Below are 44,630 nucleotides of genomic sequence, written 5' to 3'. Positions count from 1 at the left end.
GGCCCTGCCCGCGACGCCGCCCCACCTCTCCTCACCTCCCCGCACACCGACACGAAGGACCGCCGTGAACAGCACGCCGCCGGACGTCCACCGATCCGGACCCGGTCCCTTCGACCGGCTCGCCGAGCAGGCCTCGCTGCGCCGCCGCGCCGGGCTGCGCCGCGAACTGCGGCCGCGCGGCGCCGACTCGCCGCTCGTCGACCTCGCCGGCAACGACTACCTGGGCCTCACCCGGCACCCCGAGGTGACCCGCGCGGGCGCCGATGCCTGCCTGCGCTGGGGCGGCGGGTCCACCGGGTCCCGCCTGGTCACCGGCAGCACCGCGCTGCACGCGGAGCTGGAGGCCGAACTCGCCGACTTCACCGGCGCCGAGGCCGCGCTCGTGTTCGCCTCCGGATACGCGGCGAACCTCGCGGCTGTCACCGCGCTGTCCGGCGCCGGGACCCTGCTGGTGTCCGACGCGGCCAACCACGCGTCCCTGATCGACGGCTGCCGGCTGTCCCGGGCCGCCACCGAGGTCGTCCCGCACGCCGACCCCGAGGCGGCCCGCAAGGTGCTGTCGGGGCACCGCGGACCCGCGCTCGCGGTCAGCGACTCCGTGTTCTCGGTGGACGGCGACGCCGCGCCCCTGGCGGAACTGGCCGCTGTCTGCCGGGAGTTCGGGGCCGGACTGCTGGTGGACGACGCGCACGGGTTCGGCGTCCTCGGCGAGGGAGGGCGCGGTGCCCTGAACGCCGCCGGCCTGGCCGGGGCGCCCGACGTGGTGTGCACCGCCACCCTGTCCAAGTCGCTGGGCGCGCAGGGCGGTGTGGTGCTGGGTCCGGCCGTGGTCGTCGAGCACCTGGTCAACGCCGCCCGCACGTTCATCTTCGACACCGGGCTGGCCCCGGCCGCCGCGGGGGCCGCGCTCGCCGCGCTGCGGGTGCTGCGCCGCGAACCGGAACGCGCCGGGCGGGCCAGGACCGTCGCACGGGCATTCCACACCGGGCTCACCGCGGCGGGCCTGGACGCGACGGCGCCCGACGCCTGCGTGGTGTCGGTGCGCGCCCCTTCGCCCGAGGACGCGGTGGCCTGGGCGGCACGGTGCCGTGACGAGGGTCTGGCCGTCGGCTGCTTCCGGCCGCCGTCCGTGCCCGACGGCGTCTCGCGGCTGCGGCTCACGGCGCGCTGCGACCTGACCGACGCCGAGATCGACGCCGCGGTCGGGGTGATCGTGCGGACGGCGCCCCAGGGGTGAGGCGGGGCCGAGGGGCAGGGGGAGTGACCCGCGGGGGGAGAGCCCCCCGCGGGTGATGACCTCAGGTGTGGCGGAGGCCACCGGACGGGCCGGGCCCGCCTGACAGCGCCCGGACGAACTCCGTCCAGGCGTCCGCGGTGAACAGCAGCGTCGGGCCGTGCGGGTCCTTCGAGTCGCGAACGGCCAGGTGCCCGGGGGCCGGCAGGGCGGTCTCCACGCAGTTGTTGGCCGCGGTGCTGTAGCTGCTGCGCCGCCACGTCAGACCGGCGGTCGTCATGATGCCTCCTCGATGCGGGAGCGCTACCGCGTCCACCCGGCGCGGATCCGGGCGATGAGGGCCACGGACTCCTCGCACGGAAGGGCGCGGGCGCGCAGTCCGGTGAACGCCGCGGTGTAGGCCGCGACGTCCTCTGTGCGATCGACGTGGAGACTACCCGTCAGATGGTCCACAACGACAACATCAAGTTCCGGCATCTGCGGAAAGACGAAGATGACAAAGGAGTTGGTCACTCCCGTGTGACCGCCGGCGGTGAACGGCACCACCTGGAGGCGGACGTGGGGAAGCCCGGCGGCCGCCTCCAGATGGGCGAGCTGGCCGTCCATCACCTGCGGGCCGCCGACGTCGCGACGCAGCACCGCCTCGTCCAGGACCGCGAGGAACTCCAGCGGCGGGTCCTGCCGCAGCACCGCCTGCCGCGCGGTGCGGACCTCCACCAGCGCCGCCACCTCCTCCGCGGTCAGCCCGGGCATCACCGACGAGGTGAGCGCCCGCCCGTAGGCGGGGGTCTGGAGCAGCCCGGGCACGACGCTGTTCTCCATCGACAGGATGCGGCCGGCGCCGGTCTCCAGGGTGATGAAGTCCCGGTACTGCTCGGGCAGGAGGTCGCGGAACTCGTGCCACCAGCCGCGCCGGTGGGCGCGGCCGGCGAGCATCGTGAGCAGGTCCCGCACCCGCCGGTCGCGCACGTCGTACACGTCCAGCAGCACGCCCACGTCGCCGACCGTGACGGTGCTCGCGCCGGTCTCGATCCGGCTGACCTTCGACTGGTGCCAGCCGGCCCGGCGGGCCGCCTCGCCACTCGTGAGGGCGGCGGAGTCCCGCAGCCGCCGCAACTCCTCGCCCAGACGACGCCGGCGCACGGCCGGAACTCGCTCCATCGTGACTCGCGCCTCCTGCACTCCGGCTGTCCGCGGGGCGGGCATGCGTCACACCAGTCTGCCTCTCCCGGATGCGTCCGAGGAGCAGAGTTCACCGGTTCGGGCGACAGATATATGCAGAAGGCTGTGAACGGGCCCGGACAGCGGCACGATTGGTGTCACTCTGGCGCGAACCACTCGTCTCGCAGCGGGGCACGTCCGCTCCTCGGGAACCGGACGGGCGCCGGAGGCCGGTCAGGGCGGGAAAGGGAACAGCGTCGCCATGGCAGATCTCCAGGAAGCAACCGTCACGCTGCCGAGTGACCCCGCGTCGGTGACGACGGCCCGCCGCTATGTGTGCGGGCTCCTCGCCGACTGGGGGCTGCCACCGGGCGACGAAGCGGTGGACGCGGTCCGCCTGATCGTCTCCGAACTGGCCACCAACGCGGTGCTGCACACCTCCGGGCTGTCGCCGACCTTCACCGTCGACGTCCGGCTGGAACGCAGCGAGCAGCTCTACATCGGCGTCACCGACAGCCATCCGCGCCGCCCGCAGCGGCAGACGGCCGCGGCGCAGCAGGACAACGGCCGCGGGATGGTGATCGTGCGTCACCTCACCCAGGAGTCCGGCGGGCGCCTGGAGGTCAGCCCGACCGCGGACGGCGGCAAGACCGTCTGGATCACCATCCCCTGGGCCGTCACCGTGGCGTAGGGGTCCTCAGCCGGCACCGCCCGGGCGCACCAGCAGCGCCTCCGCCCCGACGGGCGCGAAGCCGGCGGACAGCAGCGCCCGCAGGCTTGCCGCATTGCCCGGCGCGGCCTGCGCCCACAACGGCGCGCCGCCGGGCACCAGATGGCGTGCCGCGCGGGCGAGCGCCCGGCCGAGGCCGCTGCCGCGGGCGTCGGGCTCGACCTCCAGCGCCGCCTCCCAACGCCCCGCCACGCCCCGGCCGATCACCAGTGTGCCGCCCGGAACGGTCCACGCCCGCACGTCGTCGCGGTGCCGCAGGGCCCTGGCGATCCGCGGATGCGAGCGGTCCAGCGTCTCGCGCAGGTCCAACGGCGGCGGTCCGGAGAGCGGTTGGGCGACGGTGAGCACATCGATCGAGTGGGCGTCGCGCCGGGAACGGGCGCTGAGCGCGGTCAGGAACGGCGGGGACAGCGGGGCGCCGAGGTCGTCCGCCGGGAGCAGCGCGGCCAGTTCGGCGTGGTCCGCGTCGGTGAACACCACGGCGTGGGCGGTGAACGCGATCACGCCCGCGTCGCGGTCCGACGGCTGGGGGAGGAAGGTCACCGAACCGTCGGCCGGCGGGAAGACACCGCGTGCGGCGCCGTCGAGCAGGGCCGCCAGCCCGCCGGAGCCGCCGCCCGTCATGCCCGGGCCTTCGCTGCCAGCGACTCGACCATCATCACCAGGTCGTCCAGGTCCGCGTCGAACTCGGCGTCCCAGTCCACTCCTTCGGCCAGCCACGGCATGACCGCGTCGTGCCCCGGCAGCGTCCCGTCGGGGAGCTGGCCGCGGCGGCCGCGCGGGTCGAGCGTGCCGGGGCCGAAACGCCCGCCGGACTCGGAGGCGATCCAGCCCAGCATGTACGTGCTCACCAGCCGCTCCAGGCGCGGTACTTCGGACGGCGGCACGCCCGCGTCGAGAAGCGCCTGGTAGAGCAGGTCGACGGTCGTCACGGCGTCGGGGGTGACCGCGGGCCGGGAGAACAGCAGCCCCGTCACCCAGGGGTGGCCCTGCGACAGCGAGCGCGCGGTGTGGGCGAACAGCCGTACGCGGTCCCGCCAGTCGGTGACCTCGGCCAGTTTCGGCGCGGACTGGAACACCAGGCCGAGCATCCGCCCGAGCATCGCGTCGAGCAGCCCCGCCTTGTCCCCGACGTGCGGATACAGCGCCATGGGCGTCACGCCGACGGCCTGGGCGACCGACCGCATGGACACTCCCGCGAGCCCGCGCTCGTCGGCGATGGCCAGTGCCGCGTCCAGAATCTCTTCCCGTTTCCCGCTCATGCCTCTACACTGTAGATCTATACAGTGTAGATCAACAATTGGGGGTGGTGGCCGATGCTCTCGGCCGAGGAGTTGGTGATGCGCTACGGCGACCGGCGGGCGCTGGACGGCTTCAGCCTGGAGGTGCGGTCCGGTGAGGTCACCGGGCTGATCGGGCACAACGGAGCGGGGAAGTCCACCTTCGTGGAGGTCGTCGCGGGGCTGGTCCGGCCGGCGTCCGGCCGGGTGCGGGTCTGCGGTGTCGACGCGCTCGAACGGCCGTGTGACGCACGGGCGTTGCTCGGCGTCGCCCCGCAGGAGCTCGCCCTCTATCCGACGGTCACCGTCCGCGAGCACCTGCGGCTGTTCGCCGGCCTCGCGGGAATCCGCCGTGCGTCCGCCCGGCGCGCGGTCGGCGCCGTCGCCGAGGAGCTGATGCTCGGCGAGGTCCTCGACCGGCGCTGCGGGGTGCTCTCCGGCGGGCAGCGCCGCCGGGCCCAGGCGGCCGCCGCGATGGTCGGCACCCCGTGCGTCCTGCTGCTCGACGAGCCGACGGCGGGTGCCGACCCGGAGACGCGCCAGGCCCTGCTGGCCGCGGTCCGGGCGCGTGCCGCCGCCGGCGCGGCCGTCCTCTACACCACCCACTACCTCCCCGAACTCGTCGACCTCGACGCCACGTTGGCGGTCGCCCGGCGCGGCCGGGTGGTGGCCAGGGGTGGCCGGGCGGAGCTGACCGCGGACCTGCCCGGCGAGATCCGGCTGAGCCTGGACCCGGCGCGGCCACGCCCGGCCCTGCCCGCGGAGATCGCCGGCCGCGCCCGGGACGACGGCCCCCATGCACTGCGCGTCGCGACCCGCAACCCGTCGGCGGACCTCGCCACGCTGCTCGCGGCCGGCTGCGCGCCGCTGAGCGTCGACGTCCGCCGCCCGGACCTCGACGACCTGTACCGGTCGCTCGCGACGCGTGACCTCGCAGCGGACGCGGCCGCCTGATCGGACGGAGGCGCGCATCGGTGTGGACCACCGTGGCACCGGCCTCGCGCCCCGAGGGGCACGCGCGGCGGGCCCACCCGGCTCCCCGTGACGCCCGTGCACCTGACGCACCTGACGCACCTGACACAAGGGACAGGGGATGATCGCCATGAACGCTGACGTCCAGCTGGGCGGGACCGCCGTGCCCGCGGCCCTGGGCACCCCGCGGGTTTCGCGGCCGCCCGAGCCCGGCCGCGGAACCCGCGACGCCCTGCGCCGCACCGGCGTGCTGGTCCGGCACAACACCGCGGTGCTGCTGCACGAACCCGGCCCGCTGGTCGGCCGGTTGGTGATGCCGATCATCCTGCTGCTGGCCCTTCGGCCGCTGTACGAGCAGGCGCAGGGCCCCGGCGGGACGTCCCAGGCGGTGGTCGGTTCGCTGGTGACGTTCTCGCTGCTGGCCCTGTCGATCGTGGGCGGCTCGATCCTGTCCGAGCGGGTGTGGCGCACCTGGGACCGGTTGCGCGCCACACCCGTCCGGCCCGCCGAACTGCTCGTCGGCAAGGCCGTCCCGGTCCTCGGCGTGCTCCTGCTGCAGCAGGCGGTGGTGCTCGGCTTCGGCGTCCTCGTCTTCGGGATGCCGGTCGCCGCGCCGGGGCTTCTGGTGACCGCCTGCCTCGCCTGGGGGCTGGCGCTCCTGGGGATGGGGTCGGCGGTCGGGGTGACGGTCCGCAGCTACGGGCAGCTGAGCACCACCTTCGACATCGGGTCGCTGTTCCTCACCACGCTGGGTGGCGCCCTCGTCCCCCTGTCGACGTTGCCGGGCTGGCTGCGCGCGGTCAGCCCGGCGTCGCCGGGGTACTGGGCGGCCCGGACACTGCGGCACGCCGCCGCGGGCGACACGGGGCCGACGCTGCGCGGGGCCGCCGTGCTGCTGGCCGTGGGGGTCGCGTGCGGTGCGGTCGCCTGCCGCCGGGTGGCCCGCGGGTGGGGCCGGGCGTCGGCGGTATGACGTCGGACCGGCCGCAGGGCCCGGGGGCGGTCGCGGCGGTTCCGCCGCGTGCCGCCGCGTGGCCGGCCTCGACGCCGGGGAAGACGCCGGGGCGGCCGCCGAGGAGGAAGGCCAGGAGGCCGTCGAGCGGTCCTGGCCCCTGGGGACCGGTGGAGATCACCTGACGCGGCCGTACCAGACGCTGCTGGTCCAGATCCGCTCCAGGCGGACCGTGGCGCCGGTCCTCGGCGCGTGCCAGATGCGGCCGCTGCCGGCGTAGATCCCGACGTGGTAGACCGACGACGCCGAGGAGCCGGCGTGGAAGAACACCAGGTCGCCGATGCGTCGCGAGGAGGCCGCGATGTGCCGGGTGCTGTTGTACTGGGCGGCCGCGGTGCGCGGCAGCTTCTTGCCCGCACGCTTGAACGAGTACTGGGTGAGCCCCGAGCAGTCGAAACGGTAGGGGCCGGTGGCGCCCCACTGGTAGGGCGCGCCCTGCTTGGAGGCGGCGACGTCCAGCGCGTGGGTGGCCAGCGAGGCGGCCTGCGCGGACGAGAGGGCCCCGGGGATCAGGGCCGGTGCGGCGACGGCCGCGGCGGTGAGCACGGACGCGGCCCCGAAGCGGGACAGCCGTGCGGAGACGGGATGAGCGTGGGTGTGGTGGAGCGCGAGCATGCGCGACCCTTCGTCGTCAGCCTGCGAAGGATGACCTGTCGGGTTCGGGCAGGCGAAGAATGCCCGGCCGCTGACCAGCGGCTTCACCCCTAGAGGCGGCCCGGATGTGCTCCGGGCCGGCCCCGCACTGCTGGGTCCTCCGCTCCTGCCGCGTGCACTCGTGTCGACCTGGCATCCGCGCGGCGGCAGGATTGGGCGTCCGCGCGGACCGCCCCGTCACGGCGACGGGGGCTTGTCGTCACCACGGATGGTTACGCACGAAAGCGCCCGATGTGATGCTGAAAACGCGCTATGTGAGTCTCGTCACGTTTCACCTATCCGAGTGAACGGGCCCTCGGCGCACGTTCGCTGACGCCACGTCCGTGCCGCTGACCTGGCCCGATGTCGCGCCGGTCGCAGGGGTCCAGCCGACATGCGCAATTCCGACCCGAATTGACAAGCCCCGTCAAACCCCGTCGGATACGCCCAATGGACTGACCGATTGCGTCACCGTGTCGGGCGTGTCCGCCCCGAACGGCCGCCGCCGCCGCGGATCTCACGGCCGGGCGGCCGGTCCGGCGTTCGGATCAGGCGTCACCGTCACCCGTGCGGAACGGCGTTCACCCTCCAGGACCCGCAGTGCCCGCGCCAGCGTGGCGTGGTGGAGTTCGGTCTCGCCGCGCAGGTGCATCGTGGTCAGCGCGTCCCTGAGTGCCGCCGCCCTGGTGACCAGCGCCTGGGCGGCCCGCAGCGCCCCGTAAGTGTCGGTCGTGCGGCACGGGTTGATCCGGCCCAGCAGGTCCACGACCTCCAGGTAGCAGTCCACCAGTTCGCCCTCGGAACGCGTGAGCGCGGGCAGCGGCGGCAGTTCCGGCACCACCCTCGATCACCGCGGGCCGTACGGGGCGCTGTTGGCCTTCCTGCTGCTGGTCAGGCGGTCCACCAGCCCGTAGTCCACGGCCGCTTGCGCGTCGAACACCTTGTCGCGCTCGATGTCGGTCCTGATCCGCTCCAGGTCCTGCCCGGTGTGCCGGGCCAGCATCGTCTCCAACTGCTCGCGCGTCCGCAGCAGTTCCCTGGCCTGGATCTCCAGGTCGGACACGTCGCCCTGCACCACCTCGCCCATGGACGGCTGGTGGATGAGGATGCGCGCGCCCGGCGTCGCCATGCGCTTGCCGGGGGCGCCGGCGGTCAGCAGTACCGCCGCGGCCGACGCCGCCTGCCCGATGCACACCGTCGCCACGTCGCAGGTGACGAACTGCATCGTGTCGTAGATCGCGGTCATCGCCGAGAACGAGCCGCCGGGCGAGTTGACGTACAGGTGGATGTCCTGCTCGGGTGCGGCGCTCTCCAGGTGGATGAGCTGGGCCATCACGTCGTTGGCCGACGTGTCGTCGATCCGGGTGCCCAGGAAGACGATCCGCTCCTGCAGGAGCTTGGAGTACGGATCCATCGTCCGGACGCCGTTGCTGCTGCGCTCGGTGAACTCCGGCAGCACGTAGCGGGCGGTCGGTCGGAACATGGCAGGCACCTCCGTATGCACAAAATGTACAGGACGTACGTCCCGTTATGATGGGGAGCATGACCCATGACGTCCCGGTGACACAAGCGCGTGCGCAGCTCGCCGACCTCATCAACCGCGTCGTCTACGGCGGCGAGCAGGTGGTGCTGACCCGCCACGGCAAGCCCTTGGTCGCCCTGGTCTCCGCCGCTGACCTGCAGCGACTGCGTGATCTCGACGCGCAGCCGGAGGAGCAGGTGATCAGCACCGTGTCGTCGGTGGGTGGCGGTGCGTCCGCCACGGGCGAACGGCGCAGGTTCGGCATCGCCGCCGAGCACCGCGGACCCGCGGCCGGAGACCGCTGACGCCGTGTAACAGCGCGGACACACACCGGAAACGCCGTCGAACCACGGCCGCTCTACCGTCGCGGGACCCGACGACGGCGAGGTGCGGCAGTGCAGTTGACCCCCCACGAGCAGGAACGGCTGCTGGTGCACGTCGCGGCCGACGTCGCCGAGCGGCGCCGGGCCCGCGGACTGCGGCTCAACCACCCCGAGGCGGTGGCGCTGATCACCGCCCACGTGCTGGAGGGCGCCCGTGACGGCCGGAGCGTCGCCGAGCTGATGGCCTCCGGCCGCACCGTGCTGAGCCGCGACGACGTCATGGACGGCATCCCGGAGATGATCCACGACGTCCAGGTCGAAGCCACGTTCCCCGACGGCACCAAACTGGTGACCGTGCACGAGCCGATCGTCTGAGGGGGCGGCGTGATCCCCGGCGAGATCCTGCACGACGCACCTCCCGTGCCCTTCAACTCCGGACGGCCCGTGACCCGCCTGACCGTCGTCAACGCCGCCGACCGCCCGGTGCAGGTCGGCTCCCACTACCACTTCGCCGAATGCAACCCCCGTCTCGAGTTCGATCGGGCCGCCGCCCGCGGCCTGCGGCTGAACATCCCGGCCGGCACCGCCGTGCGCTTCGAACCCGGCATCCCGGTCGACGTCTCCCTCGTGCCCCTCGCCGGGCAGCGCGTGGTGGCCGGGCTGCGCGGACGGATCGGTGGCGCCCTCGATGCCTGAGCTCACCCGCGCCGCCTACGCCGACCTGTACGGGCCCACCACCGGCGACCGCATCCGGCTGGCCGACACCGACCTGCTGATCGAGGTCGAACGGGACCTGGCCGGCGGGCCCGGACTCGCCGGCGACGAGGCCGTGTTCGGCGGGGGCAAGGTCATCCGCGAGTCCATGGGCCAGGGGCGCGCCACCCGCGCCGAAGGGGCGCCCGACACCGTCGTGACCGGCGCGGTGGTGCTCGACCACTGGGGCGTGGTGAAGGCGGACGTCGGCATTCGCGACGGCCGGATCAGCGCGCTCGGCAAGGCCGGCAACCCCGAGACGATGGACGGCGTCCACCCGGACCTGGTGATCGGCCCGGAGACCGAGGTGATCGCGGGCAACGGCCGCATTCTGACGGCCGGGACGGTCGACGCGCACGTCCACTTCATCACGCCCACCCTGGTGCACCAGGCGCTCGCCACGGGCGTCACCACCCTCGTCGGCGGCGGCACCGGCCCCGCCGAGGGCACCAAGGCCACCACCGTCACCCCGGGTGCCTGGCACCTGGCGGCCATGTTCGCGGCGCTCGAGGCCTACCCGGTCAACATCGGGCTCCTCGGCAAGGGCAACACCGTCAACCCGCGGGCACTGCACGACCAACTGGCCGGCGGCGCCGTCGGATTCAAGATCCACGAGGACTGGGGGGCCACCCCCGCCGCGATCGACGCCTGCCTGCGGGTGTGCGAGGACAGCGGCGCCCAACTGGCCCTGCACACCGACACGCTGAACGAGGCGGGATTCGTCGAGGACACCCTCGCCGCCATCGCCGGCCGGGGCGTCCACGCGTACCACACCGAGGGCGCCGGCGGCGGCCACGCCCCCGACATCATCACCGTGGTGGGACGGCCGCACATCCTGCCCTCGTCGACCAACCCCACCCGGCCGCACACCGTCAACACCGTCGAGGAACACCTCGACATGCTGATGGTCTGCCACCACCTCAACCCGGCCGTGCCGGAGGACCTCGCGTTCGCCGAGTCCCGCATCCGGCCGTCCACGATCGCCGCGGAGGACGTGCTGCACGACCTCGGCGCGATCAGCATCGTCAGCTCCGACTCCCAGGCCATGGGCCGGATCGGCGAGATCGCCCTGCGCACCTGGCAGACCGCGCACGTCATGAAGCGACGGCGCGGCGCGCTGCCCGGCGACGGGCGGGCCGACAACCACCGGGCCCGGCGCTACGTGGCGAAGTACACCATCAACCCCGCCGCCGCCCAGGGAATGGACGCCGAGATCGGCTCGGTGGAGGCCGGGAAGCTGGCCGACCTCGTGCTGTGGGATCCGGCGTTCTTCGGCGTCAAGCCGCACCTCGTCCTCAAGGGCGGGCAGATCGCCTACGCACAGATGGGCGACGCCAACGCCTCCATCCCCACGCCCCAACCCGTGCTGCCCCGGCCGATGTTCGGCGCGGTCGGCGCCGCGCCGGCGCGCAACTCCGTCAACTTCACCACGGAGACGGCACTCGCCGCCGGCCTGCCCGAACGGCTCGGCCTCGCCAAGCCGTTCACCGCGATCCGCAGCACCCGGGCCGTGACCAAGGCCGACATGCGGGAGAACGACGCCCTGCCGCGCGTGGAGGTCGAGCCCGACACGTTCACCGTGCGGATCGACGGTGACGTCGTCGAGCCCGCGCCCGCCGCGGAACTCCCCATGGCCCAGCGGTACTTCCTCTTCTGATGGAGTCGCCGTGACGCACCGCGCCGACCAGGCCGCCGCGAGGGGGCGCGGGCGATGAGCGCCGCGCTGCTCCTCCTCGCCGACGGCAGGTTCCCGGCCGGCGGCCACGCCCACTCCGGCGGGGCCGAGACCGCCGTCGCCGAGGGCCGGATCACCGACGCCGCCACGCTCGCGGAGTTCTGCCGCGGGCGGCTGCACACCACTGGACTGGTCGCCGCCGCACTGGCCGCGGCGGCGACCGCCGGCGCCGACCCCCTGGCCCTGGACGGGGCGGCCGACGCCCGCACGCCCTCGCCCGTGCTGCGCGCGGTCTCCCGCCGCCTCGGACGCCAGCTGCTGCGGGCGGCCCGCGCCGCCTGGCCCTCGCCCGCCCTCGACCGGCTGGGGGCCGCCCGCCCGCGCGGCGCCCACCAGCCCGTGGTCCTCGGCGTCGCCGCCCGCGCCGCCGGCCTCACCCCGCTCGACGCCGCGCGCGCCACCGCCTACGAGGCGGTGTCCTCACCGGCCACCGCCACCGTGCGGCTGCTCGCCCTCGACCCCTTCGAGTCCGCCGCCGTCCTCGCCCGGCTCGGCCCCGAGGTCGACGCGGTGGCCGAGGCCGCCGAGGCCGCGGCCCGCCGCGCCCTCAGCGAGGGCCTCGACGCCCTCCCGGCCGCCTCCGCACCCCTGCTGGACATCGGCGCGGAGCGCCATGCCGCCTGGCCCACGCGGCTGTTCACCTCATGACGCGCCGACACCGCGCAGCCGACCCCACGACCAGCGCCTCCGAGGAGCCGACCATGCACCAGGACCATCCCGAGGTCTTCCCCCAGCGGCACACGATGTCCGCGTCCGGCGGCGGCCGCCGGGCCCTGCGGGTGGGCCTCGGCGGGCCCGTCGGATCGGGCAAGACGGCGACCGTCGCGGCGCTGTGCCGCGCGCTGCGCGACGAGGTGGCGATCGGCGTCGTCACCAACGACATCTACACCCGCGAGGACGCCGACTTCCTGCTGCGGCAGGCGGTCCTCGCACCCGAGCGGATCACCGCCGTCGAGACCGGGGCCTGCCCGCACACCGCGATCCGCGACGACATCTCGGCGAATCTGGAGGCCGTCGAGGACCTGGAGGAGCAGGCCGGGCCGCTGGACCTGGTGCTGCTGGAGTCCGGCGGCGACAACCTGACCGCGACGTTCTCCAAGGGCCTGGTGGACGTGCAGATCTTCGTGATCGACGTGGCCGGCGGCGACGACATCCCGCGCAAGGGCGGACCCGGCGTCACCACGTCCGACCTGCTGGTGGTGAACAAGGTCGACCTGGCCGAGCACGTCGGCGCCGACCTCGACCGCATGGCCACCGACGCGGCGGCCCAACGCGGGGGCCTGCCGACGGTGTTCACGTCCGTCGCCCGCGGCCAGGGCATCGAGCCGGTCGCCGCGTGGATCCGCGAACGGCTCGCCCGGAAAGCGGCGGGAGCGGCGTGAGCGGCGAGCGCGGCGCGGCGGCCACGGGCGACGAGCGGACGGCGGGCGGCGTGCGGACGGCGAGCGGCGTGACGGGCGCCGCACGGATCAGGGCCGTCCCGGACGGCCGCGGTGGCACCGCACTCCCGCTGCTCACCGGGGAGGGCGCCCTCGCCGTGCGCAGGACCAGAACGGCGCCCCCGGGCGCCGCCGTCACGCTGGTCGGCGCGATGAGCGCACCCCTGGGCGGCGACCGGCTGCGCGTCGATGTCGAGGTCGGGGCCGGGGCCCGGCTCACCGTGGGCTCGGCGGCCGCCACCGTCGCCCTGCCCGGGCGGGAGAGGCGACCTGCCGCGTACGACGTGCGGTTGACCCTCGCGGAGGACGCGGTCCTGCACTGGCTTCCCGAACCCGTGATCGCCGCGGCCGGCAGCGACCTGCGCATGACGATGCGCGCCGAGGTCGCGCCCGGCGCGCTCCTCGTGCTGCGCGAGGAACTGGTCCTCGGCCGGCACGGCGAGCCCCCCGGACGGCTCGTCAGCCGCCTCACCCTGACCGTGGACGGCCGCACCGTGCTCGACCAGGAGCTGGCCGCGGGCCGCGGGGCCGCCCCCGGCTGGGACGGCCCCGCCGGCCTCGCCGGCCACCGTGCCGCCGGCCAGCTCCTCCTCGTCGGCGCCGAGGGCGCGACCCTCCTCCCGCGCGTCCTCACGACCCGCGCTGACGCCGTGCAGGCCGCCGCCACCCCGCTCGCCGGCGCCCCCGCCACCCTCGTCACCGCGCTCGCCCCCGACGCCCGCGAGTTGCGTCCCCTCCTCATCCGCACCCTCCACGCCGCCCTCGCGCCTTCTCCGCACCCCCGCCCGGCACTCGCCACGGCCCCCTGACCGACACCTGCCCGCCCGGGGCGGGGCGCGGCGTGAGCGGCGCCGGATCCCACGCGCCGCTGGGGTACGCCACGGCCGATGGTGGCCGCCGAGCGTCGCTACACCGGACACGGCGCCGATGGCGCGGCACACGGCGCCGGACCGCCCGGACACCCGTTCTGGCGCGCCACCCTTTCCAGCCCGAGCCGGCCGGTGACCGCCGCGTCCCGCACCCGACAGGCGCGGGCGCTCGTGGCAGGCGCCGTCACCCATGCGGCCCAGGCCAACTCCGGTACGGAATCACGCTTTGATGAAGAATCACCCACCTGGCCTGTTCACGGCCGGCACACAGGGGAAAAGATTCGCACCTCATCACTGTGAACGCCGTGGCCACAAGCCACGGTCCGTCAGGGGGAGGTCCGAACCATGAGACGCACGATCGTGCTCGTCTCCACCGGTGTCCTACTGGCCGGCGCGTTCGCCGCCGCGCCGGCCGCCACCGCCCGGCCCGCTCACGAGGTCGTCGTACCGGAGTCCGTCGGCGAGATGATCGCCGCGGACAGCGCCGCACGCCAGGGGATCGACTGGGCGGCCTGCCCGGCCGACTGGGGACTGGCGGCGCCGGTGCAGTGCGGCTGGGTCACCGTGCCCGTCGACTACTCCCGGCCGTTCGGCGCCACCGTCAAGCTCGCGGTGGACCGGGCGACCAGCACCGGCACCGCCGAGCAGCGGCAGGGTGCCCTCATCTACAACCCCGGCGGTCCCGGCGGCTCGGGGCTGCGCTTCCCGCTGCGGCTGACCGGCGCGTCGGCGCTGTGGAAGAACACCGCGGCCGCCTACGACTTCGTGGGCTTCGACCCGCGCGGCGTCGGCCACTCCGCGCCCATCTCCTGCGAGGACCCGCAGGAGTTCGTGGCGGCGCCCAAGGCCGACCCGGTCCCCGGCGACGAGGCCGACAAGCTCGCGCAGCGCAAGCTCGCCCGCGAGTACGCGGACGGCTGCCTGGAGCGCACCGGCGCCGCGATGCTGTCGCAGATGACCACCGCCAACACCGCCCGCGACCTCGACGTCATCCGGGCCGGCCTCGGCGAGCAGCGCCTCAACTACCTCGGCGTGTCCTACGGCACCTACCTCGGCGCGGTCTACGCCAGCCTGTTCCCGACGCACGTGCGCCGCATGATCGTGGACTCGGTCGTCAACCCGGCCCGGGACCAGATCTGGTACCAGAACAACCTGGACCAGGACGTCGCCTTCGAGGGCCGCTGGAACGACTGGCAGAAGTGGGTCGCGTCCTACGACTCGGTGTACCACCTCGGCACCACCGCCGCCCAGGTCGAGGCACGCTGGGAGCAGCTGCGCGCGGCCGCGAAGGCCCAGCCGATCGGCGGGGTCGTCGGCCCGTCCGAGCTCCTCGGGTTCTTCCAGAACGCGCCCTACTACGACTCCACCTGGGCCACCGTCGCCGGGGTGTGGAGCCGCTACGAGGCGGGGGACACCCAGGCCCTGGTCGACGCGGCCGGCCCGGACATGTCCGACACCAAGGGCAACGCGACGGCGGAGAACGGCAACGCCGTCTACACAGCGGTGGAGTGCACCGACGCCAAGTGGCCCACCAGCTGGCAGCGTTGGGACCGCGACAACACCGCACTCGACGCGCGGTACCCGTTCCTCACCTGGTCCAACGCCTGGCTGAACCTGCCGTGCGCGACCTGGCCGGTCCGGCAGCAGCACCCCGTGGACGTCCGCTCGCACCGCGGGCTGCCGGGCGTGCTGATCGTGCAGAGCACCCGCGACGCGGCGACCCCGTACGACGGCGCGCTCGAACTGCACGGCAGGCTCGCCGGATCGCGGCTGATCACCGAGAAGGACGCCGGCTCGCACGGCGTCACCAACCTGGTCAACCCGTGCATCAACTCCCGGGTGGACGCCTACCTGTTGAGCGGCACGCTCGACGCGCAGGACGTGGTGTGCGGGCCGCACGCCACGCCGGTGCCCGCGGCGAAGTAGCCGCCAGGGACGGCCGACGGGCCGTGCACCGCCCGAGGCGGTGCACGGCCCGTACCGCGGGCAGCCCGGTCTCGGCCGGTCTCGGCCGGTCTCGGCCGGTCTCGGCCGGTCTCGGCCGGTGGCGGACGCGACCGGCCGCCGCGTCAGCCGGCGATCGCCTCGACGCGTGGCGCCGCGATCCGCGCGTAGTCCTTCGCCGACAGCGCCAGCGAGCGGTCCAGCCGGGCCGCGTTGAAGAAGATCTCGTCGTGCTCCAGCAGGCCCGGATCGACGACGAGTTCGAGCCGCTCGTCGAACGAGAACGGCAGCACGGTGCCGCTCACGCTGCCGGCCAGCCGCTCCGCGACGTCACGCGACGCGAACGACGCGTAGGTGCCCTCCAGCAGCGCCTTCACCGCGCCGATGTCCACCCGCCGGTCGCCGGGCACCACCGCCAGCACGTAACGGGTCACCTTCTTCCCGACCTTGACCATCACCACGATGCACTTGGCCGCCTGGGCAAGGGAGTTGCCGCGCAGCTCGCTCACCACCTCGGTGGCGCCCTCGGGCGCGTGGTCGATCGTCCGGTACCGCGCGCCCTGTTCGTCCAGCAGCGCGACCAGCCGCTCGTACATCGCGTGCGTGTCCCCGGCCGCCGAACCGCCGTCCGTGCCTGTGCCCGTGCCGCCGCCCACGGGGGCGTCCTGCGTCTGTTGCTCGCTCATACCCGCCTACAGTCGTCGGATCGCGCTCACCGTGCAAGCTCGGCGCCCCGGGGCGGGCCGGCGAAGACGGCCTCGAACGCCGCCCGCGTGGGGGAGTCCGCCCGCCGGTCCAGCACCGCGAACACCACCTCGTCCACGGCCCGGGCGAACCGCCCCTCGCCGGTGAGCAGCCGGGCGAAGGCCGTCGCGACTCGCGCCGGGTCGTTCCGGAAGACCCCGCACCCCCACGCGCCCAGCACCAGCCGCCGGTAGCCGTGGGCGGCCGCGACCTCGAGGACCCGCTCGGCGCGGGCGTCCAGCGCCGGGCCGATCCCGCCTGCGCGCTCAGGCGCCGTCCGCGCGATCACCCCGGCGTTCGGCGCGGGCGAGGTCAGGAACCCGGCCGCGTACGCCCGGTCGAGCAGCGCCCCGCGGTCGTCCCGGAACACGGGCACGGCGGGGGAGTGGATCACGCGGTCGCTGTAGAACGCGTCACGGACCTCGCGGTGGTGCGCGTAGTACTCCGGAGCCCGCAGCAGGCACGGGTACAGCGCCGACGCCCGGCACAGCGCCTCCTCCTGCGCCTGCGCCCCGTTGACGTAACCGCCCCCGGGGTTGCGGGCGGAGGCGAAGTTGAGCACGGCCACCGGACCCGCGCCCGGCACCGAGGTGAGCCGCCTCGCCGCCTCCGTGCTGCTCTCGCCCGTCACGGTGCAGCGGGCGGCCGGGCCGCCGGAGAAGGCGGCGTCCGGCACGGGCACGGGCTCCGGCCCGAACACGGCGGTGCCGTCCGCGGCCGCGGTGACCGCGGCCGCCAGCGGCACCCAGGCACCACCGGGCGCGGTGTAGCCCCCGTCGGCCACGATCCGCTCGTTCTCCTTGGCGATGTGCCTCAGTCGCGCACTCATGTCCCGTGACACTAGGGCCGCTCGCCCGCCGCCGGCGACCCGATTTCCCGGTCAGCGACCCTGACCCTCCGGTCGGCGACACGAACCGCCTCTCCGGCATCCGGACTCCGGCATTCAGCGTCCGGACCCCGGCACGGCTCTCAGCGTCCCGACGCGGCCAGCCAGGCGTCCTCCGCCGCGTAGTCGAACCAGTCCGTGTGCTCGGACATCCCCGCCACCAGCGGGAACGCCGTCCGCCAGTCCCCGCCCCGAACCGTGTCCGCCAGCCACTCCACCGTGGCCGGCAGCGAGTCCTCGTACGTGGTGACCGCCCGGTACCCCAACTCCCGCGCCGCGGCCGACATGTCCATCACGATGGGGTAGGGGATCGTCCACGGGCTCTCGCCGACCGTCGGGAGGGGTGGCGGCCCGTCCACGGCCACGGTCCGGCCGGCCGCGCCCATCGCCGCGTCGACGGCCGCGGCGATCTCCGCGGCCGTCGGCACGACCGGGTCACCGGCGTTGAGCACCCGCGACCCGGGATGGCGTGCGGCCAGCCGCACCAGCTCCGCGAGGTTCGAGGCGTGCACCGGGTGGAACCGGCTCGCGCCGCCGTACGCGAGGATCCGCACCGCACGCCCGTCCAGCACCCGCTTGACGAAGTACAGCTCGCGCGGGATCGGGCTGAAGGTGCCGTGGATCGCGCCCGCCCGCAGCAGGGTGCTGGGCAGCCGGTCGCCGGCCGCGAGCAGCGCCTGCTCCAGCTCGGCCTTGCGCGTGCCGTAGGTCGCGGGACCCGGCGCGACCGTGCCGCAGGTCTCCGGCAGCGGCACCGGGTACCGCGGGAAGCCGTCCGGTTCCTCCTGGGTGTCGAAGTTGCGGCCCTCGCCGTCCTCGTAGACCCCGGCGCTGGAAATGACCACGGCCGAGCCGATCCGGTCGGCGAGCGAGAGCAGCTGGGCGGCGTGCCCGCCGTCGTAGGCCACGCAGTCCAGCACCACGTCGGCGCCGTCCCCGAGCGCCGCGGTGAGGGCGGTGGTGTCCGCCCGGTCGACCCGCGCGGTACGCACGTCCCGCGGCCACCCCGGATCCGTGCCGCCGCCACGCGAGGCGGCCGTCACCTCCCAGCCGTCCTCGGCCAGGGCGCGTACCGCCTGCCGTCCGATCTGTCCCGAAGCGCCGATCACGAACGCGGTTCCCGTCATGCCGCGACGCTACGGGCGCCGGAGCCGCCCCGGCCAGGGGCGTTCGCCGATCGCGGATTCGCTGTCGGCGTGCTGCCGGGGCCTTGCGCATCCCACCAGGAGGCGGTTCGGCAGGGCGGCGCTCCCGCGCGAGGGGGCGTCAGGGCTTGCGGCGCAGCCGCGCCGCGACCCCCTGCGCCTGCTGCGCCTGCTCCGCCTTCACGTCGCCGGCGTACCGGTCGACGTACTCCTGGCCCGACATCCCGAGGATCTCGTACATGATCTCGTCGGTCACCGCCCGCACCACCTCGCGGCGGTCGTCCATACCGGCGAAGCGGCCGAACTCCATCGGCTGCCCGAACCGGATGGTGACCCGGCCGATGCGCGGCACCACGCGGCCGGGCGGCTGCAGTTCGAACGTGCCGACCATCGCGCACGGCACCACCGGCACGCCCGCCCGCAGCGCCATCACGGCCACGCCGGTACGGCCCCGGTACAGCCGGCCGTCGTGCGAGCGGGTCCCCTCCGGGTAGATCCCGAGCAACTCGCCCTTGGAGAGCACCTCCAGACCCGCGGCGATGGCCCCCTGGGACGCCTTGCCGCCGGAGCGGTCCACCGGGATCTGGCCCACACTGCGGAAGAACCAGGCGGTCAGCCGTCCCTTGAGACCGGGCCCGGTGAAGTACTCGGCCTTCGCCAGGAACGTGATCCGGCGCGGCAGGATCGCCGGCATCAGGAAGTGGTCGGAGAACGACAGGTGGTTGCCCGCGACGATGGCCGCGCCCGTCTCCGGGATGTTCTCCATGCCCTCGATCCGCGGCCGGAACAGGAGCCGCAGCAGGGGCCCGAGGAACACGTACTTGAGCACCCCGTAGAACACCGCGGCTGCCTCCCCACACGACCGGACCCGGACCGCCCGGGACGTCCCGGCAGCGTAGTGCGCCACACCCGACCCGTGCCAGGGCCGACGCACCCGCGCGTGGCGCCGGTCGGCGCCGCGGGCGGGCGACGGCCGGGAGCCGTCCGCGGCGCCGAGCCCGCCCGCCGTGGCGCCGCGCTACCACTGCCCGTCGGCCACCGTGCCCGGATCGTCACCCAGCGGCTTGACCTGGCCCGGCTGCACCGGCGTCCACGGCTGCTGGTCGTCGCCCAGCCAGTCCCCGACCGGTTTGACGTCCGCCAGCGGGCCGGCCGGCGCCAGGTCCTCGGCGTCGGCGTCGTAGTACGTGAACCAGGGCAGCCCCGCCGCGTTGTACGCCGACCGGTCCACCGGCGAGTCGGGGGCCGGCTCCCCGGTGATCTCCCGCCACTGCGGCGCGGTCGCCAGGTGCACGAACACCCGGCCGGACGGCTCCTGCCGCCAGTCCGCCGGCGGCCGTTCGTCCCGGAAGACCTCCTGCCGCATCCGGCCGCCCGCGCCGAGCCCCATCGAGGGCGCCGGGGGCGCGGCCCCCGGGGCGGCCATGGCCTGCATCCCGTACTTGCCGCCGGGCGCCATCGGGGCCGGCAACGCGCCCGCCCAGCCGCCGCGGGCCCGCTCGTGGCGGGCGGCCTGCGCGGCGTGCCACCGCTCCAGCGCCTCGTCCCGCAGCTCGAACGCCTGCAGCTGGACGCCGCCCCACACCTCCTCGCCGGAGACCTGGCCCTCCACCGTGGCGCCGAGTCCCAGCGGGACCGCCACGAACTGGCGGATCGTCCCCGAGCCGGAGTTGATGCCGTCCAGCCACGGCTGGCGGGGCAGCACCACGTAGTTCTGCGGGTCCTGGGAGAGCCGGTCGCTCCACGGCCGTCCGGACACCGCGCAGACCTTGCCGACGCCCACCTGCAGGGCGACCGGGACGGGGGAGGAGAAGCTCAGCCACATCGCCTCGCGCTGGTACACCGGCAGCAGCACGCCGCCGCGCTCCCGCCACGCGGCCGGAGCGCGGTCCTGCTGGTCGGCGACCCGGCGCAGCGGGAAGGTGCCCAGGCCCGGCGGCAGCGGATGGGTGCCCGTCTCCGGCAGCCGCAGCGTCCGCATGAACCTCACCGTCGCGCCGCCCGGCAACTCCAGTGCCGCACCCGAGATCCGTACCTGCCCCATCCAGGGCCCCCCTTCCGTCAGCCGCGGCCGCGCGCCTCCAGCGATGCCAGATACGCGTTGTAGGCCACCAGTTCCGCGTCCCCGTCGCGGTCCGCGGCGCGGTCCGTGCGGCGCGCCTGCCGCTGCTCGGAGGTGTACCACTGGAAGAGCAGCGCCACCAGCACGATGACGGACGGGATCTCGCTGAACGCCCAGGCGATTCCGCCCGCCGCCGTCTGGTCGTTGAGCGGGTCGATGCCCAGCGAGGCCGGGGGGTGCTTGAACGTCGAGACCATCGGCTCGCTGGCCATCATCAGCGCGATGCCGAAGAACGCGTGGAACGGCATGCCCGCGAACAGCTCCAGCATGCGCATCACGTAACCCGGCCGGTGCGGGCCGGGGTCCACGCCCATGATCGGCCAGAAGAACACCAGGCCGACGGCGAGGAAGTGCAGCATCATCGCGATGTGGCCGGCCCGGCTGCCCATCAGGTGGTCGAACAGCGGCGAGAAGTACAGGGCGTACAGGCTCGCGACGAACAGCGGGAGGGTGAACGCCGGGTGCGTGATCACCCGCAGGTACCGGCTGTGCAGCAGCTTCACCAGCAGCTCGCGCGGCCCGGTCCTGCCCCGGCCCGCGGTGGGCAGCGCGCGCAGCGCCAGCGTCACCGGCGCGCCCAGCAGCAGCAGGATGGGCGAGAGCATGCTGAGGATCATGTGCTGGACCATGTGCACGCTGAACATGACCATGCCGTAGTCGTTCAGCGCGGTGCACATCGTCACGCCGACGGTCACCACGCCCAGCCCGAAGGCCACCGTGCGGCCCACCGGCCACCGGTCGCCGCGCCGGCGCAGCCGGAACACCCCCCAGCCGTACAGCGCCAGCAGCACGACGCAGCCGGCCAGGAAGAACGGGTCGCCGCCGTGGAAGGCCAGTCCCCGGCCGAGGGTGAACGGCGGCAGGTCCGAGTGCATGCCCGGCATGCCGTGTCCGCCGTGATCCATCTGTCATCCCTTCGACCGTTGTGCCCGCACCAGCGTAGAACCGCCCCCGGCCGCCATCGCGGCCGGGGGCGGTCCGAGGTGATGCGGGCCCGGACGGGTCAGCGGCTCACAGCACGCACTCGGCCTCGATGTAGCGCTCGGCCGGCACCGTCTTCAGGTGCTCGACGGCCTCGGCCAGCGGAACCAGCGTGATGTCGGTGCCGCGCAGCGCCGTCATCATGCCGAACCGCTCGTTGTGCACGGCCTCCACGGCGTGCCAGCCGAAGCGGGTGGCCAGCACGCGGTCGTACGCGGTGGGCGTGCCGCCGCGCTGGACGTGGCCGAGGATCACCGGGCGGGCCTCCTTGCCCAGCCGCTCCTCGAGCTCCACGGACAGCTGGTTGGCGACGCCGGTGAACCGCTCGTGGCCGTACATGTCGGTCGCGCCCGACGTGAAGTCCATCGTGCCCTCACGGGGCTTGGCACCCTCGGAGACCACCACGATGGCGAACTTCTTGCCCGCCTCGAAGCGCTCGCCGACGACCTGCGCCAGCTCCGTCACGTCGAAGGGCCGCTCCGGCACCAGGATCGCGTGCGCGCCGGCCGCCATGCCCGAGTGCAGCGCGATCCATCCGGTGTGCCGGCCCATGACCTCGACGATCAGCACCCGCTGGTGCGACTCGGCGGTGGTCTTGAGCCGGTCCAGCGCCTCGGTGGCGACCATCACCGCGGTGTCGAAACCGAAGGTGACGTCGGTGGAGGCGATGTCGTTGTCGATGGTCTTGGGCACGCCCACGATGGGCAGGCCCGCGTCGGACAGCAGCCGGGCCGCCTTGAGCGTGCCCTCGCCGCCGATCGGGATGATCGCGTCGAGACCGAGGTCCGTCACGTGGCCCTTGGCCCGCTCCACACCGCCGCGCAGGTGCGCCGGCTGCACCCGGGACGAGCCCAGGATCGTGCCGCCGCGGGCCAGGATGCCGCTCACCGCGTCCAGATCGAGCTTGCGGTAGTCGCACTCCAGCAGGCCCTTCCACCCGTCGTGGAAGCCGATGACCTCGTCGCCGTGGTCCACGACGGCGCGGTGCACGACGGACCGGATGACGGCGTTGAGTCCGGGGCAGTCGCCGCCGCTGGTCAGTACACCAATACGCATTGCTCTCGCTACTCCTGCACCTCGACCGGACGGCCGGACCCCGTCGTCCGGATGGATCGCGGCAAGTTTACCGAGCCGTGCGGGCCCGCCTCCACGGCGACCGCAGTGCGGACGCCTGACGATTGCCCGAACACGACCCGAACACGGACCGACGGCGCCCTGCCATGATCGGGACCGCCGGATGAACATCCCGGCCGCGGGCCGGGAGGCCGGTCAGGCCGGCTGCACCGCGGCGGCGATCCGCTCGGCCCGCAGCGCGTCGTACCACTGGTCGTCCACCGGCGGCAGGGCGTTGACGTCGAGGGCCAGCTTGATCATCAGGTCCGCGATGTGCGGGTTGCGGGCCATCACCGGACCGTGCATGTACGTGCCGAACACGGTGTCGTTGAACGCGCCCTCGGTGCCGTCCCCGGTCCCGTTGCCCTTGCCGACCCTCAGCCGCGCCAGCGGGCGGGCGGCCGGACCGAGATGGGTGACGCCCTGGTGGTTCTCGAAACCGGTCAGCGGCGGCAGGCCGAGCTGGGGGTCGATGTCGGCCAGCACGTCGCCGACGCACCGCTCGCCCTCGCCGCGCACGCTGACCACGTCGAGCAGGCCCAGGCCCGGCTCCGGCCGGCCCAGGTCGTTGACGAACTCGTGGCCGAGGATCTGGTAGCCGGCGCACACCGAGAACACGATGGCGCCGTTGGCCACCGCACGGTTGAGCCCGCCGTCGCGGCGCAGCCGCTCGGCGGCCAGCCGCTGCGGCCGGTCCTCGCCGCCGCCGATGAGGTAGATGTCACCGGAGGTGGGGATCTGCTGGTCCGAGCGGACGTCGACCCGGGAGACGGGCACCCGGCGCTGCAGCGCGCGGCGCTCGACCACCAGCGCGTTGCCCTGGTCGCCGTAGGTGCTCAGCAGGTCGGGGTAGACCCAGACCAGACGGAGGCTGGACTCGTTCATGCGTGCTTCTCCTTGTCGGGTGCCGGCACCGGTCGGCGAGGGTCAGTTGCCGACCTTGCGGCGCAGGTCCTGGAAGGCGGTGTAGTTGGCGATCGACTCGATCCGGCCGGGGGGCGCCGAGCGCACCGCCTCGTCCAGGTCGGCGCAGACCATGAACTGCAGGCCGGCGACCTCCAGCCGCACCGCGAGGTCCATCTTCCGGTCGCCGATGACCAGGATCGGGTGCCCGGCGAGCCGGGTGTAGTCGACGTCCCACAGCCACGAGGTGTCCGTGCCGTCCGCGCCGCGCGCGTTGACCGACAGGATCACCGGGGTGGGCGGCTGGTCGATCAGGGAGAAGGTCTCCAGCCAGCCGGCCGGGTTCTTCGCCAGCAGCAGCCGCAGCTGGCGGTCCTGGTAGGTGACGACGTCGTACCGTCCGGCCACCGCCTGGACCTTGTACATGCGCTCCAGCGCGACCTTGGGGTCGACGCCGAAGGCCGCCGCCGCGGCGGCGGACACGGCCGCGTTGGACTTGTTGGCCCGCCCCGGCAGCTGGAGGTGGATCGGCCAGGCGACGCCGTACGGGTCGACGACGTGGTCGCCGGACAGCGCCCAGGTGGGCGTGGGCCGGCGGAACCCGCACTCGGCGCAGTACCAGTCCTCGGACGGGCGCTGCAGGACGCCGCCGCAGGACGGGCAGGACCAGGCGTCGTCCTTCCACTCCTGCCCGGCCGCCACCCACACCACGGTCGGGCTCGACGAGGCGGCCCAGACGATCAGCGGGTCGTCCGCGTTGGCGATGACGATCGCGTCGACGCCGGCCAGGCCCTCGCGCCACTTCTCCGCGAGCATCCGCGTCTCCGCGGCCCGGTCCAGCTGGTCGCGCGAGAGGTTCAGCAGCGCGATGGCCTTCGGCGAGACGTCGCGGGCGACGCCCGCCAGGTACTTCTCGTCGACCTCGATGACGCCGTAGCGCGCCTCCGAGCCGCCGGCCAGCGCCGAGGTGATCCCCGCGGGCATGTTCGCGCCCAGCGCGTTGGACACCACCTGGCCGTTGGCCCGCAGCGCCTCGGCGAGCAGCCGGGTCGTCGTGGTCTTGCCGTTCGTCGCCGAGACCAGCACGACGTCGAGGTGCCGGGCCAGTCTGGCCAGCAGGTCCGGGTCGAACCGGAGCGCCACCCGGCCGCCGATCACCGATCCGCTGCCGCGGCCCGCCACACGCGACACCGCCGCCGCGGCCCTGCCCGCCGTCACGGCCAGCTTGGCCCGCGGCGACAGCGGTTCAGAGTTGCCTGACATCGTCTGTGTTCCTCCTCGACTCCCGGCCGCGCCGCTGCCCTGGCGGGGCCGGACCTCCGCTCCCTCGGCCGATCGCCCGGCCTGCGGGTTCCGGTCGGGCTCAGCCTATCGACTCCGCGCGGCGACCTGGCACCGCGGCGCCCCGGCCGCCGCATACGCTGAGCCGCATGCGACGCGGCAGTATTCCCGGCAGCACCGGCACCGTTCACCCCGTTCGGCTGCTCGGCGACCCCGTGCTGCACGTTCCCTGCGGCCCGGCGACCGAGTTCGGCGCCCCCCTGCTGCGGCTGGTGGAGGACCTGTTCGCCTCGATGTACGCGGCCGGGGGAGTGGGCCTGGCCGCCAACCAGATCGGCGTGCCGCTGCGGGTGTTCGTCTACGACTGCCCCGACGACGAGGACGTCCGGCACCTCGGCCATCTGGTCAACCCGCGGCTGGTGCTCCTCGACGGCGTCGAGGTCACCGGCGCCGAGGGGTGCCTGTCGGTGCCCGGGGTGGAGGCGGGCACCCGGCGCTACGACGAGACGGCGCTCGAGGGGTTCGACGCGATGGGGAACGCCCTGACCGTGAGCGGCACCGGGTTCTTCGCCCGGTGCCTGCAGCACGAGTACGACCACCTGGAGGGCACCGTCTACACCGACCGGCTGCGCGGCCTGCGCCGCTACCGAGCCCTGCGCGGGGCGCGCAGGGCCGAGCGGTCCGGGGGCGTGTGAGCCGGCGCGCAGCGGGCGCGGCCGGCCGGCGCGCGGCCGGGGCGCCGAGTCGTGGGGGCGTCCGCCCGGCCGGGTCGGCCGCGGGCGGCTCAGAAGCCCTGGCTGCCTGCCCGGTCCTCGACCGCGGCCAGCCGGCCCCACAGCAGGTCGGCCAGACTGCGCACCAACTCGTCGCGCGTGCAGGGGCGTTCACCCAGCCACCAGTCCCCGGCGGCGTACATCATGCCGACGATGCCGTGGCCCCAGACGCGGGCCACCAGCGGGGCGTCCGGGCCGAGGTCCAGGCGCTCGGCGATCACCTCGGCGAGGTCCTCGCCCATCCGCCGCAGCAGCGGGGCGGTGTGCCGTCCGACGTCGAAACCCTTCTCGCCGTCGCCGGCCGGGGTCTCCGCCGGGTGCATCAGGAACCGGTAGACCTGCGGCCGGGACTCGATCGCCGACAGGTAGGCGTGCAGCGTCGCCTCCACCCGGTCCCTGCGGTCGCCGGGGGAGTCCAGGGCGGCGCGCAGCGTGCCGAGCAGCGCGTCGGTGTGGCGGCGGGCCAGGGCCCGGTACAGGCCGCTCTTGTCGCCGAAGTGCCGGTAGAGGATGGGCTTGGTGATCCCCGCCTCGGCGGCGATCGCGTTCATGGATGCCTCGGGGCCGTCCCGCAGTACCACGCGCTCGGCCGCCTCGAGCAGCTCGTGTCGCCGCCGCTCGCTGGCCGTCCGCTGGTCCCCGCGCTGGCCGGTCTCCACCGACGCCTCCCTGTGGTGTTCGAATCCAGCTTCGATATCCGCTGGTCTGCGCAACGTAACACCCCACAGGGTCCCGTTCGTCCGGGTAGGGGGGAGTTGACATTCCTTACCCGTCGGTAACAGACTGCTGTTACCGCAAGTAACCAGCACGTGGAGGGGACCATGGGCGACTTCTCGCTCGAGCTCAACGACGACCAGAAGTCCGTGCGGGACTGGATCCACGGGTTCGCCGCCGACGTGATGCGCCCGGCCGCCGCTGAATGGGACGAGCGCGAGGAGACCCCCTGGCCGATCATCCAGGAGGCGGCCAAGATCGGACTGTACTCCCTGGACTTCTACGCCCAGCAGTTCTTCGACCCCACCGGCCTCGGCATCCCGATGGCGATGGAGGAGCTGTTCTGGGGCGACGCGGGGATCGCCCTGTCCATCGTCGGCACCGGGCTGGCCGCCGTCGGCGTGCTCGCCAACGGCACCGAGGAGCAGATCGGCACCTGGGTCCCGCAGATGTACGGCGACGCGGACGATGTGAAGGTCGCCGCCTTCTGCTCCTCCGAGCCCGACGCCGGCTCCGACGTGGGTGCGATGCGCACCCGGGCCGTCTACGACGAGGCCAAGGACGAGTGGGTGATCAACGGCACCAAGACCTGGGCCACCAACGGCGGCATCGCCAACGTCCACGTTGTCGTCGCCGTCGTCGACCCGGAACTCGGCACCAAGGGCCACGCCTCCTTCATCGTCCCGGCGGGCACCCCCGGCCTCTCCCAGGGCCAGAAGTTCAAGAAGCACGGCATCCGCGCCTCGCACACCGCCGAGGTCGTGCTCGACGGCGTCCGGGTCCCCGGCGACTGCCTGCTCGGCGGGAAGGACAAGCTCGACGAGCGCCTCGCCCGGGCTCGCGAGCGCGCCCGCAGCGGCGACGGGGAGCGTGTGAAGAACGCCGCGATGGCCACGTTCGAGGCGTCCCGGCCCGCGGTGGGCGCGATGGCCGTCGGCACCGCCCGGGCGGCCTACGAGTACGCCCTCGAATACGCCACCGGCCGCGAGCAGTTCGGCCGCCCGATCATCGACAACCAGGGCGTGGCCTTCCAGCTGGCCGACATGCGCACCCAGATCGACGCCGCGCGGCTGCTGGTGTGGCGCGCCTCGTGGATGGCGACCGCCGGCCGGCCCTTCACCTCGGCCGAGGGCTCGATGTCCAAGCTGTTCGCCAGCGAGACCGCCAAGAAGGTCACCGCCCAGGCCATCCAGATCCTCGGCGGCAACGGCTACACCCGGGAGTACCCGGTGGAGCGGATGCACCGGGACAGCGCGATCTACACGATCTTCGAGGGCACCAGCGAGATCCAGCGGCTGGTGATCGCCCGCACGCTGTCCGGGCTGCCGATCCGCTGAGCGACCGTTCCGCGGCGGTACGGGAACCGGTACACGAGACGGCACAGGAACGGGGGCGGCGCACCGGCGCCGTCCCCGCCCGTCGTTCCGGCTAGTCCTTCTTGCCGTAGCCGCGCAGCACGAACCACGCCAGCAGCACGACGCCGACCACCGAGCCGACGAGGACGGTGCGCATCACCGGCCCCGGGCCCGACGAGTTGTCGACCGCGAGGCTCATCAGGTGGTGGATCTGCATGGTGGTCTCCTTCAGTGGACGACCCAGCCTAAACCCGCGCTCTCCCCGCGCGGCGCCCGGGGCGCGCCGCCCGAGCGCCGCGTCCCGCCCGTGCCGGGCGTCCGCCACCACCGGCCCGTGCGGCCGGACCCCTCACATCCCGCGTGCCCCGTCTGGTTCAATGGGGGGCATGGCCAGCGCTACTGACACCGGGACAGGTCGACTCGACCTCGAGCCCTTCTGGCCGTCCCGGCAGGAGTACCACTTCGACCGCTGGTGTTGCCGCGCGATCCCCGCGCGGACCCGCACCTCCCGCTGACCCGCCCGCGGCCGCACCGGCCGCCGCCGTCAGCACCCCGGTCCCGCGCACACGGAGTCCCACGACCCTTCGCGCGAAAGAGCCGAACCCATGTCGAACGTGACCTCCATCCCGCCCCTGACCGCTCCGGCCGGCCCTCCCCGGCCCTCCCGCCCCGCCGGCTCCGCGGGCCCGCACGCGTCCGCGCCCGGCGCCCTCACGGCGCCGGGCCAGGCCGCCGCCCGGCCGCACCTGCGTGCCGTGCGCGGCGACGAGGCGCCGCCCGCTCCGGACTTCCTGCCGCCCGGCGCCACCTGGATGCCCGCCCCCGGCCACGTGCTCGCCGCCGTCGCCGGCGGGACGCCGATGGTCGGCTACCTCGTCCTGGTGCCCGCGGAGCCCGGTGCCGCCGCGTCGGCCGGGCCGCCGCCCGCGCCCGACGACGCCTCCCCGTTGCGCGTCGACACCGAGCGCAGGATCGCCGAGGTCGACGGCCGGCCGCTCGAACTCACCTACCTGGAATTCGAGTTGCTCGCCCACCTGGTCGCCCACCCGCACCGCGTGCACACCCGCGACCAGCTCGTCACCACGGTGTGGGGATACGGCCACATCGGCGACGGCCGGACGGTGGACGTTCACGTGGCCCGGCTGCGCCGCAAACTCGGTGCCGAACACCGGGGGAGCATCGTGACCGTGCGGCGGGTCGGCTACAAGTACGCCCCCGCGCCGGCCGCGGGCTAGCCGGCCCGCCCAGCGCGCCGGGTCACGGGACGACGGTGACCGGCCACCGCCCGGTCTTGACCAGCCGGACGGCGACCGAGCCGACGAACCGGTGCCCGGCGCGCTCCGAGGCGCCGACCACGACCGCGTCCGCGGTGAGCTGGTCGGCGGCCGTCGCCAGGCCGTTGTAGGGGTCGCCGCGGAAGGTGTGGAACTCCCACCGGACCCGGAAGGTGTCGCGCACCCGTTCCACGGACTCCCTTATCTGGGCGAGCAGCTGCTCGGCGACCCCGGTCTCCGCTTCGGACACCGGCACGCCCAGTGCCGCGCCGCCGGGCAGGTAGGGCTGGACGTACACCAGTGCGAGCGTGGCGTTCTGCCGGCGGGCCAGTCCGGCGGCATAGGCGGCCGCCCGCCAGGACGACTCGGACCCGTCGAGGCCGGCGACGATCATCTTGGGGCCGTCCGTACCGCGCTCGAACCGCGCCGGTACCTGCTGTTCCTCCACGCGGTCAGGCTATCGGCCCCCGGCCCGGCCCACCCCACTCCGATCACTGGGCGTTCTCACCCGAATGGGCTCATTGCCACGACATGTGACCTTTTGCGGGGCACGCTTTTCGAGAGGAGTGAAACAGGCGGCTCGCCGCCGCCCGGCGCACGCACCGCCCCACCCGGTCCTGCGCCCGCGCGGCACGCCGTCCACGCCGCTACCGGGGAGGTTTGTGATGCCGAGCGTGTCCACGAACGTGTTCGTGTCTAGGCCCGCCGCGGAGGTCTTCGACTTTCTCGCCGACGCCCGCAATCTCGCCCTCTGGAGCTCCGGCGTCGCCTCCGTCGAAGCGACCTTCGTGACCCCCGGCCCCCACGCGGTCTACCACTACCGGTTCCCCGGCAGGCGCCGTCCGCACGTCCTGGTGTGCGCGGACTTCGAGCCGTGCCGGCGGATAGCGTTCCGCGGCGAGCGCATGTGGAGCCCGTTCGGCACCCAGGTGCCCCTGTACGCCTTCGACCTCCTGCCGCACGCCGACGGGACGCTGGTGCGCCTGTCGGTCACCAGCTCGCTCAGTGCCGCCCTGGTCCTCATGGCCCCCCTGGTGGCCATGGCCTGGCGGCGGGACCTGCCTGCCGACGGCCGCAAGTTCTGCGACGTCCTCGGCGGCGTCCTCACCCCCGCGGCGCCCCTGCACGGCCCCCTCGCCGCCCCGCCGGCCGCCGCCGCCCAGGGAGCCGCGGGAGAGGCGGCCGGAGCCCCGGGGGGGCCCGCCGTGCCCGCCGGGACCGCGATGCGGACCAGTGCCGCGCCGCACGGCTTCGACTACGCTCATTGAGTGTTAAACTAAAGACGAGTGGCGGCGCCGAACCGTCCTCCCCCTGTCTGCCCCGGCCTGGTCCCCCCGTCCCGGCCGGGGCACTCTTCTGTCCGGGGCCCCTCGTGCGGCCCGGACGCCCGTCCTGCGCCCCAGGACCCCGCCCCGCCTGCCCGGGTCCGCTGTCGGACCCCCGGCGTACCGTGCGCGGCATGGAGAACTCACCTGGCCGCACGCCTGCCGCAGTCCGGCTCCGCCCGTGGTCGCCGGACGACCTGTGGCTGCTGCGCCGCACCAACGCCCCGGAGATGACCGAGCACCTCGGCGGACCCGAGAGCGAGCAGGCCCTGCTCGACCGCCACGCGCGCTACCAGCGCATCGGCGGGGACGACGGCCGGATGTACGCCGTCCTGCTCGAGGAGACGGGTGAGGTGGCCGGGTCCATCGGCTTCTGGGGCATCACCTGGCAGGACGAGCCCGTGTTCGAGACGGGCTGGGGCGTGCTGCCGGAGTTCCAGGGGCGCGGGGTGGCCGTCGCCGCGGCCCGTGCCGTCACCGCGCAGGCCGCGGCCCAGGGCACGCGCCGCCGCCTGCACGCCTTCCCGAAGGTGCGGCACACCGCGTCCAATGCCGTCTGCCGCAAGGCCGGCTTCGCGCTCATGGGGGAGTGCGACTTCGAGTACCCCAAGGGCAACCCGATCCGGTGCAACGACTGGCGCACGGAGCTGGACGCACCGCGCGGCTGACCGCGGTCGCACCCCGGGCGGGGCGGCCGCGTGATAGATCTGCGGCAACGGGGACCGGCGCGCGCCGAGCGGGCCTCCCCCTGCCCGTACGGACCCGCTGGAGGCTCCCGTGCTCAACGCCGCCCCGCTCGCCCTCGCCTCGGCCGCCGCCCTGGGCCTCGTGCTGGCCCCAGGCCCCGGCGGCACCGTCCACCGCACGCCCCCCGCGGCCCAGCCGGTCACCCTGCCGGTGACGATGGCCGACACCGGCGGCGGCACCCAGCTCGTCACCGCGGTCGCGAGCAGCCTGTCCGCGACCACCGGGACGGTCGGCTGGTGGGCGAGGTCCGGCTCGCGCTGGCGGCTGGTGGGCAGCGCCCCCGCCCGGTTCGGAGCCCGCGGGCTCGCCGACGGCGCCACCCGCCGGCAGGACACGGACACCACCCCGACCGGCCTGTACGGGCTGCCCTTCGCGTTCGGCAACACGGCGGCCCCGGCCGGCACCACGCTGCCCTACCGGGCCGTCACGCCGTCCTCGTGGTGGTGCGAGGACGTCGCCTCGACCTCGTACAACCGCTGGGTCAGCCCGCTGCCCGCGGACTGCCGTGCGAGCGAGTCGGAGCACCTCGACCGGTACCCCGTGCAGTACGCGCACGCCGTCGTCATCGACTTCAACTACGCGGCGCCGGTCAAGGGCCGCGGCGCCGGGATCTTCCTGCACGTCAACGGCAGCGGAGCCACGGCCGGCTGCGTGTCGGTCCCGGCCTCGGCGATGACCGCGCTCACCGCCTGGCTCGAGCCGTCGGCCAAGCCGCACATCGCGATCGGCACCACCGGCGGCAGCACCGCGGTCACGCGCTACTGACGGACCGTCACCACTCGGCCCCAGGTAAAAACTTCACCAAGGGATACCGTGGGTGCGGCTGGTGGAGATCGCCCGGGATCGGCCGGTCCGCACAGGTCAGGGGAGCGTTGCCGCGCGCGTCCGCCGTCACGCGCGGTGGAAAACCGGTTGCCGAGTGCCACTCGTCGTTGCTTGATCCGCCGTGCCATGATGCGGCGCGGCCGACCCGCGCTTTCCGCGGGCGGCGGCCGCATCGGCCGGCGGCGCCATGCAGGACGGGGACCTGGGCGCGCCGCGGCGCAGCATCGACCAGAACGGACCGACCGACCGACATGCGAGCGACGACAAGGGGGGCGTGACCACGTGTCACTCCAACTCGGGTCGTGCTGCCAGGGCCGGCAGCACGCGTCCGCCCCGCCCGCCCCGACGGCCGCCGCGTCGCGGCCGCCCGGCGAGGTGCGGGGATGAGGCAGGACTTACTCCTGGCGTTACGGACCCAGAAGGGCTGGACGCAGGAAGAACTCTCGGAGCGCTCGGGGATCAGCGTACGGACCATACGCAACCTGGAACGCGGGCGGATCCAGAGCCCCCGGCGCAGCTCCCTCGACCTGCTGTTCTCCGTCCTCGATCCGGAGCCGCGCGCCCGGACCGGACGGGCCCCGGCCGGCGTGCCGCGCCCGGCGGGACCGCCCGCGCCGGCGCACTGGCGCGGGCCACGACCGCCCCGGACACCGCTGATCGGGCGGGACGCGGAGCTCGATCGGCTGTCCGCGCTCGTCGACGCCCATCCCGTCACCGTCCTCACGGGACCGGGCGGTGTGGGCAAGACCCGGCTCGCGCTGGCCGCCGCGGAACGCACCGCCCGCCGTTACCCCGGTGGTGTCGCCGTGGCGCAACTCGGCCGCGTCCCCGGCACGTCGGCCGCGTTCGCCGGTGACATCGCCGTGCGGCTCTCGGCCGCCCGGCAGGCCGTGGACGCGGTGCTGGGCCCGGTCGCGACCCGGCAGGCCGGCGCACCGGCGCTGCTGGTCCTGGACACCACCGAGCACCTGCCGCAGGTCACCTCGCTGCTGGTGGACGAACTCCGCGGCACCTGGCCCGACCTGCGCCTGGTGCTCACCAGCCGCCGTGCCCCGGCGCTGGCCGACGCCGGCCTGTGGGAGACGGCGCCGCTGGATCCGGGCGCCGCCGCGCAGTTGATGCAGCAGCGGATCGCCAGCGGGTGTGTGGAGCAGGAGGTGACGGTCTCCGCCGACGCCGTGCGCGCGCTGTGCCGCGAACTGGACGGCCTGCCGCGCCTGGTGGAGTTCGCCGCACACCGGCTGCGCTCGGTGCCGGTCTCGGCGCTCCTGGCGCCTGAACACGGCCTGGAACTCCTGGGGTTCCCCGACCTCTCACTGCTGCCGCACCAGCGCTCGCTGACCGGCAGCCTGCGCTGGAGCTGGGACCTGCTGACCGCCCCTCAGCAGACGCTGATGGCACGGCTGGCCGCACTGCCCGGCCCGGTCGCCAGCGACGGCCCCGAACTGGACACGCTGGACGCGGAGTTCAGCCGCACCGAGGCGATGTGCCTGCTGGCCGAGCTCGCCGACGCCTCGCTGCTCCAGGTGCGCAGGGGCACCCGGTACGAGTACCGGATGCTGCGCCACGTCCGGACGTTCGTGCGGCACCACGGCCACCTGGAGGCCGCGCACGCCGTCCCCGCGGCCCGTCTGGCGGCGCGCGTCTGACGGCGGGCCGGGCCGGCCGGGAACCGGCGGCGACCGGCCCCGGCCGCCGCCGTCGGACGCGCGGACGGCCCGGCAGCTCGTCACCCCCGTGGTACCAGCTGCCGGCCGTCCGGCCGTCTGAACTACGAGTGTCATATTATCCGCCGGGCATATGACGATGGCGGCGGGGTGGGGTGCCCACGCGCCGGACCCGCCGGACCGTCACATGGCGCGGAGACGCCCCGCGCCGGCCGCGCGGGCGGCGGGGTCGGGGGCCGCCGGGTGACCGGGGTGCGTCCCGTCAGGTTCGGGCCGCGACGCTCCGGTACGGGGGTTCACCCGGCGGCCCCCGGGTCAGCGGTGCCCGGGCGGCCGTCGGCCGACCCGGCACCGCCGGCTCCGGGGCCGGGCGCGTCCTGGTCCTTCTCCAGGCGCACGCCCTGCAGCTTGTCGGGGTTGGTGACGAGGTAGACGTCCGTCACGTGGTCGTGGTCCGGACTGAGGTCCACGATCATCACGGCATACGGCGAGTCGCCGGAGAACACCACGGCCGACGGGTCGCCGTTGACGTGCCGGTACTGGACGTCGAGGCTGCGCGGCAGCCGCTTGTCCGCGTACCCGTTCAGCAGCCGCGCGACCTTGTCGCGGCCCTGCACCGGACGGAGCGCCGAGCGGGCCTTGCCGCCGCCGTCCGTCCACAGCGTGACGTCGGGCGCGAGCAGGCTCATCAGCGCGCCGAGGTCGCCGCCGACGGCCGCCGCGACGAACCGCTCCGTGACCCGCTGCCGCAGGTACGGGTCCGCCCGGTAGCGGGGCCTGCGGGCCTGCACGTGCTCCCGGGCCCGGTGCGCGAGCTGCCGGATCGCGGCGGCGCTGCGCCCGAGGATCTCGGCGATCTCGGTGTGCGGGTAGCCGAACACCTCGTGCAGCACGAACACCGCGCGCTCCAGCGGCGTCAGCGTCTCCAGCACCACCAGCAGCGCCATCGACACCGACTCGTGGCGCAGCACGGACTCGGAGGCGTCGGCCGCCCGCTCGGCCTGGGCGCTGTCGTGGGTCTCCGGCGCGCTGGTGAGCAGCGGCTCCGGCAGCCACGGCCCGATGTACGTCTCACGGCGCCGGCTGATGCTCGCCTGCCGCGCCAGCGCCTGGTTGACCGCGATCCGCACCAGGTACGCCCGCGGGTTGTCGATCTCCTCGCGCGACGGCCGCACGCTGTGCCGCGACCAGGCCAGCCACGTCTCCTGCAGCACGTCCTCGGTGTCCGAGACGGTGCCGAGCATGTTGTACACCACGGAGAAGAGCAGCTCACGGTGGCCGACGAACACCTCGGTCGCGCGGTCGCCCTGGTCGGCCGCGCGGTGCTGGGCGAGCGTGTCGGTCACGATGAGCCTCCCGAGGAGCGTTTCCCCTAAGAGCGGTCGCGGGGGCTCCTGCGTGACATCGCCGGGGCAAGTGTGACGCACGTCTCGTCCGCGGCTCCCGTCAGTAGCGCAGGACCGCCGCGATGTTCCCGGAGCCGGTGAGGCTGCCGTCGGGGACGAAGTGCACCCGTGCGCCGGAGTCCAGCGCCTGCTCCGCGATCTCGTCGACGATGTCGTCCCGCGCGCCCCGCTCGTCGGAGGACGCCGGCACCAGGTGCTCGCCGTTGTCGCGGACCGTGACGCGGTACCCGTCCTCGATCGCCACGAGCGACGCCCGGCCCTCGGAGACGCTGCTCCACACCTCGTCGACGCCGCCGGCGAACGCCTTGCGGCTGCGCGCCCGGTCCAGGTCCGTGAGCACGTCGGTGAGCTGCCGCTCGTCGCGTTCCCGGTCCGCCGTCCTGACCGCGTCGCCGAGCGCCCTGCCGGGGCCCTGGGCCAGGCCGCCCTGGGCGATCCTCGCGACCGCCTCCCTGACCACCGGGCCCGCGTCGTCCAGGGCGCTCAGCGCCTCCGTCTCACCGACCACGTACAACGGGCGCGGGTCGGCCGCCAGGACGGTGCCCGCGGCCTCGGTGACCTCGCGCAGGAACCTGCGGGTCTCCTCGTCGCTGAACGTGCTGGGCGTGTCGCCGATCTGCTCCTGCCGCTCGGGGTCGAAGTCCACCTCCGGGCGCCGCACCGGGAACGGGCCCTCGTCGGCCGCCTCCGGCATGTGCTGCCGGCCGCCGCTCCACAGGGTCGCGATCTCCGAGTCCAGGGCGAGCACCCAGTACGGCTGGTTCGCCGCGTGCGCGGCGACGAGGTTGCGGGTCAGGAACGTCTGCGCGAGCAGGACGCGGGCCGGCACCGACCGGCCCAGGGACCACACCTGGTGCTCGCCCGGCGCGGCGAAGATCGCCAGGCCGTCCTCCGCGTGCACCAGGTCCACCTCGCCGAGGGCCTGGTCCAGCTGGCCGATCACGTCGATGCGATCGGCCCGGGACACCTCCGGATCGTCGTGGACCGCCTCCTTCGCCTCCTCCAGGAGGTTCCGGAGCCGGACCGCGTCCTGCGCGTTGTCGGGCTCGCGCCGATGGGTGGGCAGCAGGACCGAGACCGCGGGGTACTTGCGGGGACGCCGGAGGTCGGCGAGGACGGCGGGCGTCAGCGGCTGGTGCAGGGACGGCATGGGGGACACCTTTCCGGCGGCGGCGGCCGCGAGGGCGACCGCGGACGTGGCCGCCGCGCACAGCCGCGCGGCGCGCGGCGCGGGTCGCTCTGTCCCTTCCTGGATAGCGCACCCCGCCGACTTCCGCAGCCGCAGCGCCCGTCCACCTGCGGCTTCGCGGCGGGCGGGGGACCGCCCGGTCACCCGCCCGGCCCACCGGGGCTGCGCGGCGCGGCGGGCGGCCCCACCGTGGGAACGTCCAGGCCATCCAGGACATCCGGACCGCCCAGGCCGTCCGGATCGTCGAGACCAGGCCATCCAGGCCATCCAGGCCATCCAGGCCGTCCGGACCGCCCGCCGACCCCCAGGAGCCCGCCGTGAGCCCCTCGCCCGCCCCCGCCGGCCCCGGTCTCCGGCTGCGCTCCGCCACCGCCGCGGCCCTCGTCGCGCTCGCCGCCGGAGGTTTCGCGGGGCTCACCGCGTGCGACGACTCCGGCGGCGGCGCGAGCGGATCCGCCAGCCCCGCCTCCCAGCCCGCCGGCGGCCTGCCGTCGAGCCTGGAGTCGCTCGCCTCGCAGGCGCAGTCGGCCGCGTCCGCGGCGGCGTCGACGGCGGCCTCCTCCGCGGGCGCGGTCGCCTCCAGCTTCGCGGCGTCCGTCGAGGCGAAGGCGACCGGCGACCAGGCGGCGGCGAAGGCCGAGCTGGCCAAGGTGTCGGGGCCGGGCAACGCCGGCCAGGACGTGCACCTGACCGGGCTGCCGACGGAGCAGACCGGCGGCCTGCACGCCGCGCTGGTGACCATCACCAACCACGGCGGGTCCACCGCCTCCTACGCGGTGAAGGTCGAGTTCACCGACTCCGGCGGCAAGGTGGTCGACACCGCCTTCGTCGGTGCCAAGGACGTCAAGGCCGGCAAGAAGGCGTCGCCCGTCGCCTTCACCATCAAGGACGTGGACAAGCCGCTGTTCCCGCGCGTCGCCCAGGCCCAGCGCTACTGACCCGGCCGCCAACGGGAGCCCACGTCCGGGCAGTCGGGCGGAGGTGCGGTGGCCCGGTCCCGGTGCTCCCGGCGAGCGCCGGCCGCCCCGCCGCGCCCACCCGCGGGACCACGTGCGAGGGCACTCGTGGGGCCACCCTCAAGGCCGCTCGTGAGGCCACCGCGGCCCGTTGGCCTGGCGGGCGGCACGGGCCCGGGGACGTTCGGTACGCTCGCGGCCGCACCACGCTCGCCGCGCCCGTCCCGAAAGGCCCTCACCACTCCATGCCCGACATCTCCGCCGAACGGCTCCAGCCGCCCGTGCTCACCGAGGCCGAGGTGGTCCTGGCGCTCCGCGCGGCCGGCTGCGTCTTCGCCGAGGAGGAGGCGCGGCTGCTGACCGCCGCCGCCGAAGGACCCGCGGACCTGGCCGCCAAGGTCGATCGGCGGGCGTCGGGAGTGCCGCTGGAACACGTCGTCGGCTGGGCGGAGTTCATGGGCCTGCGGATCGCCGTCGACGACCGGGTGTTCGTGCCGCGGCGCCGTACCGAGTTCCTGGTCGAACGCGGCATCGCGCTCGCCCGGGCGCAGGACCGGCCGGCACCGCTGGTCGTCGTCGACCTGTGCTGCGGGTCCGGCGCGCTGGGCGTCGCGCTCGCCGCCCACCTGGACGGCGCGGAGCTGCACGCCGCGGACCTGGACCCGGCCGCGGTGGCCTGCGCCCGCCGCAACGTCCTGCCCGCCGGAGGCAGCGTCCACGAGGGCGACCTGTTCGCCGCGCTGCCGGGGCGGCTGCGCGGCACGGTGGCGGTACTGGCCGCCAACGTGCCGTACGTGCCGACCGGCGAGGTCCCGCTGCTGCCGTCCGAGGCGCGCGAGCACGAGGCACTGATGGCGCTGGACGGCGGCACGGACGGCCTCGACCTGCTGCGCCGGGTCGCGGATGGGGCACGGCAGTGGCTGGCGCCCGGCGGGGCAGTGCTGTGCGAGGTCAGCGAACGGCAGGCCGGTGCGGCGGTCGCCGCCGTGCGCGGCGCCGGGCTGGAGGCGCACCTCGCGGAGGACGACGAGCGGGGCGCCACCGTCGTGACCGGCGTCAGGACCCCCTGAGACCGCTCGCGTCGCCGGTGCCCGTGGGCCGGGCCCGGCGGCGGGACCGGTCCGGGTTTCAGTCGGCCTGCTGGTCGGCGGGCCGCAGCCCCGCCGACCACTTCTCCTCGATGTTGCCGAACTTCCAGACCGCCAGCGCGACCGCCCAGGTGGCGAAGAACAGCCCGACGATCACATAGCCGACGACGTTCAGGTCGAGCCCGCCGACCCAGTCCCAGAACGCCCCGTGCAGGCCCGCCTTGTCGGCGACCAGGCCGAGCAGCTCGACGGTGCCGATGAGCAGCGCGACGGCCACCGACAGGCCGGTGATCGTCAGGTTGTAGTAGACCTTGCGGACCGGCTTGGAGAAGGCCCACTGGTAGGCGAAGTTCATGAACGAGCCGTCGATGGTGTCCAGCAGGCACATCCCCGCCGCGAACAGCACGGGCAGGCACAGGATCGCGTACCAGGGCAGCCCGGACGCGGCCCCGGAACCGGCCAGCACCAGCAGGGCGATCTCGGTGGCCGTGTCGAAACCCAGCCCGAACAGCAGGCCCAGCGGGTACATCTGCCACGGCTTGGTGATCGACTTCATCACGCGGCCCAGCAGCCGGTTCATGAACCCGCGGTTGTCCAGCTGCTCTTCGAGCGCCGCCTCGTCGAAGTCGCCGTGCCGCATCCGCCGGAACACCTTCCAGATCCCGGCGAGGATCATCAGGTTGAGGAACGCGATCAGGTAGAGGAACGCGCCGGAGATCGTGGTGCCGATCCAGCCCGTCACGTTGTGCAGTTGCGAGCCGTCGTCCTCCACCGGGTGCGCGAGGGCCCGCACGCCCAGCGAGAGCAGGAACGCCAGGACGAAGACGACGCTGGAGTGGCCGAGCGAGAACCAGAAGCCCACGGACAGCGGGCGCTTGCCCTCGCCCATCAGCTTGCGGGTGGTGTTGTCGATGGCCGCGATGTGGTCGGCGTCGAACGCGTGCCGCATGCCGAGCGTGTAGGCCGTGACCCCGATGCCGATGCCGAACGACTTGGTGCCGACGCTGTAGTGCTCGGGCGCGACGATCGCCACCAGCGTGAACCAGCCGATCACGTGGAGGGCCACGATGAACGCGGCCATGCCGCCGAGCCGCGTCCACTCGGCGCGGGACATCGACAGCGCCAGGCGGCGCCGGCCGGAGGCCTCCACGGCCTGGTCCCCGAGGGTGGTGGTCATCGTGTCGTCCTCCGTGGTCACACCGTCGCCGTCGTTCGCGCCACACACTACTAGTTGCAACTCACTTGCAATAAGGCGGCCCGTGATCTGACTACCCCCGGCGACCTGCCCTCATGCGCGCGCCACGCGGGCCGCGGTCGCCCGCCGGGAGCATCGGAAGCGGCACGGGGGCGTGCGGGCCGGCCGCACGCCTGTGCCAGACTCCCGTCCGTGAAACGGATCCAGGTCATCGGAATCGGCGCGGGCGACCCGGAGCACCTGACCCTCCAGGCGGTCCGGGCGATCGGCGCCACCGACGTGTTCTTCCTCCTCGACAAGGGCGAGGAGAAGGACGATCTGGCGGCCCTGCGCCGGACGATCCTCGCCGAGCACGCCCGGCAGCCGCACCGCGTCGCCGTCGTCCCCGACCCCGCACGGGACCGGACCGCGGCCACGCCCGCGTACGCCCCGGCCGTCGACGACTGGCGGCGCCGCCGCGCCGACGCCTACGAAAGGCTCGTCCTCGACGAGCTGGCCGAGGGGGAGTGCGGCGCGTTCCTCGTCTGGGGCGACCCGGCGCTCTACGACAGCACACTCGCCGCCCTGGAGGAGGTGCACGCGCGCGGCACCGCCGACTTCACGTGGGCCGTCGTGCCCGGCGTGAGCAGCGTGTCGGCGCTCACCGCCCGGCACCGCACCACGCTGAACCAGGTCGGGCGGCCCGTGCGGATCACCACCGGGCGGCGGCTGGCCGAGGAGGGGCTGCCCGACGGTCCCGACGACATCGTGGTCATGCTCGACGCCCGCCAGGCGTTCGCCGCCCTGGCCGGCCGGGGCCTGCACATCTACTGGGGCGCCTACCTCGGCACACCCGACGAGATCCTGCTCTCCGGCCCCCTGGACACCGCGCTCGCCGTCCGCATCTCCCAGGTCCGGGAGGAGGCCAGGGCCCGCAAGGGCTGGATCATGGACACCTACCTCCTGCGCCGCCCGGCGGGCCGGCAGTGAACGCCGCCGCCGGCCCGCGGGCCCGCCGATGCGGCGGGTACTGATCCTCGGCGGCACGGGTGAGGCCCGGGAACTGGCCCGGCTCCTCGACGGCGACACCGCGTTCGACGTCACGCTGTCGCTCGCCGGCCGCACCGCCGCACCCCTGCCCGCGGCCGGGCGCACCCGCAGCGGCGGCTTCGGCGGAGCCGCCGGCCTCGCCGGCTGGCTGCGCGCCGAACGCGCCGGCGCCCTCGTCGACGCGACCCACCCCTTCGCGGCCGCGATCAGCCGCCACGCCGCCGACGCCGCGTCGGCCGCCGCCGTCCCGCTGCTCGCCGTCCGCCGGCCCGGATGGAACGCGGGCCCCGGCGACCGCTGGCACCTTGCGGACACTCTCGCCGAGGCGGCCGCCCTCCTGCCCGCGCTGGGCACCCGGGCCTTCCTCACGGTCGGCCGGCAGGACCTCGCCGCCTTCGCCGCCACCCGCCTTTTCTGCCTCGTCCGCTCCGTCGACCCGCCCGCCCCGCCGCTGCCCGCCGACCACCGCCTGGTGCTCGCCCGCGGCCCCTTCACCGTCGAGGACGAGCTGCGCCTGATGCGCGACCACCGGATCGACGTACTGGTCACCAAGGACAGCGGCGGCGACGCGACCGCCGCGAAGCTCGCCGCCGCCCGCGCCTTCGGCCTGCCCGTGCTGGTCGTCCGCCGCCCGCGGCCCCCGTCCGGCGTGCCCGTCGCCCGCACCCCCGCCGAGGCCGCCGCCTGGCTGCGCGCCCTCCCGCACGCCCTCCCACCAGGCGCAACTCCCTGACCGAACGCGGCGTGTCACGACTCGGACACCATTCGTGACGGAGATGTGCGTCCCGCGGACGTCGGGGGGATGATGGGTGGGGCCGCGAGACGGGTGGAGGGGCGCACGGCCCCTCACGACCTGGTCGGGAGGCATTGCATGGAATTTCCCGAACGCTACGAACTGGTCTTCCCTGCCCAAGCCGCAGGGGACGACACCATCGTCGTGCACCGCACCGACAGGGCGGGCGCGGGCGGCAACCCCATCTACGAGGACGACTCCGGAATCGTCCGCGCGGAGATCAGCCCCGAGGGCGACGTGCGGATGATGGCCAGCGGCGGCCACCAGGAACCGGGGCTCCCCACCGCCGTACGGCCCGACGACGAGCCCTGACACCGGATCCCCGGCGCAGCGGCGCGGGGCGGACGGGCACCTGCCCGTCCGCCCCGCACCGTGTCCGGGGACCGGCGCCCGTCCTCGGGGCGCCGGCCGCCCACGGCACCCGTCCCCGTCAGTCGTCCAGCAGGAGCGCCCGGTCCCGCGCCGCGACCACCGCGTGCGACAGGCTGTCGACGTCGTACGCCCCCTGGTGGCGGCGGCCGTTGACGAAGAACGTCGGCGTGCCCGCGACCCCGCTGCTGTCCGCCGACTCCACGTCCCGCGCGACCCGCGCGGCGCCCTTGCGGGCCCGCAGCGCCTCGCGGAACTTGTCCAGGTCCAGGCCGATCTCCTCGGCGTGGCGGAGCAGGTCCTTGATGCCCAGCGCGTCCTGGTTCTCGAACAGCAGGTCCCGCATCGCCCAGAACCGGCCCTGCAGCGAGGCCGCCTCCGCGGCCTCCGCGGCCAGCTGCGCGTGCGGATGCACGTCGGTCAGCGGCAGATGGCGCCACACGTAGCGCACGTCGCCGAAGTCCGCGAGCACCTCCCGGACCACGCTCTCGGCCTGACCGCAGTACGGGCACTCGAAGTCCCCGTACTCCACGATCGTCACCGGAGCGTCCATCGGGCCGCGGACGTGGTCGCAGTCCGGGTCCACCGGATCCGACAGGTCCACCACCGACTGCGCCGTGCCGAGCAGCGCCCGCGCCCGGCGGGCCTTCGGCATCCGCTCGATGACCAGGGCCACCAGCGTCGTGTCGACCATCGCCAGCACCACGGCGGTCAGCACGCCGATCTTCGCCTCGGCCAGCTGCTCGCCGTGGAAGGCCAGCGTGGCGATCAGCAGCGAGACGGTGAAGCCGATCCCGGCGATCGTGCCGCCGCCCAGCACCGCCCCCCAGCCCACCGGCGGCCGCATCCGGCCCCGGCTGAGCTTGGTGGCCAGCGCCGACGTGCCGACGATCGCGACCGGCTTGCCGATCCCATAGGCCAGCAGGATGCCCAGCGTGATCCGTGACGTGAACGCGTCGGCGAGCACGGAGCCGCTCAGCTGGATGCCCGAGTTGGCGAGCGCGAACACCGGGACGATCGCGTAGCTGCTCCACGGGTGCCAGATGCGCTGGAGCCGGTCGTTGGGGGACACCGCGAAGGCGATGCCCAGCCGCGCCTCCCGCTCAAGCTCGGCCGTCGGCTGCTCGCGGAAGTTGCGGAACAGGCCGCTGGCCCGCTCCAGCGCGTCCCGCGGCGCCGGATAGGCGTACGACATCAGGCCCATCAGCAGGCCCACCACCACCGGGTCCACGCCGGAGTGCACGAACGCCACCCACGCGACCACGCCCAGGAACGCGTACACCGCGCCCCGCCGCACCCCGGCACTGCGCACCCCCCACACGATCAGCATCACGCCGATGCCGACCGCCAGCGCCGGCCACGAGATGTGCTCGCTGTACGCCACGGCGATCACCACCAGCGCCAGCAGGTCGTCGACGACGGCCACGGTGAGGATGAAGGTGTGCAGCCGGCGCGGGAACCGCGAGCCGAGCAACGCCAGCATGCCCAGCGCGAACGCGGTGTCGGTCGACATCGCGGCGCCCCACCCGTGACTCGTCGAGTGGCCCGCGTTCAGCGACAGGTAGAGCGCCACCGGCACCACCATGCCGATCAGGCCCGCGAGCATCGGCAGCGGCACGCGCCGCCGGTCACGCAGCTCGCCCATGTCGAACTCGCGCCGTGCCTCCAGCCCCACGACCAGGAAGAACAGCGTCATCAGACCGCTGTTCACCCACTCGCGCAGGTCCATGTCCACGCCGTGCCCGCCCAGTTCCACCGACAGGCGCGTGGACCACACCGACGCGTAGCCGTGCGGCCAGATGTTCACCCACGCCAGCGCCGCCAGCGTCGCCGCCAGCAGCACCGCGGCGCTGCCGGTCTCGGTACGGATGAACGCCCACGGTGACGTGGACGACGGACCCTCGCGTTCGGTCCGCCCGGACCACGGTGCCGTGAACCCCCGGAACATCCAGCCTCCTCGCAATGCCGTTCGCTGCCTCAACCCTGGCACGACGGGCCCCCACCCGGCGCGTCGGGATCATGGCACGGAACGTACCCCCGCCGCTGGAACCGGCGGTGCCCGCCGCGCGTATTCGGTAGCGACGGCCGCCTCCCGGGAGCCCTCCCAGGTGGGAGGATGGTCGGGGTCGAATCATGCGGATCCCTCGTGGATCCCCGAGGACGAGGGGCGGCCGTCGATGGCACGGGACGATGCCGTGATCGGCTGCAGCGGAAGGCTGCTGGTGGGTACCCGCGGCCCCGAGGGCCCCGGCGAGGTGCTGGTGAGCGTCCGGGGCGGCAGCGAGGCGTTCCTCGCCTGGTCCGACGCGCCCCTGGTGGCGGGGACTCCGGTGCTGGTGGTGGAGTCCCGCGGCACCCGTCAGGTGGACGTCATCGAGTGGCTCGACCCCCTGGAAGCGCCGGCCGGCTGAGCCGCGCACACGAAGGAGACGAAGGATGTTCGGTTATCGCGTTCCCGCACCAGACGAGGCGATGCTCATCTCGGGCGGTCGGCGGGGGCTGGGGGGTGCGCCGTTCCGCGTCGTCACCGGACACGGCAAGTTCGTGCTGCCGATCCTGCGCAAGACCCGGTTCCTGACCCTCGCCATGTGCGAGGCGGAGGTCTCCGAGAAGTGCGTGACCCGGCAGGGCATCGGCCTGACCGTCAAGGCGGTCATCGCCTTCAAGGTCGGCAACGACCACGAGAGCATCGTCAACGCCGGCCAGCGCTTCCTGTCCGACCAGGACCAGATGTCGATCCTCACCGGCCGGATCTTCGCCGGCCACCTGCGGTCCATCATCGGCTCGATGACGGTCGAGGAGATCGTCACCGAGCGGCAGAAGCTGGCCACCGAGGTACTGGAGACCTCCAAGGCGGAGATGGCCAAGATCGGCCTCACCGTCGACTCGCTGCAGATCCAGTCCATCGACGACGGCGACACCGGCTACATCGACGCGATGTCCGCGCCGCACAAGGCGGCCATCCAGCGCCAGGCGCAGATCGCCCAGGCGCAGGCCACCCAGGCCTCCGTCGAGGCGCAGCAGGTCGCGGCCCGCAACCAGGCCGAGTACGCCCGGCAGACCGCCGTCGTGCAGGCCGAGTACAGCGCCGAGGTCGACCGCGCGCAGGCGCAGGCCGCGCAGGCCGGCCCGCTCGCCCAGGC

General features: G+C 74.3%; 51 protein-coding genes (1 of these 51 only partly in view). 28 read left to right on the top strand and 23 right to left on the bottom strand.

Going from position 1 to position 44,630, the window contains the following annotated elements; genetic code table 11:
- Window positions 1-64: 64 nt before the first annotated feature.
- Window positions 65-1,237, top strand: coding sequence for an 8-amino-7-oxononanoate synthase (locus BMW99_RS23250; protein ID WP_075017456.1), 1,173 nt, complete (start codon window positions 65-67; stop codon window positions 1,235-1,237).
- A 61-nt stretch (window positions 1,238-1,298) separates the two neighbouring features.
- Here the strand turns inward: BMW99_RS23250 and BMW99_RS23245 are convergent, their stop codons facing one another.
- Window positions 1,299-1,514: a DUF397 domain-containing protein gene (locus tag BMW99_RS23245; protein WP_176735748.1), complete on the bottom strand. Its 216-nt coding sequence runs from the start codon at window positions 1,512-1,514 to the stop codon at window positions 1,299-1,301.
- A gap of 23 nt (window positions 1,515-1,537) precedes the next feature.
- Entirely contained in the window at window positions 1,538-2,395 is an 858-nt protein-coding gene (locus BMW99_RS23240) for a helix-turn-helix domain-containing protein (RefSeq protein WP_075017455.1), read from the bottom strand.
- 262 nt (window positions 2,396-2,657) lie between these two features.
- Between BMW99_RS23240 and BMW99_RS23235 the strand changes: the two genes are divergently transcribed.
- On the top strand, window positions 2,658-3,086 hold the full coding sequence (locus tag BMW99_RS23235) for an ATP-binding protein (protein WP_069467052.1): 429 nt from the start codon (window positions 2,658-2,660) through the stop codon (window positions 3,084-3,086).
- Window positions 3,087-3,092: 6 nt separating this feature from the next.
- Here the strand turns inward: BMW99_RS23235 and BMW99_RS23230 are convergent, their stop codons facing one another.
- A complete protein-coding gene (locus tag BMW99_RS23230) occupies window positions 3,093-3,749 on the bottom strand; it encodes a GNAT family N-acetyltransferase (protein ID WP_069467051.1) in 657 nt (218 codons plus the stop codon).
- Window positions 3,746-4,387 (bottom strand): TetR/AcrR family transcriptional regulator, encoded by a 642-nt coding sequence (locus BMW99_RS23225; protein ID WP_069467050.1) that lies wholly within the window; start codon window positions 4,385-4,387, stop codon window positions 3,746-3,748. Before BMW99_RS23225 ends, BMW99_RS23230 begins: the two co-directional genes overlap by 4 nt.
- Before the next feature lie 54 nt (window positions 4,388-4,441).
- On the opposite strand from BMW99_RS23225, the gene BMW99_RS23220 reads away from it, so the two are divergent.
- Both BMW99_RS23220 and BMW99_RS23215 read left to right on the top strand, forming a co-directional pair.
- Window positions 4,442-5,359, top strand: a complete 918-nt coding sequence (locus BMW99_RS23220; protein WP_069467049.1) for an ABC transporter ATP-binding protein — start codon at window positions 4,442-4,444, stop codon at window positions 5,357-5,359.
- Window positions 5,360-5,507: 148 nt separating this feature from the next.
- Window positions 5,508-6,350 (top strand): ABC transporter permease, encoded by an 843-nt coding sequence (locus BMW99_RS23215; RefSeq protein WP_079139020.1) that lies wholly within the window; start codon window positions 5,508-5,510, stop codon window positions 6,348-6,350.
- Window positions 6,351-6,506: 156 nt separating this feature from the next.
- Here BMW99_RS23215 and BMW99_RS23210 read toward each other — a convergent pair whose 3' ends face one another.
- The 3 genes from BMW99_RS23210 to BMW99_RS23200 all read right to left on the bottom strand — a co-directional run bounded on the left by BMW99_RS23210 (window position 6,507) and on the right by BMW99_RS23200 (window position 8,505).
- On the bottom strand, window positions 6,507-7,004 hold the full coding sequence (locus BMW99_RS23210) for a C40 family peptidase (protein WP_069467048.1): 498 nt from the start codon (window positions 7,002-7,004) through the stop codon (window positions 6,507-6,509).
- A gap of 535 nt (window positions 7,005-7,539) precedes the next feature.
- Window positions 7,540-7,863, bottom strand: coding sequence for a hypothetical protein (locus tag BMW99_RS23205; RefSeq protein WP_069467047.1), 324 nt, complete (start codon window positions 7,861-7,863; stop codon window positions 7,540-7,542).
- Window positions 7,864-7,869: 6 nt separating this feature from the next.
- Entirely contained in the window at window positions 7,870-8,505 is a 636-nt protein-coding gene (locus BMW99_RS23200; protein ID WP_069467046.1) for an ATP-dependent Clp protease proteolytic subunit, read from the bottom strand.
- A 59-nt stretch (window positions 8,506-8,564) separates the two neighbouring features.
- Here BMW99_RS23200 and BMW99_RS23195 point away from each other — a divergent pair, with 59 nt between their 5' ends.
- From BMW99_RS23195 to BMW99_RS23160, 9 genes are all read left to right on the top strand, one after another.
- Window positions 8,565-8,849, top strand: coding sequence for a type II toxin-antitoxin system Phd/YefM family antitoxin (locus BMW99_RS23195; RefSeq protein WP_069467045.1), 285 nt, complete (start codon window positions 8,565-8,567; stop codon window positions 8,847-8,849).
- A gap of 90 nt (window positions 8,850-8,939) precedes the next feature.
- Window positions 8,940-9,242 (top strand): urease subunit gamma, encoded by a 303-nt coding sequence (locus BMW99_RS23190; protein ID WP_069467044.1) that lies wholly within the window; start codon window positions 8,940-8,942, stop codon window positions 9,240-9,242.
- Window positions 9,243-9,251: 9 nt separating this feature from the next.
- Window positions 9,252-9,563 carry an urease subunit beta gene (locus tag BMW99_RS23185; protein ID WP_069467043.1) on the top strand — a complete coding sequence of 104 codons (312 nt, stop codon included), beginning with the start codon at window positions 9,252-9,254 and terminating at the stop codon, window positions 9,561-9,563.
- On the top strand, window positions 9,556-11,277 hold the full coding sequence (locus BMW99_RS23180; RefSeq protein WP_075017467.1) for an urease subunit alpha: 1,722 nt from the start codon (window positions 9,556-9,558) through the stop codon (window positions 11,275-11,277). The genes BMW99_RS23185 and BMW99_RS23180 overlap by 8 nt, the downstream gene beginning before the upstream one ends.
- Window positions 11,278-11,331: 54 nt before the next feature.
- On the top strand, window positions 11,332-12,003 hold the full coding sequence (locus BMW99_RS23175) for an urease accessory protein UreF (protein WP_075017454.1): 672 nt from the start codon (window positions 11,332-11,334) through the stop codon (window positions 12,001-12,003).
- Between the two features lie 53 nt (window positions 12,004-12,056).
- Window positions 12,057-12,737 carry an urease accessory protein UreG gene (gene ureG, locus BMW99_RS23170; RefSeq protein WP_069467721.1) on the top strand — a complete coding sequence of 227 codons (681 nt, stop codon included), beginning with the start codon at window positions 12,057-12,059 and terminating at the stop codon, window positions 12,735-12,737.
- A 50-nt stretch (window positions 12,738-12,787) separates the two neighbouring features.
- Window positions 12,788-13,603, top strand: coding sequence for an urease accessory protein UreD (locus BMW99_RS23165; RefSeq protein ID WP_075017466.1), 816 nt, complete (start codon window positions 12,788-12,790; stop codon window positions 13,601-13,603).
- Window positions 13,604-13,681: 78 nt separating this feature from the next.
- Window positions 13,682-13,963, top strand: a complete 282-nt coding sequence (locus BMW99_RS40805) for a hypothetical protein (protein WP_143080556.1) — start codon at window positions 13,682-13,684, stop codon at window positions 13,961-13,963.
- Between the two features lie 45 nt (window positions 13,964-14,008).
- Complete coding sequence (locus BMW99_RS23160; RefSeq protein WP_075017453.1) at window positions 14,009-15,589, top strand: alpha/beta hydrolase; 1,581 nt, start codon at window positions 14,009-14,011, stop codon at window positions 15,587-15,589.
- Between the two features lie 143 nt (window positions 15,590-15,732).
- Here the strand turns inward: BMW99_RS23160 and BMW99_RS23155 are convergent, their stop codons facing one another.
- The 9 genes from BMW99_RS23155 to BMW99_RS23115 form a co-directional block, all read right to left on the bottom strand.
- Window positions 15,733-16,203: a YbaK/EbsC family protein gene (locus tag BMW99_RS23155; RefSeq protein WP_069466867.1), complete on the bottom strand. Its 471-nt coding sequence runs from the start codon at window positions 16,201-16,203 to the stop codon at window positions 15,733-15,735.
- A gap of 116 nt (window positions 16,204-16,319) precedes the next feature.
- Window positions 16,320-17,180 (bottom strand): TIGR02452 family protein, encoded by an 861-nt coding sequence (locus tag BMW99_RS23150; protein ID WP_075017452.1) that lies wholly within the window; start codon window positions 17,178-17,180, stop codon window positions 16,320-16,322.
- Between the two features lie 140 nt (window positions 17,181-17,320).
- The gene (locus BMW99_RS23145) at window positions 17,321-18,364 is read right to left on the bottom strand and encodes an NAD-dependent epimerase/dehydratase family protein (RefSeq protein ID WP_069464772.1); all 1,044 of its coding nucleotides are present in this window, start codon (window positions 18,362-18,364) and stop codon (window positions 17,321-17,323) included.
- Window positions 18,365-18,503: 139 nt separating this feature from the next.
- Window positions 18,504-19,223 carry a lysophospholipid acyltransferase family protein gene (locus tag BMW99_RS23140; protein ID WP_069464773.1) on the bottom strand — a complete coding sequence of 240 codons (720 nt, stop codon included), beginning with the start codon at window positions 19,221-19,223 and terminating at the stop codon, window positions 18,504-18,506.
- 177 nt (window positions 19,224-19,400) lie between these two features.
- Window positions 19,401-20,426: a hypothetical protein gene (locus BMW99_RS23135; protein WP_069464774.1), complete on the bottom strand. Its 1,026-nt coding sequence runs from the start codon at window positions 20,424-20,426 to the stop codon at window positions 19,401-19,403.
- A 17-nt stretch (window positions 20,427-20,443) separates the two neighbouring features.
- Complete coding sequence (locus BMW99_RS23130; RefSeq protein ID WP_069464775.1) at window positions 20,444-21,409, bottom strand: cytochrome c oxidase assembly protein; 966 nt, start codon at window positions 21,407-21,409, stop codon at window positions 20,444-20,446.
- A gap of 106 nt (window positions 21,410-21,515) precedes the next feature.
- A complete protein-coding gene (locus BMW99_RS23125; RefSeq protein ID WP_069464776.1) occupies window positions 21,516-22,541 on the bottom strand; it encodes a 6-phosphofructokinase in 1,026 nt (341 codons plus the stop codon).
- Between the two features lie 213 nt (window positions 22,542-22,754).
- A complete protein-coding gene (locus BMW99_RS23120; protein ID WP_069464777.1) occupies window positions 22,755-23,483 on the bottom strand; it encodes a type 1 glutamine amidotransferase in 729 nt (242 codons plus the stop codon).
- Window positions 23,484-23,525: 42 nt separating this feature from the next.
- Window positions 23,526-24,764, bottom strand: coding sequence for a MurT ligase domain-containing protein (locus BMW99_RS23115; RefSeq protein WP_069464778.1), 1,239 nt, complete (start codon window positions 24,762-24,764; stop codon window positions 23,526-23,528).
- A 167-nt stretch (window positions 24,765-24,931) separates the two neighbouring features.
- Here BMW99_RS23115 and def point away from each other — a divergent pair, with 167 nt between their 5' ends.
- Window positions 24,932-25,477 carry a peptide deformylase gene (def, locus tag BMW99_RS23110; protein WP_176735555.1) on the top strand — a complete coding sequence of 182 codons (546 nt, stop codon included), beginning with the start codon at window positions 24,932-24,934 and terminating at the stop codon, window positions 25,475-25,477.
- 89 nt (window positions 25,478-25,566) lie between these two features.
- Here def and BMW99_RS23105 read toward each other — a convergent pair whose 3' ends face one another.
- Window positions 25,567-26,214 carry a TetR family transcriptional regulator gene (locus tag BMW99_RS23105; RefSeq protein ID WP_069464779.1) on the bottom strand — a complete coding sequence of 216 codons (648 nt, stop codon included), beginning with the start codon at window positions 26,212-26,214 and terminating at the stop codon, window positions 25,567-25,569.
- A gap of 162 nt (window positions 26,215-26,376) precedes the next feature.
- Between BMW99_RS23105 and BMW99_RS23100 the strand changes: the two genes are divergently transcribed.
- A complete protein-coding gene (locus tag BMW99_RS23100) occupies window positions 26,377-27,606 on the top strand; it encodes an acyl-CoA dehydrogenase family protein (RefSeq protein ID WP_075017451.1) in 1,230 nt (409 codons plus the stop codon).
- A 91-nt stretch (window positions 27,607-27,697) separates the two neighbouring features.
- Here the strand turns inward: BMW99_RS23100 and BMW99_RS41390 are convergent, their stop codons facing one another.
- The gene (locus tag BMW99_RS41390) at window positions 27,698-27,841 is read right to left on the bottom strand and encodes a hypothetical protein (RefSeq protein WP_177226094.1); all 144 of its coding nucleotides are present in this window, start codon (window positions 27,839-27,841) and stop codon (window positions 27,698-27,700) included.
- A 169-nt stretch (window positions 27,842-28,010) separates the two neighbouring features.
- Here BMW99_RS41390 and BMW99_RS42705 point away from each other — a divergent pair, with 169 nt between their 5' ends.
- Both BMW99_RS42705 and BMW99_RS23095 read left to right on the top strand, forming a co-directional pair.
- Window positions 28,011-28,139 (top strand): hypothetical protein, encoded by a 129-nt coding sequence (locus BMW99_RS42705; RefSeq protein ID WP_265737208.1) that lies wholly within the window; start codon window positions 28,011-28,013, stop codon window positions 28,137-28,139.
- Window positions 28,140-28,229: 90 nt separating this feature from the next.
- A complete protein-coding gene (locus BMW99_RS23095; RefSeq protein WP_079176147.1) occupies window positions 28,230-28,859 on the top strand; it encodes a winged helix-turn-helix domain-containing protein in 630 nt (209 codons plus the stop codon).
- 22 nt (window positions 28,860-28,881) lie between these two features.
- Here BMW99_RS23095 and BMW99_RS23090 read toward each other — a convergent pair whose 3' ends face one another.
- Window positions 28,882-29,292: a universal stress protein gene (locus BMW99_RS23090; protein WP_079176149.1), complete on the bottom strand. Its 411-nt coding sequence runs from the start codon at window positions 29,290-29,292 to the stop codon at window positions 28,882-28,884.
- 280 nt (window positions 29,293-29,572) lie between these two features.
- Between BMW99_RS23090 and BMW99_RS23085 the strand changes: the two genes are divergently transcribed.
- From BMW99_RS23085 to BMW99_RS23070, 4 genes are all read left to right on the top strand, one after another.
- A complete protein-coding gene (locus BMW99_RS23085) occupies window positions 29,573-30,166 on the top strand; it encodes an SRPBCC family protein (protein ID WP_177226093.1) in 594 nt (197 codons plus the stop codon).
- A gap of 191 nt (window positions 30,167-30,357) precedes the next feature.
- Entirely contained in the window at window positions 30,358-30,891 is a 534-nt protein-coding gene (locus tag BMW99_RS23080; protein WP_069463968.1) for a GNAT family N-acetyltransferase, read from the top strand.
- 109 nt (window positions 30,892-31,000) lie between these two features.
- Complete coding sequence (locus tag BMW99_RS23075; protein ID WP_069463965.1) at window positions 31,001-31,735, top strand: L,D-transpeptidase family protein; 735 nt, start codon at window positions 31,001-31,003, stop codon at window positions 31,733-31,735.
- Window positions 31,736-32,178: 443 nt separating this feature from the next.
- Entirely contained in the window at window positions 32,179-33,444 is a 1,266-nt protein-coding gene (locus tag BMW99_RS23070) for a helix-turn-helix domain-containing protein (RefSeq protein WP_069463966.1), read from the top strand.
- A 314-nt stretch (window positions 33,445-33,758) separates the two neighbouring features.
- Here the strand turns inward: BMW99_RS23070 and sigJ are convergent, their stop codons facing one another.
- A complete protein-coding gene (gene sigJ, locus BMW99_RS23065; RefSeq protein WP_079138479.1) occupies window positions 33,759-34,808 on the bottom strand; it encodes an RNA polymerase sigma factor SigJ in 1,050 nt (349 codons plus the stop codon).
- 100 nt (window positions 34,809-34,908) lie between these two features.
- Window positions 34,909-36,009: a baeRF3 domain-containing protein gene (locus BMW99_RS23060; protein ID WP_107451582.1), complete on the bottom strand. Its 1,101-nt coding sequence runs from the start codon at window positions 36,007-36,009 to the stop codon at window positions 34,909-34,911.
- A 365-nt stretch (window positions 36,010-36,374) separates the two neighbouring features.
- On the opposite strand from BMW99_RS23060, the gene BMW99_RS23055 reads away from it, so the two are divergent.
- Entirely contained in the window at window positions 36,375-36,995 is a 621-nt protein-coding gene (locus BMW99_RS23055; RefSeq protein WP_075017448.1) for a hypothetical protein, read from the top strand.
- Between the two features lie 263 nt (window positions 36,996-37,258).
- Window positions 37,259-38,083, top strand: a complete 825-nt coding sequence (locus tag BMW99_RS23050) for a putative protein N(5)-glutamine methyltransferase (RefSeq protein WP_075017447.1) — start codon at window positions 37,259-37,261, stop codon at window positions 38,081-38,083.
- Between the two features lie 58 nt (window positions 38,084-38,141).
- Here BMW99_RS23050 and nicT read toward each other — a convergent pair whose 3' ends face one another.
- A complete protein-coding gene (gene nicT, locus BMW99_RS23045; protein WP_245791592.1) occupies window positions 38,142-39,278 on the bottom strand; it encodes a Nickel transporter NicT in 1,137 nt (378 codons plus the stop codon).
- A gap of 210 nt (window positions 39,279-39,488) precedes the next feature.
- Here nicT and cobF point away from each other — a divergent pair, with 210 nt between their 5' ends.
- The 3 genes from cobF (at window position 39,489) to BMW99_RS23030 (ending at window position 41,430) form a co-directional block, all read left to right on the top strand.
- Window positions 39,489-40,265 (top strand): precorrin-6A synthase (deacetylating), encoded by a 777-nt coding sequence (gene cobF, locus BMW99_RS23040; protein WP_075017446.1) that lies wholly within the window; start codon window positions 39,489-39,491, stop codon window positions 40,263-40,265.
- 28 nt (window positions 40,266-40,293) lie between these two features.
- On the top strand, window positions 40,294-41,058 hold the full coding sequence (locus tag BMW99_RS23035; protein WP_075017445.1) for a cobalt-precorrin-6A reductase: 765 nt from the start codon (window positions 40,294-40,296) through the stop codon (window positions 41,056-41,058).
- A gap of 138 nt (window positions 41,059-41,196) precedes the next feature.
- Window positions 41,197-41,430 (top strand): DUF6296 family protein, encoded by a 234-nt coding sequence (locus BMW99_RS23030; protein ID WP_075017444.1) that lies wholly within the window; start codon window positions 41,197-41,199, stop codon window positions 41,428-41,430.
- Between the two features lie 118 nt (window positions 41,431-41,548).
- On the opposite strand, the gene nhaA is transcribed toward BMW99_RS23030, so the two are convergent.
- Window positions 41,549-43,435 (bottom strand): Na+/H+ antiporter NhaA, encoded by a 1,887-nt coding sequence (gene nhaA, locus BMW99_RS23025; RefSeq protein ID WP_069465007.1) that lies wholly within the window; start codon window positions 43,433-43,435, stop codon window positions 41,549-41,551.
- A 229-nt stretch (window positions 43,436-43,664) separates the two neighbouring features.
- Here nhaA and BMW99_RS23020 point away from each other — a divergent pair, with 229 nt between their 5' ends.
- Both BMW99_RS23020 and BMW99_RS23015 read left to right on the top strand, forming a co-directional pair.
- Window positions 43,665-43,898 (top strand): hypothetical protein, encoded by a 234-nt coding sequence (locus tag BMW99_RS23020; protein WP_069465006.1) that lies wholly within the window; start codon window positions 43,665-43,667, stop codon window positions 43,896-43,898.
- 25 nt (window positions 43,899-43,923) lie between these two features.
- Window positions 43,924-44,630, top strand: partial view of an SPFH domain-containing protein gene (locus BMW99_RS23015; protein ID WP_069465005.1) — the 5' portion only. It continues 502 nt past the right edge of the window; 707 of the gene's 1,209 nt are visible here — the first part of the coding sequence; its start codon is at window positions 43,924-43,926; its stop codon lies beyond the right edge, outside the window.

This window comes from Actinacidiphila rubida (assembly GCF_900110255.1).
Classification (GTDB): Bacteria; Actinomycetota; Actinomycetes; order Streptomycetales; family Streptomycetaceae; genus Actinacidiphila; species Actinacidiphila rubida.
The sequence above is the reverse complement of the archived record's forward strand: the minus strand, read 5'-3'. Positions and strand labels throughout refer to the sequence as shown.

Bases quoted from the DNA above. Each gene is read 5' to 3' on its own strand.
- BMW99_RS23070 (WP_069463966.1), top strand. From the start codon at position 32,179: ATGAGGCAGGACTTACTCCTGGCGTTACGGACCCAGAAGGGCTGGACG.
- BMW99_RS23225 (WP_069467050.1), bottom strand. From the start codon at position 4,387: ATGAGCGGGAAACGGGAAGAGATTCTGGACGCGGCACTGGCCATCGCC.
- BMW99_RS23230 (WP_069467051.1), bottom strand. From the start codon at position 3,749: ATGACGGGCGGCGGCTCCGGCGGGCTGGCGGCCCTGCTCGACGGCGCC.
- nhaA (WP_069465007.1), bottom strand. From the start codon at position 43,435: ATGTTCCGGGGGTTCACGGCACCGTGGTCCGGGCGGACCGAACGCGAG.
- BMW99_RS23175 (WP_075017454.1), top strand. From the start codon at position 11,332: ATGAGCGCCGCGCTGCTCCTCCTCGCCGACGGCAGGTTCCCGGCCGGC.
- BMW99_RS23095 (WP_079176147.1), top strand. From the start codon at position 28,230: ATGTCGAACGTGACCTCCATCCCGCCCCTGACCGCTCCGGCCGGCCCT.
- BMW99_RS23135 (WP_069464774.1), bottom strand. From the start codon at position 20,426: ATGGGGCAGGTACGGATCTCGGGTGCGGCACTGGAGTTGCCGGGCGGC.
- BMW99_RS23035 (WP_075017445.1), top strand. From the start codon at position 40,294: ATGCGGCGGGTACTGATCCTCGGCGGCACGGGTGAGGCCCGGGAACTG.
- BMW99_RS23180 (WP_075017467.1), top strand. From the start codon at position 9,556: ATGCCTGAGCTCACCCGCGCCGCCTACGCCGACCTGTACGGGCCCACC.
- BMW99_RS23240 (WP_075017455.1), bottom strand. From the start codon at position 2,395: ATGGAGCGAGTTCCGGCCGTGCGCCGGCGTCGTCTGGGCGAGGAGTTG.
- BMW99_RS23155 (WP_069466867.1), bottom strand. From the start codon at position 16,203: ATGTACGAGCGGCTGGTCGCGCTGCTGGACGAACAGGGCGCGCGGTAC.
- BMW99_RS23090 (WP_079176149.1), bottom strand. From the start codon at position 29,292: ATGATCGTCGCCGGCCTCGACGGGTCCGAGTCGTCCTGGCGGGCGGCC.
- BMW99_RS23130 (WP_069464775.1), bottom strand. From the start codon at position 21,409: ATGGATCACGGCGGACACGGCATGCCGGGCATGCACTCGGACCTGCCG.
- BMW99_RS23115 (WP_069464778.1), bottom strand. From the start codon at position 24,764: ATGTCAGGCAACTCTGAACCGCTGTCGCCGCGGGCCAAGCTGGCCGTG.
- BMW99_RS23195 (WP_069467045.1), top strand. From the start codon at position 8,565: ATGACCCATGACGTCCCGGTGACACAAGCGCGTGCGCAGCTCGCCGAC.
- BMW99_RS23245 (WP_176735748.1), bottom strand. From the start codon at position 1,514: ATGACGACCGCCGGTCTGACGTGGCGGCGCAGCAGCTACAGCACCGCG.
- BMW99_RS23125 (WP_069464776.1), bottom strand. From the start codon at position 22,541: ATGCGTATTGGTGTACTGACCAGCGGCGGCGACTGCCCCGGACTCAAC.
- BMW99_RS23080 (WP_069463968.1), top strand. From the start codon at position 30,358: ATGGAGAACTCACCTGGCCGCACGCCTGCCGCAGTCCGGCTCCGCCCG.
- BMW99_RS23215 (WP_079139020.1), top strand. From the start codon at position 5,508: ATGAACGCTGACGTCCAGCTGGGCGGGACCGCCGTGCCCGCGGCCCTG.
- BMW99_RS41390 (WP_177226094.1), bottom strand. From the start codon at position 27,841: ATGCAGATCCACCACCTGATGAGCCTCGCGGTCGACAACTCGTCGGGC.
- BMW99_RS23030 (WP_075017444.1), top strand. From the start codon at position 41,197: ATGGAATTTCCCGAACGCTACGAACTGGTCTTCCCTGCCCAAGCCGCA.
- BMW99_RS23220 (WP_069467049.1), top strand. From the start codon at position 4,442: ATGCTCTCGGCCGAGGAGTTGGTGATGCGCTACGGCGACCGGCGGGCG.
- BMW99_RS23145 (WP_069464772.1), bottom strand. From the start codon at position 18,364: ATGACGGGAACCGCGTTCGTGATCGGCGCTTCGGGACAGATCGGACGG.
- BMW99_RS23020 (WP_069465006.1), top strand. From the start codon at position 43,665: ATGGCACGGGACGATGCCGTGATCGGCTGCAGCGGAAGGCTGCTGGTG.
- BMW99_RS23235 (WP_069467052.1), top strand. From the start codon at position 2,658: ATGGCAGATCTCCAGGAAGCAACCGTCACGCTGCCGAGTGACCCCGCG.
- BMW99_RS23210 (WP_069467048.1), bottom strand. From the start codon at position 7,004: ATGCTCGCGCTCCACCACACCCACGCTCATCCCGTCTCCGCACGGCTG.
- BMW99_RS42705 (WP_265737208.1), top strand. From the start codon at position 28,011: ATGGCCAGCGCTACTGACACCGGGACAGGTCGACTCGACCTCGAGCCC.
- BMW99_RS23120 (WP_069464777.1), bottom strand. From the start codon at position 23,483: ATGAACGAGTCCAGCCTCCGTCTGGTCTGGGTCTACCCCGACCTGCTG.
- ureG (WP_069467721.1), top strand. From the start codon at position 12,057: ATGCACCAGGACCATCCCGAGGTCTTCCCCCAGCGGCACACGATGTCC.
- nicT (WP_245791592.1), bottom strand. From the start codon at position 39,278: ATGACCACCACCCTCGGGGACCAGGCCGTGGAGGCCTCCGGCCGGCGC.
- BMW99_RS23160 (WP_075017453.1), top strand. From the start codon at position 14,009: ATGAGACGCACGATCGTGCTCGTCTCCACCGGTGTCCTACTGGCCGGC.
- BMW99_RS40805 (WP_143080556.1), top strand. From the start codon at position 13,682: ATGGTGGCCGCCGAGCGTCGCTACACCGGACACGGCGCCGATGGCGCG.
- BMW99_RS23200 (WP_069467046.1), bottom strand. From the start codon at position 8,505: ATGTTCCGACCGACCGCCCGCTACGTGCTGCCGGAGTTCACCGAGCGC.
- BMW99_RS23150 (WP_075017452.1), bottom strand. From the start codon at position 17,180: ATGAGTGCGCGACTGAGGCACATCGCCAAGGAGAACGAGCGGATCGTG.
- def (WP_176735555.1), top strand. From the start codon at position 24,932: ATGCGACGCGGCAGTATTCCCGGCAGCACCGGCACCGTTCACCCCGTT.
- BMW99_RS23050 (WP_075017447.1), top strand. From the start codon at position 37,259: ATGCCCGACATCTCCGCCGAACGGCTCCAGCCGCCCGTGCTCACCGAG.
- BMW99_RS23100 (WP_075017451.1), top strand. From the start codon at position 26,377: ATGGGCGACTTCTCGCTCGAGCTCAACGACGACCAGAAGTCCGTGCGG.